The organism is Variovorax sp. GW821-FHT09D05 (assembly GCF_059416325.1).
On the sequence record NZ_JBWKOZ010000005.1, the window covers coordinates 352019 to 409689 of the forward strand.

48 protein-coding genes (2 of these 48 running past the window's edge) are annotated in these 57671 nt (G+C 67.7%); 32 read left to right on the top strand and 16 right to left on the bottom strand.

All coding sequences use genetic code 11. The annotated features are described in order from the left end of the window. The 21 genes from fliD to AC07O3_RS16085 form a co-directional block, all read left to right on the top strand. Positions 1–357, top strand: the 3' portion of a protein-coding gene (fliD, locus tag AC07O3_RS15985) for a flagellar filament capping protein FliD (protein WP_093058562.1). The gene continues 1086 nt to the left of window position 1, outside the view; only the last 357 of its 1443 coding nucleotides appear in the window; its start codon lies beyond the left edge, outside the window; its stop codon occupies positions 355–357. Positions 358–376: 19 nt separating this feature from the next. Beyond that, positions 377–796 carry a flagellar export chaperone FliS gene (gene fliS / locus AC07O3_RS15990; RefSeq protein ID WP_093058563.1) on the top strand — a complete coding sequence of 140 codons (420 nt, stop codon included), beginning with the start codon at positions 377–379 and terminating at the stop codon, positions 794–796. A 30-nt stretch (positions 797–826) separates the two neighbouring features. Next, on the top strand, positions 827–1159 hold the full coding sequence (locus tag AC07O3_RS15995; RefSeq protein WP_256216787.1) for a flagellar protein FliT: 333 nt from the start codon (positions 827–829) through the stop codon (positions 1157–1159). A 34-nt stretch (positions 1160–1193) separates the two neighbouring features. Then, the gene (gene fliK / locus AC07O3_RS16000) at positions 1194–2477 is read left to right on the top strand and encodes a flagellar hook-length control protein FliK (RefSeq protein WP_495339780.1); all 1284 of its coding nucleotides are present in this window, start codon (positions 1194–1196) and stop codon (positions 2475–2477) included. Then, positions 2474–2749, top strand: coding sequence for an EscU/YscU/HrcU family type III secretion system export apparatus switch protein (locus AC07O3_RS16005; protein WP_093077277.1), 276 nt, complete (start codon positions 2474–2476; stop codon positions 2747–2749). The genes fliK and AC07O3_RS16005 overlap by 4 nt, the downstream gene beginning before the upstream one ends. Before the next feature lie 304 nt (positions 2750–3053). After that, the gene (flhD, locus tag AC07O3_RS16010) at positions 3054–3446 is read left to right on the top strand and encodes a flagellar transcriptional regulator FlhD (RefSeq protein WP_371127410.1); all 393 of its coding nucleotides are present in this window, start codon (positions 3054–3056) and stop codon (positions 3444–3446) included. Further along, the gene (gene flhC, locus AC07O3_RS16015) at positions 3443–4030 is read left to right on the top strand and encodes a flagellar transcriptional regulator FlhC (RefSeq protein WP_093058567.1); all 588 of its coding nucleotides are present in this window, start codon (positions 3443–3445) and stop codon (positions 4028–4030) included. The genes flhD and flhC overlap by 4 nt, the downstream gene beginning before the upstream one ends. Before the next feature lie 78 nt (positions 4031–4108). After that, positions 4109–4969 (top strand): flagellar motor stator protein MotA, encoded by an 861-nt coding sequence (gene motA, locus AC07O3_RS16020; protein ID WP_093058568.1) that lies wholly within the window; start codon positions 4109–4111, stop codon positions 4967–4969. A gap of 13 nt (positions 4970–4982) precedes the next feature. After that, on the top strand, positions 4983–5861 hold the full coding sequence (motB, locus tag AC07O3_RS16025) for a flagellar motor protein MotB (protein ID WP_093058569.1): 879 nt from the start codon (positions 4983–4985) through the stop codon (positions 5859–5861). A gap of 25 nt (positions 5862–5886) precedes the next feature. Then, positions 5887–7950, top strand: a complete 2064-nt coding sequence (cheA, locus tag AC07O3_RS16030) for a chemotaxis protein CheA (protein ID WP_495339781.1) — start codon at positions 5887–5889, stop codon at positions 7948–7950. Positions 7951–7979: 29 nt separating this feature from the next. Then, the gene (locus tag AC07O3_RS16035; protein ID WP_495339782.1) at positions 7980–9299 is read left to right on the top strand and encodes an EAL and HDOD domain-containing protein; all 1320 of its coding nucleotides are present in this window, start codon (positions 7980–7982) and stop codon (positions 9297–9299) included. A 94-nt stretch (positions 9300–9393) separates the two neighbouring features. Then, positions 9394–10233 (top strand): CheR family methyltransferase, encoded by an 840-nt coding sequence (locus AC07O3_RS16040; protein ID WP_371127411.1) that lies wholly within the window; start codon positions 9394–9396, stop codon positions 10231–10233. Then, positions 10230–10868 carry a chemoreceptor glutamine deamidase CheD gene (cheD, locus tag AC07O3_RS16045; protein ID WP_093178162.1) on the top strand — a complete coding sequence of 213 codons (639 nt, stop codon included), beginning with the start codon at positions 10230–10232 and terminating at the stop codon, positions 10866–10868. The genes AC07O3_RS16040 and cheD overlap by 4 nt, the downstream gene beginning before the upstream one ends. Before the next feature lie 56 nt (positions 10869–10924). After that, the gene (locus AC07O3_RS16050) at positions 10925–11950 is read left to right on the top strand and encodes a protein-glutamate methylesterase/protein-glutamine glutaminase (RefSeq protein WP_373559405.1); all 1026 of its coding nucleotides are present in this window, start codon (positions 10925–10927) and stop codon (positions 11948–11950) included. Positions 11951–11981: 31 nt separating this feature from the next. Continuing rightward, complete coding sequence (cheY, locus tag AC07O3_RS16055; RefSeq protein ID WP_172839779.1) at positions 11982–12377, top strand: chemotaxis response regulator CheY; 396 nt, start codon at positions 11982–11984, stop codon at positions 12375–12377. 1 nt (position 12378) lies between these two features. Continuing rightward, the gene (gene cheZ / locus AC07O3_RS16060) at positions 12379–13020 is read left to right on the top strand and encodes a protein phosphatase CheZ (protein WP_093058575.1); all 642 of its coding nucleotides are present in this window, start codon (positions 12379–12381) and stop codon (positions 13018–13020) included. A gap of 143 nt (positions 13021–13163) precedes the next feature. Further along, positions 13164–14306 carry a flagellar biosynthesis protein FlhB gene (flhB, locus tag AC07O3_RS16065; RefSeq protein ID WP_093178159.1) on the top strand — a complete coding sequence of 381 codons (1143 nt, stop codon included), beginning with the start codon at positions 13164–13166 and terminating at the stop codon, positions 14304–14306. Beyond that, positions 14303–16402 carry a flagellar biosynthesis protein FlhA gene (gene flhA, locus AC07O3_RS16070; protein ID WP_093077268.1) on the top strand — a complete coding sequence of 700 codons (2100 nt, stop codon included), beginning with the start codon at positions 14303–14305 and terminating at the stop codon, positions 16400–16402. The genes flhB and flhA overlap by 4 nt, the downstream gene beginning before the upstream one ends. Continuing rightward, positions 16399–18846, top strand: coding sequence for a flagellar biosynthesis GTPase FlhF (gene flhF / locus AC07O3_RS16075; RefSeq protein WP_495339783.1), 2448 nt, complete (start codon positions 16399–16401; stop codon positions 18844–18846). Before flhA ends, flhF begins: the two co-directional genes overlap by 4 nt. A 10-nt stretch (positions 18847–18856) precedes the next feature. Further along, a complete protein-coding gene (locus AC07O3_RS16080) occupies positions 18857–19663 on the top strand; it encodes a MinD/ParA family ATP-binding protein (RefSeq protein WP_093178156.1) in 807 nt (268 codons plus the stop codon). A 34-nt stretch (positions 19664–19697) separates the two neighbouring features. Continuing rightward, positions 19698–20432: an RNA polymerase sigma factor FliA gene (locus AC07O3_RS16085; RefSeq protein ID WP_093058580.1), complete on the top strand. Its 735-nt coding sequence runs from the start codon at positions 19698–19700 to the stop codon at positions 20430–20432. A gap of 30 nt (positions 20433–20462) precedes the next feature. On the opposite strand, the gene AC07O3_RS16090 is transcribed toward AC07O3_RS16085, so the two are convergent. Beyond that, positions 20463–21119 (bottom strand): hypothetical protein, encoded by a 657-nt coding sequence (locus AC07O3_RS16090; protein WP_093058581.1) that lies wholly within the window; start codon positions 21117–21119, stop codon positions 20463–20465. A 265-nt stretch (positions 21120–21384) separates the two neighbouring features. Between AC07O3_RS16090 and AC07O3_RS16095 the strand changes: the two genes are divergently transcribed. Beyond that, on the top strand, positions 21385–23334 hold the full coding sequence (locus tag AC07O3_RS16095) for a glycoside hydrolase family 15 protein (RefSeq protein WP_495339784.1): 1950 nt from the start codon (positions 21385–21387) through the stop codon (positions 23332–23334). Here AC07O3_RS16095 and AC07O3_RS16100 read toward each other — a convergent pair. Genes AC07O3_RS16100 through AC07O3_RS16115 form a run of 4 tightly spaced genes read right to left on the bottom strand, consistent with a single transcriptional unit; the run spans position 23300 to position 25920 of the window. Further along, positions 23300–23638 carry a putative antibiotic biosynthesis monooxygenase gene (locus AC07O3_RS16100; RefSeq protein WP_093058583.1) on the bottom strand — a complete coding sequence of 113 codons (339 nt, stop codon included), beginning with the start codon at positions 23636–23638 and terminating at the stop codon, positions 23300–23302. The genes AC07O3_RS16095 and AC07O3_RS16100 overlap by 35 nt on opposite strands. A 47-nt stretch (positions 23639–23685) precedes the next feature. Further along, positions 23686–24582: an NAD(P)-dependent oxidoreductase gene (locus tag AC07O3_RS16105; RefSeq protein WP_495339785.1), complete on the bottom strand. Its 897-nt coding sequence runs from the start codon at positions 24580–24582 to the stop codon at positions 23686–23688. Beyond that, on the bottom strand, positions 24579–25136 hold the full coding sequence (locus AC07O3_RS16110) for a gluconokinase (RefSeq protein WP_495339786.1): 558 nt from the start codon (positions 25134–25136) through the stop codon (positions 24579–24581). The genes AC07O3_RS16105 and AC07O3_RS16110 overlap by 4 nt, the downstream gene beginning before the upstream one ends. 4 nt (positions 25137–25140) lie before the next feature. Next, the gene (locus AC07O3_RS16115; RefSeq protein ID WP_177192792.1) at positions 25141–25920 is read right to left on the bottom strand and encodes an SDR family oxidoreductase; all 780 of its coding nucleotides are present in this window, start codon (positions 25918–25920) and stop codon (positions 25141–25143) included. 133 nt (positions 25921–26053) lie between these two features. Here AC07O3_RS16115 and AC07O3_RS16120 point away from each other — a divergent pair, with 133 nt between their 5' ends. Next, positions 26054–27007 (top strand): 2-hydroxyacid dehydrogenase, encoded by a 954-nt coding sequence (locus AC07O3_RS16120; protein ID WP_495339787.1) that lies wholly within the window; start codon positions 26054–26056, stop codon positions 27005–27007. A gap of 19 nt (positions 27008–27026) precedes the next feature. Continuing rightward, a complete protein-coding gene (locus AC07O3_RS16125) occupies positions 27027–28100 on the top strand; it encodes an L-idonate 5-dehydrogenase (protein WP_093058588.1) in 1074 nt (357 codons plus the stop codon). Between the two features lie 26 nt (positions 28101–28126). Here the strand turns inward: AC07O3_RS16125 and AC07O3_RS16130 are convergent, their stop codons facing one another. Together AC07O3_RS16130 and AC07O3_RS16135 are read right to left on the bottom strand one after the other, a co-directional pair. Further along, the gene (locus tag AC07O3_RS16130) at positions 28127–30454 is read right to left on the bottom strand and encodes a sensor histidine kinase (protein WP_495339788.1); all 2328 of its coding nucleotides are present in this window, start codon (positions 30452–30454) and stop codon (positions 28127–28129) included. 18 nt (positions 30455–30472) lie between these two features. Then, positions 30473–31324, bottom strand: a complete 852-nt coding sequence (locus AC07O3_RS16135) for a helix-turn-helix domain-containing protein (protein ID WP_495339789.1) — start codon at positions 31322–31324, stop codon at positions 30473–30475. 224 nt (positions 31325–31548) lie between these two features. Here AC07O3_RS16135 and AC07O3_RS16140 point away from each other — a divergent pair, with 224 nt between their 5' ends. From AC07O3_RS16140 to AC07O3_RS16150, 3 genes are read left to right on the top strand one after another with little or no spacing between them, the layout of a single operon-like run. Further along, on the top strand, positions 31549–39612 hold the full coding sequence (locus tag AC07O3_RS16140) for an SdrD B-like domain-containing protein (protein WP_495339790.1): 8064 nt from the start codon (positions 31549–31551) through the stop codon (positions 39610–39612). Beyond that, complete coding sequence (locus AC07O3_RS16145) at positions 39609–43883, top strand: OmpA family protein (RefSeq protein ID WP_495339791.1); 4275 nt, start codon at positions 39609–39611, stop codon at positions 43881–43883. The genes AC07O3_RS16140 and AC07O3_RS16145 overlap by 4 nt, the downstream gene beginning before the upstream one ends. 31 nt (positions 43884–43914) lie before the next feature. After that, positions 43915–44199: a hypothetical protein gene (locus AC07O3_RS16150; RefSeq protein ID WP_143042651.1), complete on the top strand. Its 285-nt coding sequence runs from the start codon at positions 43915–43917 to the stop codon at positions 44197–44199. Positions 44200–44218: 19 nt separating this feature from the next. On the opposite strand, the gene AC07O3_RS16155 is transcribed toward AC07O3_RS16150, so the two are convergent. Continuing rightward, positions 44219–45229, bottom strand: coding sequence for a LacI family DNA-binding transcriptional regulator (locus tag AC07O3_RS16155; RefSeq protein WP_093077247.1), 1011 nt, complete (start codon positions 45227–45229; stop codon positions 44219–44221). Between the two features lie 278 nt (positions 45230–45507). Here AC07O3_RS16155 and AC07O3_RS16160 point away from each other — a divergent pair, with 278 nt between their 5' ends. Genes AC07O3_RS16160 through AC07O3_RS16175 form a run of 4 tightly spaced genes read left to right on the top strand, consistent with a single transcriptional unit; the run spans position 45508 to position 50183 of the window. Further along, positions 45508–46431, top strand: a complete 924-nt coding sequence (locus AC07O3_RS16160; protein WP_093058595.1) for an SMP-30/gluconolactonase/LRE family protein — start codon at positions 45508–45510, stop codon at positions 46429–46431. Then, positions 46428–47954 carry a sugar ABC transporter ATP-binding protein gene (locus AC07O3_RS16165; protein WP_093058596.1) on the top strand — a complete coding sequence of 509 codons (1527 nt, stop codon included), beginning with the start codon at positions 46428–46430 and terminating at the stop codon, positions 47952–47954. The genes AC07O3_RS16160 and AC07O3_RS16165 overlap by 4 nt, the downstream gene beginning before the upstream one ends. Then, positions 47951–49039, top strand: a complete 1089-nt coding sequence (locus tag AC07O3_RS16170) for an ABC transporter permease (RefSeq protein WP_093058597.1) — start codon at positions 47951–47953, stop codon at positions 49037–49039. Before AC07O3_RS16165 ends, AC07O3_RS16170 begins: the two co-directional genes overlap by 4 nt. Before the next feature lie 28 nt (positions 49040–49067). Then, complete coding sequence (locus AC07O3_RS16175) at positions 49068–50183, top strand: ABC transporter substrate-binding protein (protein ID WP_093077244.1); 1116 nt, start codon at positions 49068–49070, stop codon at positions 50181–50183. 36 nt (positions 50184–50219) lie between these two features. Here the strand turns inward: AC07O3_RS16175 and AC07O3_RS16180 are convergent, their stop codons facing one another. From AC07O3_RS16180 to AC07O3_RS16190, 3 genes are all read right to left on the bottom strand, one after another. Continuing rightward, on the bottom strand, positions 50220–51164 hold the full coding sequence (locus tag AC07O3_RS16180; protein WP_495339792.1) for an alkaline phosphatase D family protein: 945 nt from the start codon (positions 51162–51164) through the stop codon (positions 50220–50222). 117 nt (positions 51165–51281) lie between these two features. Next, a complete protein-coding gene (locus tag AC07O3_RS16185; RefSeq protein ID WP_093058600.1) occupies positions 51282–51683 on the bottom strand; it encodes a phage holin family protein in 402 nt (133 codons plus the stop codon). Beyond that, entirely contained in the window at positions 51677–52075 is a 399-nt protein-coding gene (locus AC07O3_RS16190; RefSeq protein ID WP_495339793.1) for a VOC family protein, read from the bottom strand. Before AC07O3_RS16190 ends, AC07O3_RS16185 begins: the two co-directional genes overlap by 7 nt. Positions 52076–52176: 101 nt before the next feature. Between AC07O3_RS16190 and shkS the strand changes: the two genes are divergently transcribed. After that, positions 52177–53592: a surface-behavior sensor histidine kinase ShkS gene (shkS, locus tag AC07O3_RS16195; RefSeq protein ID WP_093058602.1), complete on the top strand. Its 1416-nt coding sequence runs from the start codon at positions 52177–52179 to the stop codon at positions 53590–53592. A 148-nt stretch (positions 53593–53740) separates the two neighbouring features. Here shkS and AC07O3_RS16200 read toward each other — a convergent pair whose 3' ends face one another. The 5 genes from AC07O3_RS16200 to AC07O3_RS16220 all read right to left on the bottom strand — a co-directional run. After that, positions 53741–54343: a LuxR C-terminal-related transcriptional regulator gene (locus AC07O3_RS16200; RefSeq protein ID WP_093058637.1), complete on the bottom strand. Its 603-nt coding sequence runs from the start codon at positions 54341–54343 to the stop codon at positions 53741–53743. 74 nt (positions 54344–54417) lie between these two features. Beyond that, the gene (locus AC07O3_RS16205; protein WP_093178133.1) at positions 54418–55749 is read right to left on the bottom strand and encodes a tryptophan--tRNA ligase; all 1332 of its coding nucleotides are present in this window, start codon (positions 55747–55749) and stop codon (positions 54418–54420) included. Positions 55750–55765: 16 nt separating this feature from the next. Then, on the bottom strand, positions 55766–56437 hold the full coding sequence (locus tag AC07O3_RS16210) for a site-2 protease family protein (protein WP_495339794.1): 672 nt from the start codon (positions 56435–56437) through the stop codon (positions 55766–55768). Positions 56438–56478: 41 nt separating this feature from the next. Further along, positions 56479–57114 carry an L-threonylcarbamoyladenylate synthase gene (locus AC07O3_RS16215; RefSeq protein WP_093058605.1) on the bottom strand — a complete coding sequence of 212 codons (636 nt, stop codon included), beginning with the start codon at positions 57112–57114 and terminating at the stop codon, positions 56479–56481. Positions 57115–57129: 15 nt separating this feature from the next. Further along, positions 57130–57671 carry the 3' portion of a DMT family transporter gene (locus AC07O3_RS16220; protein WP_435467331.1) on the bottom strand. Its footprint extends 436 nt past the window's final position, so the window shows 542 of its 978 coding nt (coding positions 437–978); its start codon lies beyond the right edge, outside the window; it ends in the stop codon at positions 57130–57132.

Consider the following 57671-nt stretch of genomic DNA (forward strand, 5'->3'; position numbering starts at 1 on the left):
AAGGACGGCACCCTGGCCGTGGACTCCGACAAGCTCGACAAGGCCCTCGCCAACAACCTGAAGGGCGTGGCGAACCTCTTCTCGAGCGCCACCGGCAGCACGGCCGGCTACGGCAAGCAGATCGATGCGCTGGTGACCGACCTCAACACCGGCGCCCTGAAGGTGGCCAGCGACGGCGTGACCTCCACCATCAAGCAGCTCGACGACCAGTACGACGCGATGCAGCTGCGCGTGGACGCCACGGTCGACCGCTACCGCAAGCAGTTCAACCAGCTCGACGTGCTGATCAACAGCATGAACAACACGAAGTCCTATCTCACGCAGCAGTTCGAAGCGATGTCGAACAGCAGCAAGTAAGCAAGCGGGGCACCAGCCGATGTACACCTCCCACAACATGCGCACCGGCGCCGGCGCTTATGCGCGCGTCGGTGTGGAAACGAGCGCGATGAGCGCGTCGCCGCACCAGCTCATCGTGATGCTCTTCGATGGCGCGAAGACCGCCATCGGCATGGCCCGCCACCACATGGCGGCCGGCGATATCGAAGCCAAGGGCAATGCGATCTCCAAGGCCATCGGCATCGTCGACAACGGCCTGAAGGCCGCGCTCGACGCCCAGGCCGCCGGCGATGCCGGCGCCGAACTCGTGCGCAACCTGTCGGCGCTGTACGACTACATCGTGCAGCGGCTGTTCCGCGCCAACCTGCACAACGACGTGCAGGCCCTGGACGAGGCTGACCGGCTGCTCGAGAACGTCGCTTCCGCCTGGCGGGAGATCGACGACCGGGCTCGCAGCTGAAATGCAACCGCAAAAATGAGACAGGACAACATGGCATTCCGGAGTGAGGTCGTTCATTGCTACGAGGAGCTGGCAACCAGCATTGCATCGATGCTGGTGCTGGCACGCGCCAAGGAATGGGGCCGGCTCCCCGCGCTCGAAGAGCGTTGCGCGGCCATGGTCGAGCGATTGCGCGCCATCGAGCCGTTCGAGACGCTGGATTCGATGCAGGTCGAGCATGTGCTCGATTTGCTCGAACGCATCCGCTCGGATCAGGCCGAGGTGTCGGGCCTCATCAAGCCGCAGATCGAGGACCTGATCGGCCGGATGGGGTACCTCACCCAGCAGAAGAACCTCGGCAGAGCCTACGGGCCGCCGCACTGAGCGCGGCCCGAAGAAACGCCGAAGAAGCCGCACCATGACTGCACTCGCCGGACTACTCGATGCGCTGCTGGCCGCAAGGCTGGCGCCGCGGCTCGACGTGCTGGGCATCAAGGCCGAGGCCGTCATCGGCGCGCCGGGGCCGGCCGTGCCTGTCGGCAAGGTCGACAACGACGTGCGGCTGCCTTCCAATGCCGCGCTCGACCGGCAACTGCCGGGCGCGATGGCCGGCGGCACGGCGCATGCAGGCGCGGGTGCGACGCCGTCGGTGGCCATGCGGCTGTCGGTGGCGGCGCGCGTCATCGGCGCGGTGCTGGCCGACCTGCAGGCGCAGCCTGGGCCGGTGCGCGGCGCGGCGCCGCTGCTGTCGTCGCGCGGGCAGCCTGCGAGCGCTGCGGCGTTGGCCGGCGCGCTGGCGCAGACGGTGTCGGACAGCGGCCTCTTCTATGAATCGCACCTGGCGGAGTTCGCGGCCGGCAGCCGCACGCTCGCGCAGATGGCGCAGGAGCCGCAGGCGCGCTGGTCGGCGCCGGTGGCTGCGAGGCCCGATGTGGCGGCATTGGCTGCAGTTGCGCAGGCGCCTGCCTCCGCGACCTCCGCGGGGGTGTCCGGCGTGTCGCCTGCGCTCTTGGTGCAAGCCATGGTGGTATCGGTACCACAGGGCGATGCATTCCGCACTGTTGAGAATGCGCCCGTGCCGCAGGCGCCCGCCACCGATGCGCAGCCACAGGAAGCCGCTCGTTCCGCACAAGACCCCGCCCAGGTTTCCGGGCAAGCCGTATCGAACGATGCCGCGCGCGTGCAGGCGGCCTATCGCCAACCCGAGAGCGCGCAGGTCGGCGGCATGCTCGATTCGATGCCCGTGCATCGTGCCGGCGATTCCGCACGCCAGGCCGACGGCGCTGCTGCCGTATCGGCATCGCGCGGCGCCGAAGTGATTCATCCGCAGGCCGTCACGATCGTGCACCAGCAGCTCGACCTGCTGGCCAGCGCAGTCTTCCGCTGGAGCGGGCAGGCCTGGCCCGACGTGCCGATGAGCTGGTCCATCGAGGAAGAGCAGGCGCAGCAGCGAGATGGCGCCGCGGCGGAAGAAGAGGGCACGCGCCGCTGGTCGACCACGGTGTCGCTGGCGCTGCCGCGGCTCGGCGAAGTCGATCTGCGCCTGAGCCTCGAAGGCCCCGCCGTGCAGGCGCATCTCTTTGCGCGCGAGACCGCCACCATGGCGCGCCTGCGCGGCGACACGGGCCGGCTCGCGAAGCGCTTCGACGCGGCGGGCCTGCGGCTGCAGCAAGTGCAGGTCATGGCGAAGGCGGCGGCATGAACGAAGTGCTCGACAACCGCAACAGCGCCGTCGCGCTTTCGTATGCGGACAAGACACGGGCCCCGGTTGTCGTGGCCAAGGGCTATGGCGTGGTGGCCGAATCGATCATGCGCGAGGCGCGCGAGAACGGGCTTTACGTGCACTCGTCGGCCGACCTCGTGAAGCTGCTGATGCAGGTCGACCTCGATCAGCAGATACCGCCGCAGCTGTACCTCGCGGTGGCCGAGGTCATGGCGTGGATCTACGGCCTCGAAGGTCGCGCAGGCGACTAATTGAACAACGAATCAATGGCAAATCATGAATACGGATATTCATGCAAGAGATTTATCAGTGAATCAAAACAAGGCCATAGTATTTATTAATTCGATGCCTCTGATGAATAAATTACTGCCCAAAAACTCGCGATTGGAACAACTTGTTACGTGATTGTGTAACGCTTATGACCCTCACTCTCCATGGGGACAAGTGGCGTTTCTGTCAGACGACTCCTACCTTTTTTGGCCTCCTGTCATACAAAACACTTCAACATGTAAAACTTTGTGTATATAATGTATACACGATTGATAGGAGCACGAAGTGAGCTTTGAATCGGAAATGGGATCAGACGTGGAAAATTGCAACATCACCGCAAACGGCGTGATTTCGAGAGAAATCGGCGAGATAAATCTGGCCTATATGCTGCTGGCGCAGAAGCTGGTCAAGCAGGATCGGGCCGAGGCCATGTTCCGCCTGGGGGTGGGGCGCGAGCTTGCCGATCTGCTGGCGAACATGTCGCTCAGCCAGATCGTGAAGCTGGCTGCTTCCAACTTCCTGCTGTGCAGCTTCCGCCTGGACGACCGACCGATGTTCGCGGTGGTCGGCGAGGGCAAGGAGCCGGCGCTGCAGCAGGCGCATATGTCGATCCTGATGGCTGCGCGACAGGCCCAGGCTCAAGCCCAGGCGCCGATGCGCGGAGCGAGCGCGGCGTGAGCAGCAAGAGCGTTCTGGGCGAGGTCCGGCAGGTCCAGCTCGCGATCGAGCTGATCGGTCTCGGCGCCCGGCTGCAGTTCCTGGAGGCGGCAGTCAAGCTGAGCCGGGAGCGCCTGATACGCCTCTACAAGGAACTCAAGGGCGTTTCTCCGCCCAAGGGCCTGCTGCCGTTCTCTACCGACTGGTACATGACGTGGCTGGCCAACATCCACTCGTCGATGTTCTACAACATCTACCGCTTCATGCTCGACGAAGCCGACGAGAACGAATTGCCCGCGCTCATCAAGGCCTATCGCCTCTACACCGAGCAGGTCGAGTCGCAAGGTGGCGAGGTGGTGCTCGACTTCACCCGCGCCGAAACCATGGTGCGCTTCTTCGACAGCGACATGCTGCAGCTGAGCACCTGCAGCCGCTGCGGCGGCCACTTCGTGGCCCATGCACATGACAACAAGAACGGCTACGTGTGCGTGCTGTGCCGTCCGCCTTCGCGCGCAGGCAAGGCACGCAAGCCCAAGCTGTCCGAGGTGCGCCGGGGTGGGCTCGTCGCCGTGGCGCCGGTGCTCGACATCGGCGGCGCCGTCTAGGAAAAAAGTGCCCCCGCCTCCGGTGTCCGGAGGCCTGGGGTTTGTTGATTCGACGCCGCAGGGCGATAGGGGAAGCGCGTGCTGGTTCTGGCTGGATATCTCGTGGTGATAGGTGCCGTGTTCGGTGGCTACGGCCTCATGGGCGGGCACTTCGGCGTCCTGTTCCAGCCGGTGGAGTTGCTCATGATCGGCGGCTCCGCGCTGGGCGCGTTCATTGCCGGCAACAACGGCAAGACCATCAAGGCCACCATCAAGGAGCTGCCGCTGCTGCTGCGCACCTCCAAGCACAACCGCCAGCTCTACATGGACCTGATGGCGCTGCTGTACGAGCTGCTCGCCAAGGCCCGCAAGGAAGGGATGATGAAGCTGGAGTCCGACGTCGAAGACCCGACCCAGAGCGAGATCTTCATGCGCTACCCGAGCATCATGGCGCACGAGGGCATCACCGTCTTCCTGTGCGACTACCTGCGCCTGGTCATCAGCGGCAACACCGACGCGCACGAGATCGAGGCGCTGATGGACCACGAGATCGAAACCATCCGCCACGAAGCCGCGGTGCCCGGCCACAGCCTCTCGCGCGTGGGCGACGCACTGCCCGCGCTGGGCATCGTCGCGGCCGTGATGGGCGTTGTGCACGCGCTCGGCTCGGCCAACCTGCCGCCTTCGGAGATGGGCGCGCTCATTGCCCACGCGATGGTGGGCACCTTCCTCGGCGTGCTGCTGGCCTACGGCTTCGTGTCGCCGCTGGCTTCGCTGATCGAGCAGAAGGTGGAAGAGGGCATGAAGATCTACCAGTGCGCCAAGGTCACGTTGCTGGCCAACCTCAACGGCTACGCGCCGCAGCTCGCGGTGGAGTTCGGCCGCAAGGTGCTGTTCTCTACCGAGCGCCCGTCTTTCACCGAGCTGGACAACCACGTCCGCGAAGTCAAGGCGCGCTGACGCATACACGGCCATGAGCGACTCGAAGCCCCAGATCATCGTCAAGCGCGTGCACGCGGGCGCGCGCGGCGGCGGCCATGCGGGCGGCGGCTGGAAGATCGCCTATGCCGACTTCATGACCGCCATGATGGCCTTCTTCCTCGTGATGTGGCTGCTCTCCATCTCGAGCCCGAAGCAGCGCGAAGGCATCGCCGAGCACTTCCGCATGCCGCTGCGCGTGGCGCTGGCCGGCGGCGAGAAGTCCAGCCTCAGCACCAGCATGATTCCCGGCGGCGGCGCCGATCCGATGCACGTCGAGGGCGAGGTCAAGCTCACCGAAACGGCCAGCGAGGACGAGGCCGACGCCGCCCGCCTGGCCGACATGAAGAAGAAGCTCGACCAGCTGATCGAGAAGAGCCCGGTGTTCCAGCAGTTCCGCTCGCAGATCCTGATCGACATCACCACCGAGGGCCTGCGCCTGCAGATCGTCGATACCGAGAACCGCCCGATGTTCGAGCTGGCCAGCGCCCGCGTGGTGCCGCACATGCGCGCCATCCTGCGCGAGCTGGCGCCCGCGCTCAACGGCCTGCCCAACAAGATCACGCTGTCGGGCCACACCGATGCCATCGTCTACACCAACGACCGCTCGTACGGCAACTGGGAGCTCTCGTCCGACCGCGCCAACGCCTCGCGGCGCGAGCTCGTGGCCGGCGGCATGACCGAGGACAAGGTGCTGCGCGTGATCGGCCTGGCCGACAGCATGCACCTGGACAAGGCCGACCCGCGCAACCCCATCAACCGGCGCATCAGCATCATCCTGCTCAACCACCGCACGCAGGAGCGCATCGAGCGCGAGAACAGCAGCGAGCCTGCCGGCACGCGCATCGGCAAGGCGGCCGCGAAGGCGTCGTAACAACAAAACAACAAGAGCTCAAGAGATGGACCTCAGTCAATTCACCCAGGCCTTTTTTGTCGAAGCCGTCGAACTGCTCGCGGAGATGGAGCAGCTGCTGCTGGAGCTCGACGTCGAGGCACCCGACAGCGAACAGCTCAACGCCATCTTCCGCGCGGCGCATTCGATCAAGGGCGGCGCCGCGACTTTCGGTTTCGTCGCCCTGACCAACACCACGCACGTCCTCGAGTCGCTTCTGGACCGCGCCCGCCACGGGCAGCTGCGCCTGAACGGCCGAATGATCGATGCATTCCTGGAAACGAAGGACGCCTTGCAAGAACAACTCACTGCCTACCAGGCCGGCAAGGAGCCGGACCCGGACATGGTCGCGCACATCTGTGGCGTGCTTCAGCAACTCGCGCTGGAAAGCGGCGACGACAGCGCGGTGGCGCAGGTGTCCGCACCGGCGCCTGCTCCCGCTCGTGCGCCGGTGGCTGCGCCTGCAGCGCCGGTCGCATCGTCCGCGTCGAGCAGCGGCGCACTGCGCATCCGCTTCGCGCGCCTGTCCGACAGCGAATGCGACCTGCTCGCGGGCGAGCTGGCCAACCTCGGCAAGGTGTTGTCGCGCACGCGCAGCAACGACCAGCTGACCGTGCTGCTGGAAACCACCTGCGCGCCCGACGACATCGTCGCGGTCTGCTGCTTCGTCATCGACGAGTCGCAGATCGACATCACGCATGAAGCCGCTGCTGCTGCCGTAGAGGCCCCGGCCGTGGCCGAAGCCCCGGCACCCGTGGCAGCGCCAGTGCCCGAGCCTGCTGTAGTCGCCGAGGCATCGAAGCCGCAGGCAGCGGCATCGGTCGCCGCACCCGCCGCCAAGGAATCCAGCTCCATCCGCGTCGATGTCGAGAAGGTCGACCAGCTCATCAACCTCGTGGGCGAGCTCGTCATCACGCAGTCGATGCTCACGCAGGCCGCGACCATGCTCGACCCGGTGGCCTACGAGCGCTTCCTGAGCGGCCTCGGCCACCTGGAGCGCAATGCGCGCGACCTGCAGGAATCGGTCATGTCCATCCGCATGATGCCGATGGACTATGTGTTCAGCCGCTTCCCGCGCGTGATCCGCGACGTCAGCGCCAAGCTGGGCAAGCAGGTTCGCCTGGACACCTACGGCAAGGAAACCGAGCTCGACAAGGGCCTCATCGAGCGCATCGTCGATCCGCTCACGCACCTGGTGCGCAACAGCCTCGACCACGGCATCGAAACGCCGGAAGTGCGCTTGGCCAAGGGCAAGGACGCTACCGGCCAGCTGCTGCTGTCGGCGCAGCACCACGGCGGCAACATCGTGATCGAGGTGAGCGACGACGGCGGCGGCCTCAACCGAGAGCGCATCCTGGCCAAGGCCATGCAGCAGGGCATGCCGGTCAGCGAGTCGATGCCCGACGAAGAGGTGTGGCAGCTCATCTTCGCGCCCGGCTTCTCCACAGCCGAACAGGTCACCGACATCTCGGGCCGCGGCGTGGGCATGGACGTGGTCAAGCGCAACATCCAGGAGATGGGCGGCCACGTGGAGATCCACTCGCGCGGCGGGCAGGGCACCACCACGCGCATCGTGCTGCCGCTCACGCTGGCCATCCTCAACGGCATGTCGGTGAAGGTGGGCAGCGAGGCCTACATCCTTCCGCTGAGCTACGTCATCGAGTCGCTGCAGCCGCTGCCGGAGCACCTGCATTCCATTACCGCCGACGGCCACGTGATCCGCGTGCGCGGCGAGTACCTGCCGCTGATCGAACTGCACCGCGTGTTCGACGTGTCGGGTGCGCAGACGCATCCCACGCAGGGCATCCTGGTGATCGTGCAGGCCGACGACAGCCGCTTCGCGCTGCTGGTGGACGAACTGCTCGGACAGCACCAGGTGGTGGTGAAGAACCTGGAAACCAACTACCGCAAGGTGCCCGGCATTTCCGCCGCGACCATCCTCGGCGACGGCAGCGTGGCTTTCATCATCGACGTGGGCGCCATGCCGCGCATCCAGCGCGCGCAGGCCGCGAGCACGGCCGCGCTGGCGGGCGCCGCCCGGAGGACTGCCACCGACGCCATCGCGCTTTGATCGCTCTGACACCCCACGGAGACAGCTGAATGCGGTTTGATTTCTTCCGGCGTTCCTCCGGCGACACAGGGGCCAACCCCGATCTTGGCGCCGGCACCGACGGGTCGGCACAGCCCGACGCGGGGCCCGACGGCCACGTGGCCTATGCCATGCTGCTCGACGCGCAGCGGCGCGTCATGGGCTATCGCATGGCCTGGCGCGCGGCGGGCGGCGAGGGCTCCGGCGTGTCCGGCGCTGCCGGCGTCAAGGCGCTGATGGACACGCTCGCCATGCACCTCAACCCCACGCCCGCGGGCTGGCTGCTGGGGCCGCAGCTGGTGTTCGTCGACGTGACGGTCGATGCGCTGTTCCAGAGCGAGCTGCAATCGCTGCCGCCACAGCACATGGTGCTGTGCATGGGCGTGGACGAACTGCTGGACGCGGACATGCGCTCCATCCTGCTGTTCCTGCGCGAGCAGGGTTTCGGCTTCATGCTGTGCGGCGCCACTGCGCTGCCCGAAGACCTCGAGCTGCGCGCCATCGTCACTCACTTCGCGGTGGATGCGCGCGACGCCGACACCGTGGCTCGGCTGCGCCGGGACGCGGAGCTGGGCCACCCGCCGGTCGAGCCGATCGCCTCGCGCGTGGAAAACTGGGACGAATTCGACGCCTGCGCCGGGCGCCGCGTGAATGTGTTCATCGAAGGCGCGTTCCGCAACCCGCCGGTGCGCGAGACCGAAGACGCGCTGCAGCCCGAGTCGCTGCTGATCGTGCAGCTGATGCAGATGCTCCAGCGCAACGAAGACGTGCGCGTCATCGAGGCCGCGCTCAAGCACGACGCTGCGCTCACCTACCGGCTGCTGCGCTACATCAACTCGCCCTCGGTCGGCATGGCGGTGGAAATCCATTCGCTGCGCCATGCGGTGGCCATGCTCGGCTACTCGCCGCTGTACCGCTGGCTGTCGCTGCTGCTGGCCACCAGCAACAAGGGCGGCTCGCCCTTCATGATGAAGAAGGCGATCCTGCGCGGGCGCTTCGTCGAACTGATGGGGCAGGGCATGCTGCCGGCCAGCGAGGCCGACAACCTGTTCGTGGCCGGCATGTTCTCTCTGCTCGACCAGTTGCTGGGCGTGTCGATGGAGGGCGTGCTGCGCAAGGTGCAGCTCACCGAGTCGGTGCAGCAGGCCATTCTTTCGCGCGGCGGCCTGTACGGCCCCTTCGTGGCGCTGGCCGAAAGCTGCGAGCTCGACGACGGACAGGCTTCGCGCCTGTCGGAAGCGTTGTTCCTGAGCGCGGACCAGGTCAATGCGGCACAGCTGTCTGCGCTGGTGTGGGCGCAGGACGCGAGCCCGGTCGCGGCCGGCCCCTGAACGCGCGCGAGGCCGGAAGTGCAGGGCATTTGTTCGTTTGATCGGGCCATTGGAAACGGCGGACGCTATGTACATTGAAAGCCAAGCTTCCAGGATGGCCGTGACTACCGAGTTCCTTTTTACCGACAGCGACTTTTCCCGGATCCGCACCCTCATACACCGCCGCGCCGGCATCGCCCTGGGCGAGCAGAAGCGGCAGATGGTGTACAGCCGGCTCTCGCGCCGGCTGAGAGAGCTCCAGGTACCCGACTTCGCCACCTACCTCGACTGGCTCGAAGGGCGGCAGGATGGCGAGGAGTGGCAGTTGTTCATCAACTCGCTCACCACCAACCTGACCTCGTTCTTCCGCGAGGCCCATCACTTCCCGACGCTGGCCGAGCACGTGCGCAAGGCGAAGCAGCCCGTCACCGTGTGGTGCGCGGCGGCCTCGACGGGCGAGGAACCCTATTCGATTGCCATCACACTGATGGAGGCGCTGGGTGACAAGGCGGGCTCGTCGCGTGTGATCGCCACCGACATCGACACTTCGGTGCTGGCCAAGGCGGCTACCGGCGTGTTCACCGCCGAGCAGGTGCGCAGGCTCGCACCCGAGCGGCTGCGGCGCTTCTTCAACAAGGGCACCGGCGCGAATGCGGGCAAGGCGCGCATCCGCCCGGAGGTGGCGGCGCTGGTGAAGTTCTCGCGGCTCAACCTGCTCGACAGCGCGTGGGCGGTGAAGGAGCCGGTGGACGCGATCTTCTGCCGCAACGTGATGATCTATTTCGACAAGCCGACGCAGAAGAAGGTGCTCGACCGCTTTGCACCGCTTCTCAAGCCGAACGGCCTGCTGTTCGCGGGGCATTCGGAGAACGCGTCGCTCGTCAACCAGGCCTTCCGGCCGCTGGGCCAGACCGTGTACGAGCTGGCGCGCGCGCGTGCCACGGGCGTTCCATGATGGCCTCGAACCCTGCCGCACCGGACTCGGTGGCCAGCCATCACTACTTCGACCGCGACGTCGGCCTCATGGCCGTGAAGCTGTTGCCTTCCGAGTACTACGTGACTTCGAGCAACACCGTGCTGAGCACAGTGCTCGGCTCGTGCGTGGCTGCCTGCCTGCACGACAGGGAAGCCGGCGTGGCCGGCATGAACCATTTCATGCTGCCCGACGACGGCGAAGCAGCCGGCACCGGCACGCGGGATGCATCCGAGTCGATGCGCTACGGCGCCTACGCCATGGACACCCTGATCCGCGAGCTGGTGCGCGCGGGCGCGCGCCGCGACCGGCTGCGCGCCAAGGTGTTCGGCGGCGGCGCGGTGCTGGCCAACATGACCACGCTCAACATCGGCGACCGCAACGCCGACTTCGTGCTGCGCTACCTGCGCAACGAACGCATCGAAGTCGCCGCGCAAGACCTGCGCGGGCCGCATGCGCGCCGCGTGTGCTTCGTGCCGGCGACCGGCAAGGCCATCGTGCGCAAGCTGCGTGCGCAGACAGAAGTGGCGCAGGTGCAGAACGAAGAGGGCGAGTTGCTGCGCAGGCTGTCCGGCCTTCGCGCGGCACCGGCTGCCTCAACCAAGGGAAACCCGTGAGCAATAAAAAAATCAAGGTGCTGTGCGTCGACGACTCGGCACTGATCCGCAGCGTGATGACGGAGATCATCAACAGCCAGAGCGACATGACCGTGGTGGGCACGGCGGCCGATCCGCTGGTGGCGCGCGACCTCATCAAGGTCACGAACCCCGACGTGCTGACGCTCGACGTCGAGATGCCGCGCATGGACGGGCTGGAGTTTCTCGAAAAGCTCATGCGGTTGCGGCCCATGCCTGTGGTCATGGTGTCGTCGCTGACTGAGCGCGGCTCGGAGATCGCGCTGCGCGCGCTCGAGCTGGGCGCCATCGACTTCGTGACCAAGCCGCGCCTGGGCGTGCGCGACGGCCTGCTCAACTACACCGAACTGATCGCCGGCAAGATCCGCACGGCCGCGAGCGCACGGCTGCTGCCCGGCCGGCATGCCGCGGCCCCGCGCCCTGGCGGCGACGCGCCACACGAATCGCTGCTGCGCAGCCCGTTGCTGAGCACCGAAAAACTCATCATCATCGGCGCCTCCACCGGCGGCACCGAGGCCATCCGCGAAGTGCTGCAGCCGCTGCCGCCCGATTCGCCCGCGGTGATGATCGCGCAGCACATGCCGGCCGGCTTCACCCGCTCGTTCGCGCAGCGGCTCGACGGCCTGTGCCGCATCAACGTGAAAGAGGCCGAGCACGGCGAGCGCGTGCTGCCCGGCTATGCCTACATCGCGCCCGGCGGCTTTCACCTGTCGCTCGCGCGCAGCGGCGCCAACTACGTGGCCCACCTCGACCAGGAGCCACCGGTGAACCGCCACCGGCCGTCGATCGACGTGCTGTTCGATTCGGCGGCCAGGCACGCGGGCAAGAACGCCATCGGAATCATCCTGACCGGCATGGGCAGGGACGGCGCCGAAGGCCTGCTGCGCATGAAGCGCGCGGGTGCGCACACGCTGGCGCAGGACGAGGCCAGCTGCGTTGTCTTCGGCATGCCGCGCGAAGCCATCGCACTGGGCGCGGTGGACGACGTGTCCCCATTGAGCGAAGTGAGCCGCCGGGTGATGGCGCACCTTCGCACGTTCGGCGAACGTGCGAACCGAGTTTGAAAAACGACCTGTTGGAGTTGGAAATATCGTGATCGACAAGAGCATCAAAATCCTGGTTGTGGACGACTTCCCGACCATGCGCCGCATCGTGCGCAACCTGCTGAAGGAACTGGAGTTCCTCAACGTCGACGAGGCGGAAGACGGCGCGGCCGGCATCGAGAAGCTGCGCGGCGGCAATTTCGGTTTCGTGGTGTCCGACTGGAACATGCCGAACATGGACGGCCTGACCATGCTGCAGACCATTCGCGCCGACCCCGAGCTGAAGAAGCTGCCGGTGCTGATGGTCACGGCCGAGGCGAAGAAAGAGAACATCGTGGCGGCCGCGCAAGCTGGCGCCAACGGCTACGTGGTGAAGCCATTCACCGCCGCCACGCTCGAAGAGAAGATCACCAAGATCTTCGAGAAGCTTGCGAAGGAAGCGGCCTGACATGAGCCAGAACGCTGCCGGGGCCGCGGACCCCACCAACACCGCCGAAGAACTGCTGGGCCGCATCGGCCAGCTCACGCGCCAGCTGCGCGAAGGCCTGCGCGAGCTGGGCCTCGACAAGCAGGTGGCCAAGGCCGCGCAAGCCATTCCGGATGCGCGCGACCGCCTGAGCTACGTGGCTGCCACCACCGAGCGTGCCGCGCACCGCGCGCTCAACGCTATCGATGTTGCACAGCCGCTGCAGGAAGCTCTGGCCAGCGATGCCAAGGGCCTCAGCAAGCGCTGGGACCTGTGGTTCGAAAACCCCATCGAGCTCGACCATGCGCGCGAACTCGTGCTCGACACGCGCAGCTACCTCAACGAGGTGCCGGAGCGCGCCGGCGCGATCAACTCGCAGCTCATGGAAATCCTGATGGCGCAAGACTTCCAGGATCTGACCGGCCAGGTCATCAAGAAGATGATGGAAGTGGTCAACGACGTGGAGACGCAGCTGCTGCAAGTGCTGATCGACAACTCCGCGCCCGAGAAGCGCCAGGAGGCCGCGCACAGCCTGCAGAACGGCCCGCAGGTCAAGCCCGGCAACCCCGATGCGGTGACCGACCAGGCACAGGTCGACGACCTGCTGGAGAGCCTCGGCTTCTGAGCCCGGGCCGGGCTTCCAGGCCCTGCCTATTGTCCGAATAGCAGGGCGATAAGGGCCCTTATCGGCAGATTGTTCCGGACGACCGAATTCAATAATTTGGTCATGAGCAAGGCGTACTTCGCCACTGCTGGTTCGGAGCATGAATGGCTGAGGAAAGCGATCTCGAAAAAACGGAACCCGCCTCCGAGCGACGCCTGGAGAAGGCGCGCGAGGAAGGCAACGTAGCCCGTTCGCGCGAGCTCACCACCTTCGTCATGCTGGGCACCGCATGCGCGGGGCTGTGGTTCGCAGGGGAGTCGCTGGGCACGAGCATGAGCGGCGCGTTGCACCGCGGCCTGCAGTTCGACCGCGCCAGCGCCTTCGATCCCTCGCACATGCTGGCCCAGACCGGGTTGATGGCGATGCACACGCTCACGGCCATCGGCCCGTTGTTCGCGATGATGATCGTCGCTGCCGTGGTCGCGCCGCTGATGCTCGGCGGCTGGCTGTTCTCCACCAAATCGGTGGGGCCGAACTTCAGCAAGCTCAATCCGCTGGCCGGCATCGGCCGCATGTTTTCCGCGCAGTCGCTGGCCGAGCTTTTCAAGGCGCTGGCCAAGTCGGCGCTGATCGGCGGCGTGGCGTGGTGGGTCGTGTCGCGCGACATCGGCGCGTTGATGGACCTGATGGCGCAGCCCGCGCACTACGCGCTGCCGCACGCAATGGTGCTGGTGGCCAAGCATTGCGCGCTGATCGCGGCCACGCTGTTTCTCGTGGCGCTGATCGACGTGCCCTTCCAGCTCTGGAGCTACTACCGCAAGCTGCGCATGTCGCGCGAAGACCTGCGCCAGGAGCACAAGGAAAGCGAAGGCGATCCGCACATCAAGGCCGCGATCCGCCGCCAGCAACAGCAGATGGCGCGCCGCCGGATGATGGCCGAGGTGCCCAAGGCAGACATCGTGCTGACCAACCCCACGCACTTTGCGGTGGCGCTGAAGTACACCGACAGCGGCATGCGCGCACCGCGCGTGGTGGCCAAGGGCACCGAGCTTGTGGCCGCGCGCATCCGCGAGATGGCGCTGGAGCACAAGGTTGCGATTCTCGAAGCGCCGCCGCTCGCGCGCGCTCTCTACAAGCACACGAAGCTGGGCGATGAGATTCCGGCAGGCCTGTACACCGCGGTGGCCGAGGTGCTGGCCTGGGTGTACCAGCTCAGGCGCTGGAAGACCGAGGGCGGCGACGCCCCGCGCACGCCGACCGACCTGCCGGTGCCGGCAGACCTTCAATACACAGTGGAAGCCGCATGAACGCGATGACAAACCTGATGCGTCTGCCGACGCGTCTGTTCTCCGGCTCGCAGTTCAAGGGGCTGGCCGGGCCGATTCTCATCATCCTCATCCTGAGCATGATGGTGCTGCCGCTGCCGCCCTTCCTGCTCGACCTGCTGTTCACCTTCAACATCGCCATGTCGGTGATGGTGCTGCTGGTGAGCATGTACACGATGAAGGCGCTGGACTTCGCGGCCTTCCCGGCCGTGCTGCTGTTCTCGACGCTACTGCGCCTGTCGCTGAACGTGGCGTCCACGCGCGTGGTGCTGATGCACGGCCACACCGGGCCCGACGCGGCGGGCAAGGTGATCGAGGCCTTCGGGCACTTCCTCGTGGGCGGCAACTTCGCGGTGGGTGTGATGGTCTTCATCATCCTCGTGCTCATCAACTTCATGGTGATCACCAAGGGCGCGGGGCGCATCGCCGAGGTGGGCGCGCGCTTCATGCTCGACGCGATGCCGGGCAAGCAGATGGCCATCGACGCCGACCTCAACGCCGGCCTGATCGGCGAAGACGTGGCCCGCAAGCGCCGCACCGAGGTTGCGCAGGAGGCCGACTTCTACGGCTCGATGGACGGCGCCAGCAAGTTCGTGCGCGGCGACGCGATTGCGGGCCTGCTCATCATGGTGATCAACATCATCGGCGGGCTGGTGGTCGGCATGCTGCAGCACGGGCTCGACTTTTCCACCGCCGGCAAGACCTACACGCTGCTGGCCATCGGCGACGGCCTGGTGGCGCAGATTCCGGCGCTCGTCATCTCCACCGCTGCCGGCGTGATCGTGTCGCGCGTGACCACCGACGAAGACGTGGGCAGCCAGCTCACGGGCCAGCTCTTTTCCAACCCGCAGGTGCTGTTTCTCACGGCCGGCATCGTCGGCCTGCTGGGCATGATCCCGGGTATGCCGAACCTGGCCTTCCTGCTGATAGCGGGTGGCCTGGTGTGGCTGGGCCGCCGGCTGGTGATGCGCAAGCCGCAGGAAGCCGCGCAGAAGGCAGCCGCCGCCGCGCAGGCCGCGAACCCCGCGCCTTCGGCCGAGATGGAAGAAGCGACGTGGGACGACGTTGCAATGGTCGACCCGCTGGGCATGCAGGTCGGCTACCGGCTCATTCCGCTGGTGGACCAGTCGCAGCAGGGCGAACTGCTGGGCCGCATCAAGAGCATCCGCAAGAAGATTGCGCAGGAGGTCGGCTTCCTGGTGCCGGTGGTGCACATCCGCGACAACCTGGAGATCAAGCCCAACACCTACGTCATCAGCCTGAAGGACGTGGAGATCGGGCGCGGCGAAGCCTTCCCCAACCAGTGGATGGCCATCAACCCCGGGCAGGTGACGGGCACGCTGCCCGGCACGCCCACGCGCGACCCGGCCTTCGGCCTGGCGGCGGTGTGGATCGACGCCAGCCTGCGGCAACAGGCACAGGTGCAGGGCTACACGGTGGTCGATGCCTGCACGGTGATGGCCACGCACCTGAACCACCTGATCCAGACGCATGCCGCCGAACTGCTGGGCCGCCAGGAAGTGCAGCAGCTGCTCGACCAGATCGCCAAGACCGCGCCCAAGCTCACGGAAGACCTGGTGCCCAAGGTGCTGTCGCTCAGCACGCTGCACAAGGTGCTGCAGAACCTGCTCGACGAAGAGGTGCCCATCCGCGACATGCGCACCATCCTCGACGTGATGGCCGAGCACGCGCCGACCATCAAGGACCCGACCGAACTCACCACGCTCACGCGCCTGGCGCTGGGCCGCGCCATCACGCAGCAGCTGTTCCCGGGCGACACCGAGATGCAGGTGATCGGCCTCGACGGCTCGCTCGACGGCGTGCTGCAGCAGGCCTTGACCAACAGCAGCGGCATCGAGCCCGGCATTGCCGACAACCTGCTCAGGCAGGCGCAGGCCGCGATCCTGCGCCAGGAGCAGATGGGCCTGGCGCCGGTGCTCGTGGTGCAGCACGCGCTGCGCGTGCTGCTGTCCAGATTCCTGCGGCGCAGCCTGCCGCAGCTGAAAGTGCTTTCGCATGCGGAGATTCCTGACTCCCGCACCATCAAGATCACCACCGCCATCGGAGGACGAGGTTGAATTCCAAGCAGACCGACGTGCGCACCACCGCGCGCAAATTCGTCGCGGCCACCAGCCGCGAAGCCCTGAGGATGGTGAGGGAGGCGCTGGGCGCCGACGCCATCGTGCTGACGCATCGCGCAATGGCCGAGGGCGTCGAGATCGTCGCAATGGTCGAGGGCGAAGTGCAGGGGGTGTTGAAAGACACCGCGCCTGTGCCTGCGAAGCCCGTGGTGATCGCGGCGCCAGTGGCATCGGTCCCCGTGCCTGTGGCGGCCCCGGTGCCCGCACCCGCACCCGCACCCGCACCCGCACCCGCTGACACCGTGCTCACCGAACTGCATTCCATGCGCGGCATGATCGAAGAGCAGCTCGCCAGCGTCGTGTGGAACGACAAGCAGCGCCGCGACCCGGTGCGTGGCCGCCTGCTGCGCACGCTGCTCGGCGCCGGCTTCAGCGCGGGCCTGTCGAAGGCCATGCTGGAGAAGATGCCCACCGGCCAGACATACGCCGAAGGCATGGCCTACGTGCGTTCGGAGCTGATCCGCGCCGTGCCCGTGCATGAAGACGAAGACGCACTGTTCGCGCAGGGCGGCGTGTATGCCCTGATGGGCCCGACCGGTGTCGGCAAGACCACCACCACCGCCAAGCTGGCTGCGCGCTGCGTGATGCGCTTCGGTGCCGACAAGCTCGCGCTGGTGACTACAGACAGCTACCGTATCGGCGCCTACGAGCAGCTGCGCATCTACGGCCAGATCCTCAACGTGCCGGTGTATGCCGTGAAGGATGCGGCCGACCTGCACCTGGTGCTGCAGGACCTGCGCGACAAGCACATGGTGCTGATCGACACCGTCGGCATGAGCCAGCGCGACCGCGCCGTGTCCGAGCAGATCGCGATGCTCGGCCAGAGCCAGCGGCCCGTGAAGCGGCTGCTGCTGCTCAACGCCACCAGCCACGGCGACACGCTCAACGAGGTGGTGCATGCCTACCGCCATGGCAACGAACTCACCGGCTGCATCTTCACCAAGGTCGACGAGGCCACGCATCCGGGCGCGCTGATCGACACCGTGATCCGCCACCGCCTGCCGGTGCACTACATCTCCAGCGGCCAGAAGGTGCCCGAGAACCTGATGCAGGCCGACCGCGCGCAGCTGGTGGACAGCGTGTTCCAGCCGCGCCAGCACAGCCCGCTGTTCGTGCCCGCGGAAAGCGATCTGCACGAGGAGCCGGCGGGCGCGGGCCCCTCGGCGCAGGTGGTGCAGGCGCAAGGCGAGACCGACCGCCTGCGGCTGAAGTACCAGAACCTGATTCGCGCCATGGCGCACGACGCGCAAGAACTCGCCACTGCCGCCAGCGCATTGGCCGGCGCGCAGATCGGCTTCGAGCGTTCGCGCGCACTCTGGCGCCAGGCCGGCGACGAAGGCACCGGCCAGAAGGCCGTGCTGCACGACCTGATGGTGCATGCGCGCAGCGAAGTGGCCGCCGGCTGCGAGACCCATGTGCTCGCACTGTGCGGGCAGGTCGGGCTGCGCTCGAACGAAGGCGGCGACGCTTATGAATGCCACGGCAGCCTGCTGCTGTCGGACCGCACGGGCCTGCCGCTGGCAGCGCCGAACCAGTGGCTCTCGACCGCCGCCACGCGCGGCATGAAAGAGGCTGCGCGCAAGCCCGGCGCACGCCAGGTGCCGTGGCTGCGCCAGCAGGACTTCGGCCACAAGCCGCTGGTGCATCTGTTGACGAGGCTGCCCGGCATCGAAGCCATGGTGCAGTGGCAGGCCGCGGGCCAGCGCTGGCTGGCGCGCGCGCCGGGCTCCACCGCGGTGATCGACGTGCGCACCGGCGCACCCGACACGCTCGCGCGCATGGACTTTGAATTCGGCGAGGGGCGGCCCGTGCGCTTTCGCGGCAAGGCGGCGTTGCGCAGCGAGGCGCATGCCGACGTGGTGCTGCGCTTCAACGCGGCCGCCATGGCGGCGGGCATCGGGCGCGATGCGATGCCCGCGCTGCGCTGCGTCGCCACGCGGGTGGTCGATGCGCGCACCGGCAACGTGCTGGCGCAGGGCCATGCGTTGACCAATATCGGCGCGGACGTTTCCACGCAGCAGCTCGCGCAATGGCAGAGCTGGGCCAGCGACGCCGAGCCCTGCTTCCGACTGCTGCGCGACGGTGTGCAGATGGTCGGCGGTATCGGCGAACTGGGCGACCCCGACATCATGAAGCGGCTGCTGATCGCCGGCCAGATGACCACCACCGTGTGGCGCCTGCTGCAAGCCGAAGGCGATTGGGCCGACCGCACGCGCGCGCTGCTGGGCCAGCTCACGGGGCGCCCGGCGCGCAACGGGCGGGCCATGAGCGGCAGTGCTCTGTATGCGGGCGTGGGCAAGCTCTTCCTGCTGCTGGAGGCGCTGGGCACCGAGTCGACCGCTCCCACGCAGGCGCCGCGTGCGCTGGAGAAGCTGGGTTGAGGAATCAGGAATGAACAAGCTGGTTGCGGATCAGGCCGACGGACTGCGGCGCATGCTCGCACCGACGCATGCGCGCGTGGTGGCCGTCGCAGGCCTGGGGCAGGGCGCGGGGAGTACCACGGCCGCGATGAATCTCGGTGTGGCACTGACCCTGCAGGGTCGCAACGTGCTGCTGCTGGACGAGCACTGCCCGACTGTGGGTTCGGCCTGTGAGGTGTGGGACATCGATCCGCTGGGGAACCTGGCCGATGTAGCAAGCCAGCGCCTGACGCTGGATGGTGCAGAGGTCAAGGCAGCCTGCGGCGTGCACGTGCTACCCGCGCCGCACGGCGCGGTGAATGGTGCGGATGGCGAAATCGACCCGCGCAAGTTCTGGCACGACGGCGTCGTCATCGTCGATGCGGCTTTCGACGCCGAGGGCCGGTTGTCGGCGCTCGCGCAGGGCGCGGACGACCTGCTGCTGGTGCTGCAGCCGCACCCCGCGTCGATCACCGCGGCCTATGCAGGCATCAAGCGGCTGCACCACGCGCACGGCCTCAAGCAGATGCGCTTCCTGGTCAACGGCGCGGCCGACGTCGTGGCCGCGCGCCAGATCATGAGCAACCTCGCGCATGCCGCCAGCCGCTATCTCGCGCTGCTGCTTCAGCCCGCGGGCTGGGTGCGCTTCGATCCGCTCGTTGCCGACGCGTGGCGCCTGAAGAAGACCATCGTCGAGGCCTTTCCCGCGAGCCATGCCGCCGTCGACTTCCGGCGCATTGCCGGCGAGGTCGACCGCTGGCCCTGGCGCGCGGCCGAGCCGCTGCAGGCCGTGGCCTGAGCCCGCCGACCCGGACAACCCAAGAAGGACGGCCGTGTACACCGCACAGGGAACCATCGAAAAATCACATCTGCTGGCGCAGCACCAGCCGCTGGTGCGCCGCATCGCGCTGCAGATGATGGCCAAGCTGCCGGCCAGCGTGGAGCTGGACGACCTGATCCAGGCCGGCATGCTGGGCCTGCTGGACGCCTCCAGCCGCTACCAGGACAACCGCGGCGCGCAATTCGAGACCTTCGTCAGCCAGCGCATCCGCGGCGCCATGCTCGACGAACTGCGCGCCAGCGACTGGGGCTCGCGCGGCCTGCGCCAGTCGGCGCGCGGCGTCGAGAAGGCGATCCAGGCGCTGGGCCACAAGCTCGGGCGCTCTCCCACCGAAGGGGAGATCGCCAAGGAGCTGAAGATGGACCTGGAGGCGTATCAGTCGCTGCTGCAGGAGATCCAGGGCTGCCAGCTGGTGTACGTCGAAGATTTCTCCAAGGACGACCCGGACAGCCCGTTCCTCGACAGCCATTCGCAGGACGCGCGCAAGGACCGGCGCGGCAGTGACGATCCGCTGGAGCAGCTGCTGGAAAGCGGCTTCCGGCATCAGCTGGTAGACGCCATCGGTGCGCTGCCGGAGCGCGACCAGCTGCTGCTGAACCTCTACTACGAGGAAGAGCTGAACCTGCGCGAGATCGGCGCAATCCTGGAGGTGAGCCAGTCGCGGGTGTGCCAGCTGCACAGCCAGGCGATCAGCAGGCTGCGGGCCAAGCTGAAGGATGTGCTGTAGCGGACTCCGGGGCCAGGGCCGCCGCCTGAATCAGAAAGTCGCATCGAGCACCTGCGAGGGGATGAGGCCGTTGAGCGTCACATTGTTCGTGAGTGGATCGAACAGTTGCGGTTGCAGAACGTACTTCCAGGCGCCGTTCCTGTAGTACAGGAAGTTGAAGGCGTTCGGCAGCGGAATATGCTGGTTGGCGTGGCCGTAGTCGTCGAAGCCGATGTACGAGATCACTTCCTGCCCTTGCGTCTGGATCATCTGATTGATGTTGGCTTGCCCGGGGTGCTGGTGGTGATACACCCTGATCAGATGCGCACCGAGCGGCGAGTTCGTCACCATCAGGGCGCAGCCATTCATGGCGGCGGTGAAGACGAACCTGTGCTGCGGGTTGTGTCGAGGTACGTCGACGAATCCGGGCATCACGTTGCCCTGGATGAAAGGACACCAATACGCCGAGATCGGCTGATCCTGATGGAGGACATTTCCCACCGGCCTCAAGGTGACCTGGAGGGCTTGCGCGGTGCCCTGCAGATCGAACGAGCCCATCTTGGCCGTGTTGAGTACCAGGACCTGCATGGCGAAAGCTGGATTCTGCTGCGCCTGCGCGTTCTGCATGAACCACGAAACGCCGTTGATCGCGCGAAGCTGCGCGTACGCAACGGGATCGGCTCGGAAGAGTTGGTTGTGTCCGTTCACGTGTGATGTCTATTTGCGTTGGAATGGGAGGGGCAAAGTAGAGCGCTGCACCATGGGGCCCAAGCGGCGACCTGTGCCGTTTCATCTTCACGAGCCTCTTGTCATTTCGTGCGCGGCTGATGGTAGGAGCGCGACGGTGCGAAGGCCATCCCCAGGAACAAGTAGATGGGTGCCTTATTTGTCATGCGCCATTAGGCGTTGTCCGTCAGCAATCCGCGCCCGCCGCTGGCGTGCCACGCCCGCGCGCACGGCAAAGCTCGGCCTCTTGCCAAAGACTCCCAAGCAACCCTCCTCACGGCTTCACGCCGACCGCCCGAACCGCCCCATCGGCGACTACGCGCTCATCGGCTCGACCCACAGCGCGGCCCTGGTGCATTGCGGCGGCGACATCGAGTGGCTGTGCCTGCCGCGCTTCGATTCGGCCGCGATGTTCGCCAGCCTGCTCGGCGACGAGCGCAACGGCCATTGGACGATGCGCGCCAAAGACCGCAAGGCGCGTGTCACGCGGCGCTACCTGCCCGGCACCGTGGTGCTCGAAACCACGATCCGCACGGCCAAGGGGACGGCCATCGTCACCGACTTCATGCCCCGCCCTGCGCTCGACGGCACGCACGAGGTGGTGCGCATCGTGCAGGGCGTGCGCGGCACGGTCGCCATGCACACCGAGTTCCGTATCCGCTTCAATTACGGCGAGTGGTGCCCCTGGATGGAGCGGCGCGACGGCGCGGTGTTTGCCACGGCCGGGCCGGACTCGGTGCGCATCAGCTCCGGCGTGCCGCTGACCAACGAGAACTTCGCGAGCTTTGCCGACTTCACCGTGTCCGCGGGGCAGGCCATCGCGTTCAGCCTCGACTGGTTTCCCTCGCACCTGAAGCCGCCGGTGACGCGCGATGCCAGCGCGCTGCTGGCGCGCACCGTCGCCGAATGGAGCGCGTGGACCGGCCGCTGCGGCTACCACGGCGAGTTTCGCGAGCCGGTGATGCGCTCGCTGCTCACGCTCAAGGCGCTCACCTACGAGCCCACCGGCGGCATCGTCGCCGCGCCGAGCACCTCGCTGCCCGAACTGCCGGGCGGCGAACGCAATTGGGACTACCGCTTCTGCTGGCTGCGCGACGCGGCGCTCACGCTCTACGCGCTGATCGGTTCGGGCTATGTCGAGGAAGCCAGCGCCTGGCGCTGGTGGCTGATGCGAGCGGTGGGCGGTTCGCCCGAAGAGCTGCAGGTGATGTACGGCCTGCACGGCGAACGCTCGCTCACCGAACTCGAGCTCGGCTGGCTGCCGGGCTACGAAGACAGCCGCCCGGTGCGCATCGGCAATGGCGCGCACGGGCAGCGCCAGCTCGATGTGTACGGCTCGGTCATCGCGGCCTTTCATGCGGCGCGCAAGGCCGGGCTGGCGGACATGGACAAGGTGTGGCCGCTGGAGCGCGCCATTGCGAAGCACCTGATGGTGCTGTGGAAGGAACCCGACTGCAGCCTGTGGGAAGTGCGCGGCGAGCCGCGCCACTTCGTGCATTCCAAGATCATGTGCTGGCTGGCCTTCGACCGGGTGATCGCGAGCGCGACGGAGTATGGGCTCGAAGGCCCTGTCGAGCGCTGGCGCGAGGTGCGCGACGAGATCCACGCCGAGGTCTGCGCCCGCGGCTACGACGCCGCGAGCAATTCATTCGTGCAGTACTACGGCGCAGACACGGTGGATGCGGCGCTGCTGTGGATGCCGCTGATCGGCTTTCTGCCGATCCATGATGCGCGGGTGCAGGGCACCATCGCGCGCATCGAGAAGGAGCTGATCTTCAACGGGCTGGTGTACCGCTATCGCACCGAGAAAGGCGTGGACGGCCTCGAAGGCGGGGAGGGCGCGTTTCTCGCGTGCAGCTTCTGGCTGTCGAACGTGTACGTGGCCATGGGCAAGCTGCGCAAGGCGCGAGCCCTGTTCAAGCGCCTGCTGGCGCTGGGCAACGACCTGGGCCTGTTCGCGGAGGAGTACGACCCGGTGGCGCAGCGGCAGCTCGGCAATTTTCCGCAGGCGTTTTCGCATATCGGGCTGATCAACAGCGCGCATGCGCTGGTGTCGGCGGCCGGTGGGGTGTGGGAGCTGGCGGACCTCGATGGCAAGGCGGCATCGAAGAAGACGGCGCTGAAGAGAGCGGCACCGAAGAGGACGGCAAGAAAGACGCCGCTCAGGCGGCCGGCAGCGCGAACTCCTCGGCGCTGAACACCGTGTGGAAGACCGTGCCGTCGAACATCTCGAACAGCTTCTTCGAGACCTCGCGGCTTTCATGGCGAACGGGTGAGTCGAGTGCGCGGGCGATGTCCTCGCGACTCGCATAGCGGATCGACAGCACCATCGCCAGTTCGGGGTCGCTCACATCGCTTTCGATCTGGCGCAGCACGCGCACTTCGAGCGCACCGGGGAAGCGGGTCCACAGCGGCACGAGTTTTTCGTGCACGTGGCGGTCGAAGGCTTCTTCCATGCCGGCCTTGACCCGGCCCCTGAAAAACGCGCAGCGGATGAACATGGTGTCTCTTCTTTCCTGGGTGAAAGCTGTGTGTGGCGGGAGGCGCTTCAGCCGCGCCCGTAGCCGTCGAACTGCCGCATCATGGCCGCCGTGTCTTCGGCGCCGAGCCCGGCTGCGACGAAGGCTCGGTGCAGCTCCGAGACGGCGCCCGCCAGCGGCATCGGCAGGCGCAGGCCTTGCGAGAAGGCCTGCACCGCTTCGAGGTCCTTGAGCATGTTGTCGATGCGGCCGGTAGGCGTGTAGTCGCGCGCGGCCATCTTGGGGCCGAACTCGCGCAGGATCTGGCTGTCGGCGCGGCCGCCGGCCAGTGCGGCGGGCAGCTTCGATGCATCGACGCCACCGGCTTCGGCCAGCCGCACCGCCTCGGCCACGGCCTGAAAGCCGATGGCGCAGAGCAGCTGGTTGACGAGTTTGGTGGTCTGGCCCGCGCCGCTGTCGCCCATGTGGGTGTAGTTGGCGCACAGGCTGTCCATCACGGCGCGTGCGCGCAGCACGTCGTCGGCGCTGCCGCCTGCCATCACCGTGAGTTGCCCGAGCAGGGCCTTGGGCGCGCCGCCGGAAAGCGGCGCATCGACGAAGCTCATGCCCGTGCGCTCGCGCAGCGACTGTGCGAGCCGGCGCGTGGAAGGTGGGTCGATGGACGACATGTCGATCAGCAGCCGCTTCGCATCGGCAGGTGCGGCGGCAATGCCGGCCTCGCCGAAGATTGCGCGCTCCACCACCGCCGCAGAGTTGAGGCTGGTGATGACGAAGTCGCTGGCCGCCGCTGCCGCTTGCGCGGTGTCGGCCGCTTGTGCGCCTTGCGCTGCCAGCGCGGCCACCTTGGCCGCATCGAGGTCGAACACGTTCACCCGGTGGCCGCATTCGAGCAGCCGGCGCGCGATGGCCGAGCCCATGATGCCCACGCCGATCACGGCCACGCGCTGGCTGGATGCTGCTGTCATGCAGAGACTTTCATGGAAGCATCCTTCGAGCGTTGAACGAGCCGTGCGCCGATGTCGGCCACGATCTGCTGCACGGGCACGGCGATGTCGGCGTGCAGCACGCCGGGTTCGCTCGCGTCGGGCCTCTCCAGCGTCTTCAGCTGGCTGTCGAGCAGCGCCGGCGGCATGTAGTGCCCGGTGCGTTGTTCCATTCGCTGCCGCACCAGCGCGGGCGACCCGTCGAGAAACACGAACTGCAGCTCGGGCGACGCGGCGCGCAGCCGGTCGCGGTAGGCGCGACGCAGGGCGGAGCAGGCCACCACCACGCCACGCGGCGCGGCCGTGCGGTCAGCAAGGCTGGCGCCCACGCGGTCGAGCCAGGGCCAGCGGTCTTCGTCGGAGAGCGGGAGGCCGGCGCGCATGCGCGCCACGGCCTCGGGCACGTGCAGGTCATCGGCATCGACCCACGGCACGCCCAGCGTCTGCGCCAACCCGGCGGCCACGCTGCTCTTGCCGGTGCCCGACACGCCCATTACCACCACGCTCAGGCGCTGCGGCTGCTCTGGATGCTGCACGGTGCTACAGGCTCGAGGTGATGCCGCCATCCACATACAGGATGTGGCCGTTGACGAAGCTCGACGCATCCGAGGCCAGGAAGATGGCCGCGCCGCCGAGCTCTTCCACGTCGCCCCAGCGGCCGGCGGGCGTGCGGCCCGAGAGCCACGCAGTGAAGGCTTCATCGGCCACCAGCGCCTGAGTGAGTTCGGTCTTGAAGTAGCCCGGCCCGAGGCCGTTGACCTGGATGCCGTACTTGCCCAGGTCGATCGCCATGCCCTTGGTGAGCATCTTCACCGCGCCCTTGGTGGCGGCGTAGGGTGCGATGCCCGGGCGGCCCAGCTCGCTTTGCACCGAGCACACGTTGATGATCTTGCCGCGCTTGCGCTCGATCATGCGTTGCGCGACGAAGCGGCCGACCAGGAACACGCTGTCGATGTTGGTGGTGGTGATCTTGTGCCACGCGTCGATAGGGAATTCGGCGAACGCGCCGCGGTGCTGCATGCCGGCGTTGTTCACGAGGATGTCGATGGCGCCGATGTCGGCTTCGATGGCGGCCACGCCGGCTTCCACCGCTGCGGCGTCGGTCACGTCGAAGGCCATGGCCTCGGCCGCGATGCCCTTGGCGCGCAAGGCGTCGCGGGCGGCGTTGAGCGATGCGGCATCGCGTGCATTGAGAACCACGCGCGCGCCGGCGTTGCCGAGCGCGGCCGCCAGCGCAAAGCCGATGCCCTTGCTGGAGCCGGTGACGAGGGCGGTGCGCCCGGAAAGATCGAAGAGTTTCAAAGGAGGCTCCGAGTACATGGCTGACGGCATAAGTTACCGGTATCTTTTGAGATCGTCAACTGGTAAAACCTCCGTTGGCATTATTATCTTTCATCAATTAAAGTTACCGGTATCTTATTGAGTTGCAACCGCTATCCGAGGAGACACCCGCTTGACCGCTACCGCTACATCCCCGCACGTGCTGATGCCAGGCACCTACCCGGAATGGGACATGGCGCCGATGCGGGCGGCCTACACGCTGCATCGCCTCTGGGAAGCGCCGGACCGGCAGGCCTTCATTGCCGAGCACGCGCCGAACATCCGCGCGGTCGCAACGCGCGGCGAGCTGGGTGCCAACGCCGAACTGATCGCCGCGCTGCCTGCGCTGGAGCTGATCGCCTGCTACGGCGTGGGCACCGACGGCATCGACCTTGCCGCCTGCCGCGCGCGCGGCATCCGCGTGACCAACACACCCGACGTGCTCAACGGCGACGTGGCCGACCTCGCCGTGGGGCTCACGCTGGCGGTGCAGCGGCGCATTCCGGCGGGCGACCAGTTCGTGCGCAGCGGCGCGTGGGCCAATGGCGGCATGCCGCTGACCACCCGCGTCTTCGGCCAGCGCATCGGCATCGCGGGCTTCGGCCGCATCGGCAGCACCATCGCGCGGCGGCTCTCGGGCTTCGACGTGGAGCTGGGTTACTTCAGCCGCACGCCGAAGGCCGACAGCCCGCACCGCCACTTCGCCAGCCTGAGCGCCATGGCCGACTGGTGCGACGTGCTCATCGTCATCCTGCCCGGCGGAGAGGCCACGCGGGGCATCGTCAATGCCGAGGTGCTGCAGGCGCTGGGCCCCAAGGGCTGGCTCGTGAATGTGTCGCGCGGCACCACCGTCGACGAAGGCGCGCTGCTGCAGGCGCTGGAGGCGCGCGGCATTGCCGGCGCGGCGCTCGACGTGTTCCTCAACGAGCCGCGCATCGACCCGCGCTTTGCCGCGCTCGACAACGTGGTGCTGCATCCGCACCATGGCAGCGGCACCGAACAGACGCGCCGCGCCATGGGCGAACTGGTGCGCCGCAACCTCGAGGCCCACTTCACGGGCCAGCCTCTCATTACCCCCGTGCCCTGACTGGCCGAAGGAAAGAATCATGCGTTTGCGTTGTATGTGCCTCGTGATCCACGCCCCCGACGACCTGCGGCTGGACGAACAGGACGCCGGCGAGATCGGCCCCGGCCAGGTGCTGGTGAAGGTCGGCATGGGCGGCATCTGCGGCTCCGACCTGCATTACTTTCACAACGGCGGCTTCGGCACCGTGCGCATCAAGGAGCCGATGGTGCTGGGCCACGAAGTGGCCGGCACCGTGGTGGCGGTGGCGCCCGGCGTGGAGAGCGTGCGCATCGGCGACAAGGTGGCCATCAACCCGAGCCGCCCCTGCGGCGCCTGCAAGTTCTGCCTCGAAGGCCTGCCCAACCAGTGCCTCGACATGCGCTTCTACGGCAGTGCCATGCGCACGCCGCACGTGCAGGGCGCGTTCCGCAACATGCTGCTGTGCGAGGCCACGCAGTGCGTGAAGGTGGCCGAGCACGTGCCGCTGCGCCTGGCCGCGCTGGCCGAGCCGTTCTCGGTGGGGCTGCACGGCGTGTCGCGCGCCGGTCCGCTGCTGGGCAAGCGCGTGCTGGTGTCGGGCTGCGGGCCCATCGGCGTGCTGGCCATTGCGGCGGCGCGCGCGCATGGCGCGGCAGAGATCACCGCCACCGATGTGGTCGACGAGCCGCTGGCCATCGCGCGTGCCATGGGCGCCGACAACGTCATCAACGTCGCGCAGGACAAGACCTGGGTGTCGCGCTACTCGGCCGACAAGGGCACTTTCGACGTGATGCTCGAATGCTCCGGCAACGAGCGCGCGCTGCGCGACGGACTGGAGGTGATGCGCCCGCGCGGTGTGGTCGTGCAGCTAGGCCTGGGCGGCGACGTGAGCATTCCGCAGAACATGGTGGTGGCGAAGGAGCTCAGCATCTGCGGCTCGTTCCGCTTCCATGCGGAGTTCGCGCTCGCGGTGCGGCTCATCAACGAAGGGCGCGTGGATCTGTCGCCCGTGGTGACGCACACCTTCCCGATGCTGCAGGCGCGGCAGGCCTTCGAGCTGGCGAGCGACCGTCAGAAGGCGATGAAGGTGCTGATCGACTTCGCGGACGTGGGCGCGGAGGCTGTTGCGGCCTGACGGGTTTTCCGCAGACGCCCGCAGCGTCATTGGCTCGCGTTAGGCGTTGCGCGCGCCAGCAGGCGGATGTGTTCGAAGTCCAGCATGTCCAGCGCATGCCGCACCGCGTCGACCAGCGCCGAGTGGCGCGCGTCGGCCGCAAGCCGGTCGGCCCATTCGTGCAGGTCGCTCCAACGGCCGTCGCGCGCGAGCGTTTCGAGTTCGTCGCGCACCGATGCGGGAAGCGGCGCGATCGCGGGCACCGGTGGACGTCTCACCCTGTGGCCCGGTACGGGCACGGGCGGTGCATGGCGCGGCTGCTGCGGCTGCTGTGACTTGGTGGCTAGGGGCAGCAATTCTTTCGGCGCGTCCTTCACGATCACCGAGAAGTGCACACGCGTTCCCAGGTTGCGGTGGCTCTCCAGCAGCAGGCGCCCGCCCATGTGCTGCACGATGCGCCGCGCGATCGCCAGCCCCAGTCCGTGGCCGTTGGCGCTGGGCGCGCCCTGCGCGATGGCCTGGACGATGCGCGCCTGGTCTTCCTTGTCGATGCCGATGCCGCTGTCCCACACGTCGAACCTGAGCCGCCACGAGTCCGCGCGCGGCCGGGCCTGCACGCGCAGGCCGATCTTGCCGTCGCGCGTGAACTTCGCGGCGTTCGACAGCAAGTTCAGCAGCAGTTGCTGGAAGCGCTTGCTGTCGAGGTACACCGCGACCGGCAGCGCGCCCAGCACTTCCAGCTCGAACCGGTTGTGCTGCCGCTGCGCGAGCGTGTCTGCGTACTGCGCGATGTCGTCGATCAGCGCGCGCAGGTGCACCGGCCGGGGCTCGAAGGCGAAGGGCAGCAGCTCGCTCTTCGCGTAGTCGAGCAGATCGTCGATCAGCGCGAGCTGGTAGGCCACGCTGCGCTCGATGGCCTGCAGCCGCTCGGGCGGCGGCGAGCTGTCGCCATGCAGCAGGCGCGCGTTGCCGATAATGGTCGACAGCGGTGCGCGCAGGTCGTGGCTGATGTAGGCCAGCAGCTGCGTCTGCTCGCGCGCCTGGTGCTCGGCCTGCTCCAGCGCCGCGTTCAGCGCGTGCGTCTTGCGCTTCACTTCTTCCTGCAGCCGTTGCTGTTCCTCGGCCTGCCAGTGCACCAGCGTGCGCTGCGCGACGCGCTGCTGCCGCGACAGGTGGTGCGCCCACGCCGCCAGCGCCACCAGGCCGACCAGCATGCCCGGGAAGCCCAGCGCATAGGCGTCGAAGCCGGGGATCGTGTGCGCCGGCATCGCGAGTTCGGTGAGCCGCAGGCACACCCCGACGGCGACGATGCTCATCACCGGAAAGGCCAGCCGCCCGCCCGGCCCCGCGCGCCGCATGTAGATGAAGGTGCCGACGGTCAATGCGAGAACCACCACCGGCGCGCTCAGCGTGCCGGCCAGCGCGAAGGGCGCGTACGGCCCCAGCAGCGTGCCCAGCACCACGACGCATTGCCCTGCCGCGAGCACCGCGAAGAGCGACAGTCCGGGCGCGCGCACCGGGCTGCGCCGCGACACCGCGTACAGGTAGAACATCAGCGAGAGCACGCAGCAGCCCGCGGTGACGCCGGCCGCGCGGTAGCTCCATTCGAGGCTGTCGGGCCACAGCGCCAGCCGTGCATGGCCGCGGTAGGCGCCCTCGTAGAGCGCCACGAGCGCGAAGCCCAGGCTCTGCAGCGCCGTTGCCAGGTCGCGCGAGATGAACCACAGCGCCAGCGAATACACGGAGAGCACCAGCAGCCCGCCGATCAGCAGGCCGTCGAGCAGTGCATGGCCGCTTTCTGCTTCGCGCCAGGCGTCGGCCGAATACAGCGCCGGCGCGAGCTTGACGCTGCTGTTCGTCTGAACCCGCACCAGCACGCGAGCCTGCTCGCCGGGCTGCAGGTCGAGGGCCAGCGTCGGCACGCGCTCGCGGTCCCGTCCGGTGCGTGACCGCACCGACACGCCGGTTTGCTCATGTGTCCACGTGGCCCAGCCCGCCAGCTCGCGGCGCGCATGGAAATCAACGTGCTGCAGCCACGTGGCGTCGAGCACCAGCCGAAGCGGCTGGATCGCGCCGGTGTCGTTCACCAGCGTGAGCCGCAGCCAGAAGGCCGAACGCGAAAAGCCCGGCCGCATGCGCGCTGCGTTGCCGGGCTGGAAGCCGCCGGCCACGCCGCTTTCCAGGGCATCGATTTCGTCGAGCGACAGCCGCGTGCTGGTGTCCTCGAACACCTCGGCGCGCGTGTCGAGCGCCACCGGCCAGCGGGTCGCGTCGTCGACGCGCAGCATGCCCGCCTGCGCTGTGGCCGACCCCGCCAGCCAGAAGGCGCAGCACAGCAGCAACGTGCGGATGCCGCGCAGGGCCGGGGTGGTCACCGCCTTCTCAACGCCGCATCAGGCCGACGGCACCGATGGCGGAGAGGTCGAGGCGGCAGGCGCCTGGCGAAACGCCGTGGGCGTGCGGCCGAAGCGCTCGCGGAACGCGGTCGAGAAGTTGGCCGCGCTGGAGAAGCCCACGGCCAGCGCGACTTCTTCCACGCTGAGCGCCGACTCCGCGAGCAGCCGCTGCGCCTCGGCGAGGCGCGCCTCGCGTGCGAACTCGAACACCGTGCGGCCCGTCTGTTCGCGGAACACGCGCGACAGCCGCTTTTCGTGCGTGCCCACGCGCGCCGCCAATTCGGGCAGGGTGGGCACGTTCGCCAGGTCGGCGCGCACCAGGCGCTCGACGGCCTGCGCGAGCACGCGGTCGGTGTGGTCGGCGCCCGGGGTGCTGGTGCCGCGTTCCCGTTTCGCGTTTTCCACTGCGCTCTCGGCCTGCGCGATGCAGGCCTGCGCCTGCTGCCGGCTGCTTGACAGCGCAAGGTGCACGGCCACGCGCGCCAGCACTTCCGCAGGCTCGAAGGGCTTCAGGATGTAGTCGACCGCGCCTTCGCGCAGGCCGGTGAGCCGCTCTTGCACCGAACTCGACGAGGTCACGAAGATCACCGGGATGCGTGTCGTCGCGCGGTCGGCTTTCAGCAGCCGGCAGGTCGCGAAGCCGTCGGTGGCACCCATGCGCACGTCCAGCAGTATCAGGTCGGGCTGCAGCGCCGTGGCCCTGCGGTAGCCCTCCAGCGCGTTGAACGCCAGGCTGATGCGGTGCCCGGCTTCGCGCAGTACTCCCAGCAGCAACTGCAGTTCTTCGACGTTGTCGTCGATGACGAGGATGTGCGCGCGCCGGGGTGGCATGGTCGACCAGTAAGACATGGACGTCGAGCGTAGGAGTGCGTCGCCGAAACGCTGTGTGATTTAGTTCACATTATGTTGCATTCGTAAACAAATGTCATTAACAGCAAAGCTTTTGTCCTGAATGCCAAAAGTGCACCGGTGAGTGGGGTCCAAGAATCGCGCCCTTTCCGGAGCACCCCGCCGCATCGAGCGGCGACAAAAGAAACGGTGCCCGGTCCATCAGAGCAATCACGAGGGACGGGATGTTCAGGACCCCAACGAATCTGTCGCACGCGTCGGCGCGTCGCGACGTGCCTTCCAACGCAGCGCGCTTGCGCCGCTGCCTGACGCGCGTGGCAGCGCCTCTGGCGGGGCTGTTGTTCGCCGCGGCCGCGCATGCCGTGCCGCAGGTGTCGAGCCTTGTTCATTCGCCCGACATCCTTCCCGCTGGCGGCACGGTGACCAGCACCATCACCATCGCCGAGACCGACAGCCTGCCGATCGGCGCGCCGGGCGCCTCCTTCACCTACACGATCCCCGCGAACACCATCTACATGGGCACCGGCGCGGTTCCTGTGGGCAGCTGCTCGTCCGGCGTCGCGGTGGGCGCAGCCGGCCCGGGCACGCTGACCTGCTCGGGCATCACGTTGGGTGCGAACGAGTTGCGCGATTTCCAGGTACTGCTGCGCACCGCCGTCCAGGGCACGCTGAGCGTCACCGCCGCGATCAGCGGGGGCAGCTCGAGCGAAACCAAGATCATCACGGTGAACCAGGGCGCCGACGTGTCGGTGGCCATCAGCGCACCGGCCACCGCGCCGAGCGGCAGCACGGTGCCGATCGTCTTCACGCTCACCAACAACGGCCCCGACACCAGCTCGGGCTCGACGCTGACCTATTCCATTCCCACGGGGTTGTCGGTCTCGGGCTCCGGCCTGCCCTCAGGCTGCTCGATCAGCGGCAGCCTGCTGACCTGCAACGTGCCGGCCACGCCGGCCACCCCGGGCAGCAACACGCGCACCTTCACCGTCAACGGCGTGGTCACCGCGGGCGCGGGCTCCACCATCACGCACCAGCCGGCCGTGGTGTCGGCGGGTTCGATCGGCGATGGCGTTTCTACCAACAACAGCGCCACCGCCAACACCACCGTGACGGCGGGCTACGTGCTCGCGCTCGCCAAGAGCCATGACGGCGGCCAGCTGCTGGTGGGGCAGCGCTTCAACTTCCGCCTGAGCCCGAGCTTCAGCGGCACTGCTCCCACGGGCGTCACGCTGAGCGACACGCTGCCGGCCAACTTCACGATCCAGCCGTTCTCCGCGGGCGGCGGCTGGACCTGCTCCGTCGGCGGCCAGACGGTCAGCTGCACGCGCACCGACATCGGCGGCACCGGCGGCGCCAACGTGGCGCTCGGCGACATCCTCATCCCCGTGATCGCCTCGTCTGCCGGCACCGGCGTCGTCAACCAGGCCACCGTGAGCGCGACCGGGCCCATCGCCAACTCCGCCACGGGCAGCGTGCCCGCCGACGTGGCGGTCTCCGCCACCGACTTCCGCGCCGACAAGCGACGCGGCTGGCCGCAGAACAACGTGCCGCTGGGCCAGGCCTTCGACTACCAGGTCGGCAGCACCAACCTCGGCAGCACGCGCCTGCTGGCGGGCAGCACCATCCAGCTGGTGGACGACCTGCCGGCCGGCGTGCAGATCAACAGCGTCACGCAGCGCGACGGCTACACCTGCACGGTGACCCAGGGCGGCACCACCGTCGTCCCGACGCCCGCCACGCCGGTGCCCGGCCCCGCGACCGTGACCTGCACGCGCACGCTCGCCGCCGACATCGATGTCGACCTGTCGAACGGTGCCAGCGCGCGCAACGGCGGCTACATCATCGTGAACGCCACCATCCCGGCGCTGCCGTCGGGCGGCGGCCAGATCGTCAACAGGATGTGCGTGAACGTGGCGTTGCCCGCGAGCGCGCCCACGCTCGGCACCGACCCGGACGCCAACACCGGCAACGACTGCGTGAACCTCGGCACCGGCGTGGACGACGTCGCCACCGCCGCTGACGTGAAGGTGCTCAAGCGCGTGGTGGGCATCGGCGACAGCGCCGGCAACCGCCAGATCGCGGGCCAGGACGTCACCTGGCAGATCGAGGTGGTCAACGCCGGCCCCTCCGAGGCGCAGAACGTGGTCGTCACCGACAGCTTCGCTCAGGTGATCGGCGCAGGCAGCGTTTCGCAGACGCCCAACGGCGGCACCTTCGCGGGCACCTGCGCGCTGCCGGCCAACGGCGGCGGCTTCGGGCAGGCGTCGCTGTCGAACTGCACGCTGTCGACCCTGCCGGTCTGCCGCGCGAGCACCGACCCCGCCAGCGCCCTGCCGCTGTGCCCGGTCATCCAGGTCGTCGCCAAGCACTACGGCGACGGCGCCTCGGCCACCGACCACGGCTTCCAGATCAACAACACCGCCAATGCACTGGCGACCACGCCGGCAGATCCGGACCTGGCCAACAACAACGGCAGCGCCTCCGCCTTCCTGCTCGCGCGCACCGACGTGACGGTCACCAAGTCGGCCAGCCCCACTTTGGCACCGGTCGGCCAGGTGCTCACCTACACGTTGACCGCCGTCAACCGGAACGTGCCGCAGAGCCTGAGCCGCGCCTATGCCGTGAGCCTGACGGACACGCTGCCAGCGAACCTGATGTTCATTGATGCAATCCCGTCCGGCGGCGGCACCTGTGGCACGACACCGACGACGACGAGTCCCACCGGCGCCACGAACAACCAGCTCGTGTGCACCTGGAACTCGCTCAACCGCAACGTGCAGCAGACCGTCACGGTGCGCGTGCGGCCGCTGTACGCGCTGCTGGGAGAGCCGCCGCCCGTGACCAACAACGTGGTCGTGAAGACGGAAACGCCCGAACTCGACATGACTAACAACGCCGCCAGCGCCTCGACCTCGGTCTCCGCACCGACGTACGACCTGGCGGTGACCAAGCACGACGATGCCGACCCGGTGAACGTGGGCGACGACGTCGGCTACACCATCACCGTGTCGAACAACGCCGCATCGACGGCGGAAGGCGTGCGTCTGGTCGACACCCTGCCGCAGGCCCTGCCCTCCGGAGAAGCCGCACCCACTTTCGTGTCCGCGAGCGCGCCGGCGGGGATCCTCATCACCAGCCCGGCGGTTGGTACGTCAGGCGGGCAGGTCACATTCACCATTCCTGCGCTGGGCGGCAAGCAAAGCGAGAACGGGGCAACCGGAGAGCCCGATACGCTGCAGTTCCGCGTGGTACTGCGCGGCGTTTCGCGCGGCACCTTCCAGAACAACGCCAAGGTCGATTTCGTCCTGGCCGCGCAGAACGCCTACGACACGAAGCAGGCCAACAACGCGGTGGCCGAGAACACCACCTTCCGCTTCAAGGCCGACGTGCAGGTGGTCTCCAAGGCCGCTGTCTCCTCTGGCACTGCCACGCCGCTGGCCACCGTGTCGTCGGCCCAGACCTTCGACTGGCTCGTGCAGCTGCGCAACAACGGCCCCGACAGCGCAGAAACCACCAGCTTCACCGACACCCTGCCCGCGCCGCTGGTGCTGGCCGGCACGCCGGTCTTCACCGTCACCGGCGGCAGCTTCACGCCCGCCGCGCCCACCTGCACCGGCGCGGCCGGCAGCACGGCCGTGAGCTGCGCCATCACTTCGATGCCGGCCAACGGCACCGCCACCGTGCGCATCCCGGTGCGCTTCAGCGGCGCGGCGCCGGCCAACGGCACGGTGCTCACCAACCGCGCCCACATCGTCACCACCGGCTCGGGCGACACCAACGGCGGCAGCGATGCGGACAGCGGCAACAACTTCAACGACGGCAGCGTCACCGTGCAGAACAGCACGCTCTCGGGCCGCGTCTATGAAGATCTGAACGGCAGTGGCGTGATTGATGCCGGCGAACCCGGCATCGCCGGCGTCACGATGCAGTTGAGCGGCACCGACAGCCTGGGCAACGCCGTCACGCAGACGACCACCACCGACGCCAACGGCAACTGGTCCTTCACCGTGCAGGCCGGCACGTACAGCGTGGTCGAGATCCAGCCTGCGGGTTACCTGCCCGGTATCACGCGCGCGGGCACTGTGGGCGGCATCACACGAGGCACAGTGCCAAGCGCGGGCGCGGGCGCGGGCGTCACCAATGGGCCGAACGGCTCGAACGCCAATCGCATCGACGGCATCGTGCTGGCCCAGGGCGAAGCCTCCATCGCCAACAACTTCGGCGAGGTGCGCGCGGCCAGCCTGGCCGGCCGCGTCTACCAGGATGCCGACTACAACGGCTCCAGCGCGGGCGACCCCGGCATCGCCGGCGTGACTGTCACGCTCACCGGCACCGACATGTTCGGCAATGCGGTGTCTCAGACCACCACCACAGCGGCGGGCACCGGCAACTACGCCTTCAACAACCTCGCGCCCGGCAACTACGTGCTGACCGAAACGCAGCCCGCGGGCTTCGCCGACGGCAGCGACGCGGCCGGAACCTCCGGCGGCACCGCGGGCAACGACGTGGTGAATGGCATCGCGCTGCGCTCCAACGCGAACGGCACCGGCTACGACTTCGGCGAGCAGCTCACCCGCATTTCGGTGGTCGTGTTCTCCGACGTCAACAACAACGCCAGGCCCGACACGGGCGAAGCCGGCATCGCTGACGTCAATCTGCGTCTGACAGGCACGGACGCGGCAGGCAACCCGGTGAACATCGTCGCGGTGCCTACTGGCACGGTGGGCGGCTACGAGTTCCGCAACGTGCCTCCTTCGGGCGCTGGCGGCTACACCATCACCGAAACCCAGCCATCTGGCTACGCGCCCGGGCAGGCGAGCAGCAACGGCCATCCGGGTACGGCGCAGGCTGGAGGCAACGTCATCACCGGCGTGACCGTCTCCGGCACCACCGTGCCGCTCACCCAGGGCGACTACCTCTTCGGCGAACTGCTGCCTGCCGGCATTTCGGGCCGTGTCTACTACGACCGCGACGGCAACGGCGCGCAGGGGGCACCCGCCACTGAACCCGGCATCGCGGGCGTCACGATCACGCTCACGGGCACCGACATCAATCAGCAGCCGGTGTCGCGCACCACGACTACCGACGCCAACGGTGACTACAACTTCCAGGGCATCGGTGCGGGCTCGTACACCGTGACCGAGACGCGGCCCACGGGCTACGGACCAGGCCTGACGCGTGCCGGCACCGTCGCCGGCACGGGCAGCGTGCGCGGCACCGTGCCGACCACTGGCAGCGGCGTGACCAACGGACCCAACGGCTCGACCGCGAACGTGATCCAGAAGATCGTGCTGGGCGCCGGCGTCGCCGACGCGAGTTCCACCGGCAACAACTTCTCGGCCGTGAAGCCCGCCAGCCTCTCGGGCTACGTATACGCCGACGTGGCGCCTTCCAACGGCACACGCGACACCGGCGAGCCCGGCATCGCAGGCACCACCATCCGCGTGACCGGCACCGACTTCCTGGGCAACCCGGTCGACCGCACGGTGCAGACCGCTGCCGACGGCCGCTACCTGGTCGACGCGCTGACGCCCGGCACCTACCAGATCGACGAGACGCAACCCGCCGGCGTGGCCGACGGCCCCGAGTCGCTCGGCACTGTTGGCGGCGCCGCGCGCGGCACCGTCAACCCCGGCGGCACCAACGACCGCTTCGGCGGCCTCGCACTGGTCTCGGAAGACGTGGGCATCGACTACAACTTCGGCGAGCGCGGCGGCCAGATCGCCGGCTGGGTGTACGTCGACACCAACAACGACGGCGTTCGCCAGCCCACCGAGGTCGGCATTCCCGGCGTGACGCTCACGCTTACCGGCCGCTCGGCCAGCGGCCTGGTGGTGAACGCCACCGTGGTCACCGACGCCAGCGGCCGCTACGTCTTCACCGGCCTGCTGCCGGCCGACGCCGCGGGCTACACCATCCGCGAGACGCAGCCCGTGACGTATGCCGACGGCCTCGACGCCGTGGGAACGGTCGAGGGTGCGGCCACCGGCACGCTGGGCAACGACGTCATCGGCGCCATCGCGTACCGCGGCGGCAACGGCGACAACTACAACTTCGGCGAACGCGGCGCATCGCTGGCGGGCACCGTCTACAACGACGCCAACCGCAACGGCACGCGCGAGCCGCAGGACTTGCCGATCCCGGGCGTGACCATCACGCTCACCGGCACCGATGCCGCGGGCCAGCCGGTGACGCGCACCGCCGTCACCGACGCCAACGGCCGCTACGAACTGCCCGGCCTGCCGTTGCCCGGCAGCGGCGGTTACACCGTCACCGAGACGCAGCCCACGGGCTACGACGAAGGCATTGCCGTGCCCGGCACGCTGGGCGGCACCGCGCAGGGACCGAACCAGATCCGCGTGAACTTCACCGGCCTGGACGCCCACGGCACCGGCTACGACTTCAACGAGCACAGCAACCAGCCCGCCTCGCTCACCGGCACCGTGTGGTTCGACCAGAACCACAACCGCACCCGCGAGTCGGGCGAAGGCCAGGGCGAAGGCTGGACGGTCGAGCTGCTGCGCTGCGCCGACGGCGGCAACGCCTGCGCGGAAACCGCGGCCACCGTGCTCTACACCGTGACCACGAGCGCCAACGGCAGCTACCGTTTCGGCGACCTCGTACCCGGCGAATACCGCGTGCGCTTCCGCGCGCCCGACGGCCGCGTCGTGGGCGGCGTATGGCCGACCGATGCGTCGCAGAACGGCGCGAGCGGCCCGTATCCCACGCCCGCCGCGAGCGATCCGCGCTTCACCATCAAGGTGCGCGTGAACGCGGGCGCCAACGTGCAGAAGCAGGACCTGCCGTACGACCCGGGCGGCGTGGTGTACGACAGCGTCAGCGGCACGCCGGTGCCGGGCGCCGTGGTGCGCCTGGTCGGCCCGCCCGGCTTCGACCCCGCGCAGCACCTGCTGGACGGGCGCGACACCTACACGACCGGCCCCAACGGCTACTACGACTTCTTCCTGCTGCCGGGCGCACCGGCCGGCGACTACCGCCTGGCCATCACGCCGCCGGGCGCCTACCTGCCGTCGTCGATGTACCCGGCCGCGGCCGGCGCGCTGGGCACGCAGTCGTGCGCGGCGCCCGCCAACGGCCCGGCACCCGCGCAGACCAACCCCTGCGTGGTGAGCCCCGGCGCGGCGCTGGTCACCGGCGCGGGCTACTACCTGATGTTCAAGATGCCGGGCGGCGGCGGCCAGCACGTGGTGGCCAACAACATCCCGCTCGACCCGTCGGACGCCACGCTCATCGAGCTGCGCAAGACGACATCGAAGCTCACCGTGAAGAAGGGCGAACTGCTGCCTTACCGCATCACGGCGCGCAACACGCGCGGCAACCCCGTGCCGGGCGTGGCCGTGGTCGACACGCTGCCGCCGGGCTTCCGCTACATCCAGGGCTCGCTCACCGTGCGCACCATGCCCGGCGGCGTGGCGCTGCCGGTGGTGCCGCAGATCAACGGCCGCCAGGTCGTGGTGCCCGGCCAGAACTTCGCACCCAACGAGACCAAGGAATACCTGATGGTCGCGGGCGTGGGGGTCGGCGTGGGCGAGGGCGAGTTCGTCAACCAGGTCGTCGCCCTGCAGGGCGTGGGCGGCCGCACGCTGTCGAACCTTGCCACGGCCACCGTGCGCGTGGTGCCCGATGCGCTGTTCGACTGTACCGACGCGATCGGCAAGGTCTACGACGACAAGAACGCCAACGGTTACCAGGACGACGGCGAACCCGGCCTTGCCAACGTGCGCATCGCAACGGTCAACGGCGTGCTGGCCACCACCGACGCCGAAGGCCGCTACCACATCGCCTGCGCCGCCATTCCGAAGGAAGGCACCGGCAGCAACCTGGTGCTCAAGCTCGACGAGCGCACGCTGCCTTCGGGCTATCGCACCACCAGCGAGAACCCGGCGGCCGAGCGCGCCACGCGCGGCAAGGTGCTGAAGATCAACTTCGGCGCCACCGTGCACCGCGTGGTGCGCCTCGCGCTGCAGGGCGCGGCCTTCGAAGACGGCAACAGCGCGCTGCGCGCCGGCTTCGCGGGCGAGCTCGACCGCACCGTGAGCGTGCTGGCCGAAAAGACGGCAGTGCTGCGGCTGGCCTACAAGGCCGCGCAGGGCGAGCCCGCATCGCTGGGCCGCCAGCGCACCGACGCGGTGAAGGCCGCTGTGCTCGCGCGCTGGAAGCAGCTCGGCGAACAACGCGCCGGGCGCAACGAGCCGCCGCTTTTCAACCTGGACATCGAGGTTGAGCTGGTGCCTGCCACCGCCGCCTCGGACGAGGCGAAGCCATGACCCGCCCACAGACACCGAACCCGATCCAGCGAGCCGACATGAGAAGAAGAAAGACGCTTCCGAAGCGCATGGCCCTTGCAGGCGCCGTGACCGCCGCCTGCCTGAGCATGGGGCTGGCCGCCGCGCAGGAGACCGCCGTGCGCGGCCGCATGCTCGACCAGGCCACGGCCGACCCGCGCGCCGTGGATATCGACGGCGCACGCCGCCTGCCGCGCAGCAGCGAGCGCGAGCTGCCCAAGGCCACCTTCGTGCTCGGCGATGCGGTCGAGCCCCGCGCGGCGACGGCCGCCGTGGCCGCATCGCCCGTCGAACGCAGCAATGCCAGCACGCCGCATTTCGATTCCGGCGCAGACGGCCTGCTGCCCGCCGACCGCGCGCAGCTCGACCGCATCGCCGACCAGGTGAAGGGCCGTGACGGCCTGCGCTTCGAGATCGTCGGCCACACCGACACGCAGCCCCTGAGTGCGAAGTCGCGCGAGCGCTTTGCCGACAACCACGCGCTGGGCCTGGCCCGCGCGCAGCAGGCCGGTCGCTACCTCACGCAGCGCCTGGGCCTGCCGGAAGCCGCGGCCTCCGCCACGTCGCGCGGCCCCGATGCACCCGTGGCCACGCCTGCAACCGACCCCGCCAACTGGGCCGCCAACCGGCGCGTGGAAGTGCGCGTGTACTGGCGCGATGCTGTCGTTGCGCCGGCACCCGCACCAGCCGACCCCGGCGTGTGCCGCACCTTCACCGCCTTCGGCACCGACGACGCACCGCTGCGCCTGAGCGTGGACGGCCAGTTGCTGTCCGCAGACGGCAAGCTCCCGTCCGCCGAAGGTACGACGAGTGCCGACCGCCAGCGTTGCGTCGACGTGCAGCTCGAGCGCAACCAACTGCGCCTGCAGTACGACAACCTCTCGCAGCCGCGCCGCCTGAGCGCCAGCGCATGGCCCACCACTGTGGTGGCGGGCGACACCGTGCGCTTCGCCGGCTACAGCAACTACCTGCTGTTCACCAGCAAGGCAGAGCTGCGCGTGTTCACCGCCAACGACGTGATGCAGCGCCGCCTGGTCGCAACCGTGCCGCTGGACGCCGCATTGCGCGGCGAATGGCAGGTGCCCGATGGCCTGCTGAACCGCCTCGCCGAAGGCGCGAGCGGCAAGCTGTACTACCGCGTGCGCGTGTATGACCGCCAGGGCCGCTTCGACGAAACCGACGACCTCTCGCTCACGCTGGCCCAGCGCCACAAGCCCGAGACCGGCACGCCACCCGACCCGGTGCGCGAGCTGCTGCGCGGCTATGGCCAGAACAACATCGCCATCGCCAACATTCCGTTGAGCGCCGGCACCGTTACCGCTAGCGGCGCGGCCATTCGCCCCGGCGAGAGCGTGCGCGCGCTCGGCTTTGCGGTGCCGGTGGACGAGAGCGGCCGCTTCGTGTTCCAGCAGCTGGTGCCGCGCCGCGTGCAGACCGGCGAGATCGCCGTTACCGACGCTCAGGGCGCCACGCGTGCCTACCGCCGCGACTTCGAACTGCCCGCGAGCGACTGGTTCTTCGTGGGCCAGGCCGACCTCACCGTGGGCAGCAACAGCGTGAGCGGCCCGGCCGCGATCATGACCAACGACAAGAACCGCTACGGCGGTGGCGGCTGGAGCGAAGGTCGCATTGCCGGCTATGCGAAGGGCCAGCTCAACGACCGCTGGACGCTCACGGCCAGCGTCGACACCGAAGAGCGCCCGCTGAAGGAGCTGTTCCGCAACCTCGACCGCAAGGACCCGACCTCGCTGTTCCGCCGCTTCGACCCCGAGGATTCGTGGAGCACCTTCGGCGACGACTCCACCACCATCGAGGACGCGCCCACGCAGGGCCGCTTCTACCTGCGCGTGGACGACGGCCGCTCGCAGGCCATGTGGGGCAACTTCAAGCTCAACTTCGGCGACACCGAACTCACCCGCGTGAGCCGCGGCCTCTACGGCTTTCATGGCCGCTACCTGGGCGAGGAGTCGACCGCCTTCGGCGAGGCGCGCCTGAAGGTCGACGCCTTTGCGGCCGAGCCCGGCACGCTGGCTGCGCGCGAGGAATTCCGCGGCACCGGCGGATCGCTCTACTACCTGCGCAACCAGGACATCACGCGCGGAGCCGAGCGCGTGACGCTGGAAATCCGCGACAAGGACTCCGGCTTCGTGCTCAAGCGCACGCAGCTCGTGCCGAGTTCCGACTACGAGATCGACTACCTGCAGGGCCGCGTGCTGCTGTCGGCGCCGCTGCCCAGCCTGTCGGACGACGGCTCGCTGGTGCGCGCCGGCGGCTTTACCGGCATGCCGACCTACCTGGTGGTGGACTACGAATACACGCCGCTGACTTCCTCGCTCGACACGCTCGCCGTGGGCGGCCGCGTGTCGTGGTGGGCCAACGACCACGTGGGCGTGGGCGTGACGGCGTCGCGGCAGGACCAGATCGGCGGCGACCAGCGCCTGGCCGGCGCCGACATCACGCTGCGCAAGACCGAGAACACCTACTTCAAGGGCGAGTTCGCGCGCAGCAAGGGCCCGGGCACCAGCCAGCTCGACTCGCTGGACGGCGGCTTCAGCTTCACGGGGCGCAACGGTGCCATCGGCAACACGCTGGGCAACGGACCCACCGGCAACGCAAACGCATGGCGCCTCGAAGGCCAGGCCGACCTGGGCGACTTCGACATCCGCGGCGGCGGGCGCGTGAGCGCCTATGCGCAGTCGCGCGACGCGGGCTTCTCGGCACCGGGCCAGTACGCGAGCAACGCCACGCGCCAGACCGGCGTGCAGGCCACCGTGCCCTTCGGCGAGAAGGGCCAGAGCGGCGCAGGCGAGCTGCGCCTGAAGGCCGACCGCCGCGACGAGCGCGACGGCTACAACAGCAGCGTGCTCGACGCGCAGTACGCCCTGACCCTGTCGCCCGAGTGGAAGCTTGGCCTCGGCCTGCGCTACGACGACAAGACCGGCGACGCGCTCATCACCAGCCCGTCGCTGCCCACCACACAGGCGGTGTCGGGCGAGCGCGCCGACGCGGCCGTGCAGCTCGAATACACCGGCAGCGACCGCTGGAGCGCCTACGGCTTCGCGCAGAAGACGCTGCGGCGCACCGGCACGCGGCTGGAGAACGACCGGCTGGGCTTCGGCGGGCGCTACCGCGTCAACGACAAGCTCGCGCTGCGCGGCGAGGTCTCCACCGGCGACGGTGGACTGGCCGGCAAGGCTGGCGTCGACTACCAGTACGACGACCGCTCCAACCTCTACATGACCTACGTGGCCGACACCGGCCGCACCGACGAGAACCTCATCGGCCGCGGCGGCAGCCTCGTGACCGGCGTGCGCTCCCGGGTGGGCGACGGCCTCACCATGTTCACCGAGCATCGCCAGGCCACCGGCACGCAGCCGGGCCTCACGCATGCCTACGGCGTGCAGTACGCGCCCGACACGCGCTGGACCTTCGGCGTCAACTTCGAGAACGGCTGGATCGGCGCCGAGACCCTGGGCGCCACGCGCCGCGAGGCCGTGGCCTTCACCACCGGCTATTCGAGCGAGCGCATGAAGTACAGCGGCGGCCTCGAATACCGCAAGGACCGCACCACGGCCGAGACACGCACCAGCTGGCTGGTGAAGAACTCCTTCAGCTGGAAGGTGGACGACGACGCGCGCTGGGTCGGCAAGTTCAACTGGGCCGACAGCGACAGCACCACCGGCACACTGGCCGCCGCCAAGTACACCGAAGCCATGCTTGGTTACGCGCTGCGCCCGGCGCTGAACGACCGGCTGAACCTGCTCTTCAAGTACACCTACCTGTACGACCTGTCGTCGCCGGGCCAGGTGGTGTCGGGCGGGGTCGACTCGAGCCTGGGCACCGTGTCGACCACCGGCATCGACTACCAGCAGCGCAGCCACGTGTTCGCGATCGACGCCACCTACGACATCGACCCGCGCTGGACTCTCGGCGGCAAGTACGCCTGGCGCCGCGGCGAACTGCGCGCGAGCCGCGACAACTCGTCGCCGTGGTTCAAGAGCTCGGCCGAACTCGCCGTGCTGCGCGTCGACTGGAAGCTGGTGCGCAACTGGGACTGGATGCTCGAGTGGCGCACGCTGCGCGCCAAGGAACTCAAGGACCGCAAGAGCGGTTGGGTCACCGCCGCGTACTACCACGTCAACGAGAACCTGAAGGTGGGCGTGGGCTACAACTTCACCGACTACTCAGACAACCTCACCGACATGAGCTACCGCAGCAAGGGGTGGTTCCTGAACGTGCTCGGCAAGTTCTGACGAAGCCCGTGCCATGCGCGAAGGACACGACATGCCCATCACGGTTCCGCTGGTCGACATCGCGCAGGCGCTGGCGCGGGCGGGCTGCCCCGGCAACCGTTGCGACCGCTACCGGCTCTACGAGGAGTGGGCACGCGATTTCCAGGCCGACTTCGAGGCCCGCGCCGCGGCAGGGCGCAAGCCAGGGCGCACCTACCTGCACGACGTGACGGCCTTCGCGCTGCGCCGGGCGGCGGCCTACGGGTTCGACGTGCGCTGCGAAGACTTCGGCGCGCGGCTGTGCAGCGAGGCGCGGCTGGTTGCCGGCGTTCGCTGACCCTGCAAGAACCCGGTACCTAGGAGCTTTCGCGCTGCTCGATGCGGAACGGGATCATCACCGTCTCCGCGGGCGGCCGGTGCCCTTCGCGCGCACCGTCGATCACACGCAGCAGCAGTTCGCCCGCCGCCTTGCCGATGCCCACGCAATCCACCGCCACGGTGGTGATGCGCGGGTGGCAGGCACGCGCCACTTCGAAGTCGCCGAAGCCGGCGATCGCGATGCGGCCCGGCACGTTCCAGCCGCGGCGCTGGCATTCCATCAGCGCGCCGAAGGCCGACAGGTCGGACACGCAGATCACCGCATCCACGTCGGGCCACTGCCGCACGAGTTGCACCACCGCTTCACCGCCTTGCGCCATCGAGATCGGCGGCTGGCCGAAGCTGATGACGCGGCCGTCGGGCAGGCCCAGTTCGCGGATCGCCTCCGCATAGCCGCGTTGGCGGTCCGCGCCGCGCGTGTCGCGGTTCGAGGTGCCGCCGATGAAGGCGATGCGCCGGTAGCCCTTGCCGTGCAGGTGCCGCACCATCGCGGCCGCGGCCTCAGCGTTCGAGAAGCCGACCGTGTGTTCGATGGGCGTGGCGGGCAGGTCCCAGGTCTCGACCACCGGCACGCCGGCGGCCTGCAGCATCGAGCGCGCGGCCGGCGTGTGCGAGCCGCCCGTGAGGATCACGCCTTCGGGCCGGCGCGCGAGCATGGCGCGCAGCAGGCGCTCTTCGGTTTCCACGCGGTAGTCGGTGTAGCCCAGCAGCAGCTGCAGGCCGCGCGCTTCCACCGCCGCGGTGATGCCCTGCGCGGTTTCCGAGAAGTTGGAGTTGTTGAGCGACGGGATCAGCACCGCGATGAAGCCCGAACGCTTGCTGGAGAAGGTGCGTGCCGTCTGGTCGATGACGTAGCCCATCTCCTCGCAGGCCTGCAGGATGCGTTGGCGCAGCGCCTCGGAGGTCACGCGGTCGCTGCTCGCGCCGCGGTTGAGCGCGCGCGACACCGTCATCTTCGACACGCCGACGCGCGCGGCCACGTCGGCCATCGTCGCGGGGCGGGTGAGGGGGGCGGCAGCAGCGGTGGCTTTGTTTGGAGGCAAGGGCTTCTTTCTCTCTCGGAAATGCGGGTTCGAGGATATGCGACGCGAGGTCAGATACCGATAACCTGTAAATCGCCGATTTAGGTATGTAAAGAATACAGCGATTGATTCTTTTACAAGAATGAAAAATAGCGCAATCAGCGTACGGGAAAAGCCTAAGTTACCGGTATCTTTTCCAGTGCCACACTGCAAACCCCAAGTTCAGGGAAACCAGCGCCGTGGCCATGACCATCGAAGTCTTCGATTCCCGTTTCGCCCCCGTCGCCCGCGATGCCGGTCCGCTCGAGCGCCTGTGCACCGGCGCCGCCTGGAGCGAAGGCCCGGTGTGGATGCGCGAAGACGGCGCGGTGCTGTGGAGCGACATTCCCAACAACCGCATGCTGCGCTGGCATGCCGAAGGCGGCATGAGCGTGTGGCGCGAGGGCGTGGAGTTCACCAACGGCCACACCCGCGAGGCCGACGGCGCTTTGCTGCATTGCTCGCACGGCCAGCGCGCCATCGTGCGCACGCGCTTCGGCCCGGGCCTGCTGCCGCTGGCCGACGAGGTGGTGGTCGACCGCTATCAGGGCCGCCGGCTCAACTCGCCCAACGACATCGTCGTGAAGCGCGACGGCAGCATCTGGTTCACCGATCCGCCGTACGGCATCGTGTCCGACCATGAAGGGCACAAGGCCCAGAGCGAACTGGGCCGCAACCATGTGTTCCGCTTCGACCCCGCAAGCGGCGCGTTGCGCTCGGTGAGCGATTTCGTCGAAGAGCCCAACGGGCTGGCCTTCTCACCCGACGAAAGCGTCCTCTATGTGAGCGACACATCGGCCGCCTTGCGCACCGACGGCTCGGGGCATCACCATATCGTCGCCTTCGAGGTGATCGGCGGGCAGGACCTTGCCAGCCCGCGCGTGTTCGCGGTCGTGAACCCGGGGCTTGCAGATGGCTTTCGCATCGACGTGCACGGCTTCGTCTACACAAGCAGCGCCGACAGCGTGCAGGTCTATCACCCTGACGGCACGCGCATGGCGCGCATCGCGGTGCCGGAGAAGGTGGGCAACCTGACCTTCGGCGGCAATGACGGCAACGAGCTGTTCGTGTGCGCCTCGACATCGCTCTACCGCATTCGCCTGAACACCCGCGGGGCGGTGCGCGCATGAACGCCGCTTCTGCCTTGCTGCAGTTCCAGGGCATCAGCAAACGCTTCGGCGGCACGCAGGCGGTCGACAACGTCACGCTCGACGTGCGCGCCGGAGAAATCCTCGCGCTGCTCGGCGAGAACGGTGCGGGCAAGTCCACGCTCATCAAGCTGCTCGCGGGTATCTATCCCGCGGACCAGGGAGAGATTCTTTTCGACGGCCGACCGCAAGCCGACTGGCGGCGCAGCGACCGGCGCGAGCAGCCGGTTGCGTTCATCCACCAGGACCTGGGCCTTGTCGAATGGATGACGGTTGCCGAGAACGTGGGTCTGGGCACCGGTTATCCGCGCCGCTTCGGCCTCATCGACTGGTCCGCCGCGAACGACACGGCGCGCCGCGTGATGGCGCGCGTGGGCTGCGACATCGATCCAGGCCGCCGCGTGTTCTCGCTCACGCGCGCCGAGAAGTCGCTGCTGGCCATCGGCCGTGCGCTTGAAGTGAAGGCGCGGCTGCTGGTGCTCGACGAGCCCTCGGCCAGCCTTCCGATGAGCGACGTGGAGCGCATGTTCGGCGTGCTGCGCGAATTGCGCCGGCAGGGCATGGCAATGCTGTACGTGTCGCACCGGCTCGACGAGGTGCTGGCCATTTCCGACCGCGCGGCCGTGATGCGCGACGGCAAGCTGGTGGCGGTGAAGGACACGGCGCAGACGAACGAGGGCGAACTCGTCGGGCTGATCGTGGGCAAGGCGCTGTCGGCTTCGGTGCAGAAGGCGAAGGCACCTGAACCCGGGAGCAGCGAGCCTGTGCTGCAGCTCGACGGCGCGGCCAGCGGCAACGCCGGCCCGTTGAGCCTCGCCGTGCACCGCGGCGAAGTGCTGGGTCTCGTCGGCCTGCGCGGTGCGGGCCACGAGGCCATCAGCCGCGCGATCTTCGGCCGCGAGCCGCTGTCGGCCGGCCGCATGCGACTGCTCGGCAACGCATGCGCCTTCACGTGTTCCGCCGACGCCATCCGCGCCGGCGTGGCCTACGTTGCCGGCGAGCGCCTTGAAGAAAACCTTGCCGGTTCGATGACCGTGCTGGAGAACCTCTTTCCCAACGCCGCATTGCATGGCGACCGCGGCCTTGCCTTCGACCGCCCGCGCCGGGAGAACGACCAGGCACTCGCGCTCATCCGGCGCTTCGACGTCAATCCGCCCGCGCCGTCCGCCGAAGTGCAGCAGCTCTCCGGCGGCAACCAGCAGAAGGTGGTGCTGGCGCGCTGGTTCCACCTGGACAAGCCGCTGGTAGTGCTCGAAGAGCCCACCGCAGGCGTGGACGTTGGCGCCAAGCGGCAGATCTACGGCGTGCTGCGTGAGCGCGCCGAGGCTGGCACGGCGCTGGTCGTGGTCTCCACCGACTTCGAGGAAATCGCGACCGTGTGTACCCGCGTCCTCGTGTTCCGCGACGGCCTGATCGCGGCCGAACTCACGGGCGACGCGATCACGGTCGAAAAGCTATTGGCATTGGCAGCAGGCGCGGCAACGCGCGAGGAGATTCACGCATGAGCAGTTCCATCCGGTCCACGGCGCTGGAGCCAGACAAGTCCCTCGACGGCGAGGCCATTTCCCTGGCGCAGAGCATCGGCCGCGCAATGCCGGTCTACGGGCTCGTGGTGCTGATGGCGGCGCTGGCGCTGCTGTTCTCGCTGCTGCTGCCCGACACCTTTCCGACGCTGTTCAACCTGCGCGCGATCCTGGCCGACAAGTCGGTGATTGCACTGCTGGCACTGGCCGCGACCATCCCGATGATCACCGGCAAGATCGATCTCACGGTGGGCTACGGCATTGTGCTGTGGCACATCCTCGCGATCAGCCTGCAGACGCAGCTCGGCCTGCCGTGGCCGGCGGCAGTGCTGGTGGTACTGGCGTGCGCGGCGCTGTTCGGCGTGCTCAACGGACTGCTGGTCGAACTGGCGCAGATCGATTCGTTCATCGCCACGCTGGGTACGGGCACCGTGATCTACGCGGTGGCCATGTGGCACAGCGGCGGGCGGCAGGTGGTGGGCGAGTTGCCCGACGGTTTTGTCGGCATCGCGGGCGGCAACCTGCTGGGGCTGCCGGTGGGCGCGTTCTATGTGCTTGCGGTGAGCGTCACGCTGTGGGTCGTCACCGAGTTCACGCCGCTGGGCCGCGCGCTGTACGTCATTGGCGCGAACCCGAAGGCGGCGCAGCTCAACGGCATTTCGGTGCGCAGGCATGTGATGGGCGCGTTCGTCGCGTCGGGGCTGCTGTCGGGCTTTGCGGGCGTGCTGCTGGCTTCGCGGCTGCAGATCGGGCAGGCGAGCGTGGGGCTCGAATTCCTGCTGCCTGCGCTGGTGGGTGCGTTCCTTGGTTCGACCACCATCCGGCCCGGCCGCGTGAACGTGTGGGGCACGCTGGTTGGCGTGGCGATTCTTGCCATCGGCATCTCGGGCATCCAGCAGTTCGGCGGCGCCTTCTATGTGGAGCCGCTTTTCAACGGCCTGACGCTGCTGGTGTCCATCGGCATCGCGGGCTGGGCGCAACAGCGGCGCAACCGTTCGATCAAGCGGCGCATTGCCGAGCGGCAGCTCGATCACGCGCAACCCGTTCCCTCAACGCCGTCGGAATGACGGCTCATCACAACGACTGGAGACAAGCATGAAGAAGAGTGTTCCCGCACGCACCGTCGCCGCTGCCGTGCTGGCCCTGTGCGCCGCCACGCTGGCACCCAAGGCCATGGCCGATGACTTTCTCGATGTCGCGAAGAAGAAGGTCGAGATCGCGACCATGACCAAGGAAAAGTGGGACGGCCCCACCACCGGCCCCAAGGCCAGCGCCGGAAAGACCATCGTCTTCGTCGCGGGCGACATGAAGAACGGCGGCATCGTCGGCGTCAGCAAGGGCGTGGAAGAAGCGGCCCGCGCCATCGGCTGGACGGTGCGCGTCATCGACGGGCAGGGCACCGTGAGCGGGCGCACCGCCGCGCTCAACCAGGCGCTGGCCGTCAAGCCGGCGGGCATCGTGGTCGGCGGCTTCGACACCACCGAGCAGAAGGCTGCGTTCGCGGGCGCCGCGAAGTCGGGCATTCCGCTGGTCGGCTGGCACTCGGGCGAGCAGCCGGGCCCGAACGACAAGGCGGGCCTGTACGCCAACGTGACCACCGTGACCGACGACGTGGCCGACGTCGCCGCCTCGTGGGTGGTGGCCGATTCGGGCGGCAAGGCCGGCGTGGTGATCTTCACCGACTCGCAGTACGCCATTGCGCTGTACAAGGCGCGCGCCATGGAGGCCGTCATCAAGAAGTGCGGCGGCTGCACCGTGCTGAGCTTCGAGGACAGCCCCATCGCCGAAAGCTCCACCCGCATGCCGCAGCTCACCACCTCGCTGCTGCAGCGCTTCGGCGACAAGTGGACGCACTCGCTGGCCATCAACGACCTGTACTTCGACTTCATGGGCCCCTCGCTCACGGCGGCAGGCAAGAAGGGCGATGGCTCGCCCAAGGCCGTGTCGGCCGGCGACGGCTCCGAGGCGGCCTACCAGCGCATCCGCACGCAGCGCTTCCAGGCCGGCACGGTGCCGGAGCCGCTGAACATGCAGGGCTGGCAGATCGTGGACGAACTCAACCGCGCCTTCGCCAAGGAGAAGTGGTCGGGCTACGTGCCCAAGGTGCATCTGGTGACGGTGGGCAACGTAGGCAAGGACGGCGGGCCGAAGAACGTGTTCGACCCGGACAACGGCTATCGCACGCAGTACAAGACCGTGTGGGGCAAGTGACTGCCGCAAGGGTGCCGAGAGGCACCCCAGGTGCCTTCACCGGATCTCCTTGTGCACGAAGGTGGCGTTGTCGATGACGTTGTGCCTTCCGAGCCCGCGCTTGTCGAACAGCTTGATGTCGGTGCTCGCTGGCGAGTATTCGAGGATGCCGAAGTTCTCGCGCTCGCCGGTGTAGTAGTACTTGGTGACGAAGGCGCCCGAGGAGACGACCTCGAACATCTTCGTCTCGCCGGCCGGCGGCAGGAACGCGTTCTCGTGGATGTCGCCGGTCAGGAAGATCACGTTGCGCTTGTAGATGATCTCGCGGAACTTCGCGTAGTCGTCGCGGTAGCGCATCCAGCCGTTGCCGGTTGCGCGGATCGGCATGCCGGCGCAGATCAGCACGTAGCCTTGCTCGTTGGCCAGCTCCTGCTTGAGGTAGTCGAGCTGCTTCTGCCCGAGCAGCGGGCTCGCGTCGCCGGGGTCTTTGCTGTACCAGCGGGTGTCGAGAAAAATCGCCTTGCCGATGCGCTGCTGCTGGTGCATCAGGGGCACCGAGTAATAGATGCCGTCGATCTTGGGGTCGAGGTGCGCGGGGTTGCGCAGCTGCTCGATCTCCATGTATTTGGTGAACAGCCGGCGGGTCTCCTGCTTCACCGGCGCCTTGACGTCCGAGCCGCGCGCGTTGTTCCAGGCGAAGTCGTGGTCGTCCCAGGTGCCGTACACGCCGCCGCCGTTGTCCTGCCGCTGGCGCAGCGCGGTTCGCAGCGCCTTGAAATTCGGCACGTTCCATTGCGCTTCGTACTTTCCCTGCATCACGTCGGCGAACTTGGCGGCGTCCCACTTGGACGGTTCGCCCAGGTCGGGAAAGAAATCCATGTAGATCTGGTCGCCCAGCAGGAACAGGTAGTCCGGCTGCTCCTGCGCGATGCGGTCCCAGACGTGCTGGTAGCCGTCGGGGCCGGACTTGAAGTTCATGCACGACGTGAAGGCGATCTTCATGGGGGCTCCTCATTCACCGGTCTGTATGCCGGGTGAGGCGGATCATAGGCAGCCCTTGCGCGTTGTCTCTCCGCAAAACATGGGATGGCGCCGTGTGCTCAGGCGTGCGCGCTCAGTTCAGAGCCAGTTGCCGCTCTGCGGCATCTGCACCTTCTCGGCCGGGTCGTCGCTCGTCACGAACGAGCCGATGGCGATGCTCAGCAGCGAGATGAAGATGCTCGCGAACAGCGCGGTCCAGAAGCCCGACACCTTGAAGCCTTTCACCAGCGCCGCCACCAGCAGGATCATCAGCGCGTTGATGACCAGCAGGAACAGCCCGAAGGTCACCAGCGTCAGCGGCAGCGTGAGCACGATCAGCAGCGGCTTGACGACGGCGTTGGCCAGGCCCAGCAGCAGCGCGGAGACCACCAGCGCGCCGGTGCTGTCGAACTTGAGTCCGCGAAACAGGTGGCTGGCCACCCACAGCGAGATGGCGGTGATGGCCCAGTGGATGAGGAAGGGAGTCAGGTTGTTCAGCATGGGTTTGGTGTGTGGCAGCAGACGCAGAGTTTGTTTCCGTCCGGATCGCGGAAGTAGGCGCCATAGTAGTCCGGGTGGTAGTGCGGCCTGAGGCCGGGCGGGCCTTCGCACACGCCGCCGTGCGCGAGGGCGGTGGCATGGGCGCGGTCCACCGTGGCCCGGTCGGCGGCCATCAGCGCCACCATCTGTCCGTTGCCGGGCGAGGCGGCCTGGTCGTCGTACGGGGTACCCACCAGGAAGAGCGGGCGGGGCGCATCAGGGCTTTGCCAGCCGGCCCAGGGCTTGCCGTCGTCGCGAAACCTCAGCTTGAGGCAGAGCTCGCCCATGAGTGCCGAATAGAAAGAAAAGGCGCGCTCGAAGTCGTTCACGCCGATGTAGACATGGGAAAGCATGCGAGTGAATTCTTCCTGGTTAGCGTTTGAATTGTTGAACGCTGTTTTCGATTGTTACCCTAGGAAACAATGGCGAGGACGCCGTTAAGATCGCCGCTCTTATGGCCAACGCGTCTATCGCCAGCATGACCCCCGCCCCGGCTTCGGCCGACGAGGCCGAATCGTGGGTGCGCGGCGAACTCATCCGCAGCCTGATGCGCTCCGCGCGGGGCTCGTATTTTGTCTCGGCCGCGCTGATGCCCGCGATGGTCGGCCTGAACTGGGCCTATGTGCCCCGCTGGGAGCTGCTCACGTGGCTCGTAGCCGGCCTCATCGCCACCGCGTGCCGCGCATGGGGCGCGCGGGTCTATGCGGTGCGCTATGCGGGGCGCAGCGCGGCGGCGCAGCAGCAGTTCACCGAGCGCTACGGCTTCGTCTGGAGCACCAGCGCGGTGGTGTGGGGCTTGTCGGTGCTGCTGTTCTTCGAGCGCACGCCGCAGGTCAACCAGTTCATGAGCTGGCTCATCGTGGCCGGTGTGGGCACCTTCCCGCTCAACGGGCTGGCGCTGCATCCGCCGCTGCTCAAGCGCTACGTCAACACGCTGTTCATCACGATGCTGGGCGCGGTGGTGATACGCCTGGCGTCGATCGCGCTGCACCATCCGCAGTTCCAGTACGGCTACCTGATGCCGATCCTGCCGATCCTGCACTGGTTCCTGCTGCTGCGGGCGGGGCGGCACATTCACGAGACGGCGCGCAACAGCCTGGAGCTGCTGTTCCACAACCACATCCTGATCAAGTCGCTGACCCAGCAGCGTCAGGCAGCGGTGTCGGCCGTGGCCATGAAGAATCGCTTCCTGGCCAGCGCCGCGCACGACATGCGCCAGCCGGTGCTGGCACTTTCGTTGTACGCCGACTGGCTGCGCAACGAGCCGGAACTGGTGCTGGAGCTCGCACCGAAGATCGTGCGCGCCACGCATGCGGTGAATGCGCTGTTCGACTCGATGTTCGACCTGGCGCGCATCGACTCGGGCCAGGTGCGCCTGCACGTCGAGCGGGTCGACGTGCCCGAGCTGCTGCACGACCTCGAACTGCAGTACCGCCCGGTGGCAGAGAGCCGCGGCCTCGACTTCCGCGTGCACGTGTGCGAGGGCTCGTTCCTGACCGACCCCATCCGCGTGCGCCGCATGATCGGCAACCTGCTGGCCAACGCCATCAAGTACACGGCCGAAGGCGGCGTGCTGCTGGCGGCGCGGCAGACACGCGACGGCCTGCGCGTGGAAGTGTGGGACACCGGCATCGGCATCGCGCCCGAGCACTTGCGCGACGTGTTCCTGGAGTTCTACAAGGTGGCGGACCATGCCGGCACCTCTGATGGCTTTGGCCTGGGCCTTGCCATCGTCGCGCGGCTGTCGCACGTGCTGGGCCATCCCGTCAGCGTACGTTCGCGCCTGGGCAGCGGCAGCGTGTTCCGCGTGGCGCTGCACGACGCCGACGAAGCGGTAGCGCAAGCCCGCGTGAGCGCCTCGGGCGGCTGAGAGCCCTCATAAAAAAACCGCGCTCATGCGCGGTTTTTTAAATTCCAGAAACACCGAGGAGCCGGCTTTGCCGGGCCTCAGGTGTTGCCCCCTGCAAGGGGGGAGGCGAAGCGACACGAAGTGCGCGAAGCCTGGGGGTTAGCCAGAGTTATCCCGACAGCAAACCGTTGGTGCGCGCGTAGTGCAGAGCTTGGGTACGGCTCTTCACGCCGAGCCTGCGGAACAGGCGCCACAGGTGCACCTTCACCGTGTGCTCGCTGATCTCCAGGTCGGTGGCGATGTCGCGGTTGCTCATGCCCTTGTCGAGCATGGCGATCAGCTGCGTCTGCCGCTTCGACAGCTTGCCGCTGTTGGCGGCTGGCATCTCGTCGGCTTCATCTTCCGAGCCTGCCATCAGCAGGCCGCGCAAGGCAGCCGCCAGCTCGTTGGAACTGGCCGACTTCTCGATATAGGTGTCTGCGCCGGCTTCGATGCAGGCGTCCTCCATGTCCGCGGAAGGTGCTGCCGAATACACGGCAATGGGCACGTTCGGATAGACCTGCTTGACCGCGATCACGCCCGACACGCCATTGGTGTCCGGGAGCTTCAGGTCCAGGCAGAAGAGGGTGGGCGCACCACGCTGCTGCACCGAGCTCGCGAGCTTGTCGAGGCGCTCGAGCTCGACGATGTTCTCGGCCGGACGCAATCGCCGCAAGACCATCACGATCGCGTCGCGCATCAGGGGGTGGTCGTCGATGACATAAATGCTCATGTTTTCTTCCTTTGTGATCGCACCGTCTTCTCTCTTCCTGCTCATCGGCGGATAAGCCGATGGGCTTTGCCGGATCAACTCCCGCTCGTTGTGGGTGTTGCCTCCGTCAGGGCCTCCAGCGCCTCGGTGACGGCGCGTGTTCCTTCTGTGTCGATGGGTTCCAGCTGGCTGGCCAGCGTGGTCAATGCTTCGCCGCGCTGCGCCTGCAAGACCGCGATGGTACGGCCCGCTTCCTGCGGTGACGTGAATCCACGGCTTTGCAGCAGGGTTTCGCCGCGCGCATCCAACAGCTTGAAATAGAAAAGCCCGTCCGCCTTTTCGCGGTACTGCTTGAAACTTGGCTTCGCGACCTTGGCAGCCTTGGCTGCGCCCTTGTCCTTGCCGGCCGCGAGATTGCGCAGGCCGACCGCGTGGCGCAGGCTGGCCATGAACGGCTTCGACAGGGCCTGCGCTTTCTCGGCGCCGATGAGCAGGATGCGCTCGATCTCTGCCGGGTCGTTCATCAGCGCGTCGTAGCGCGCGCGCAGCGGCGCCACTTCATGGTCGATGCGCTCGAACAGCAACTGCTTGGCATCACCCCAACTAATGCCATTGGCGTACTCCTTGCGCAGCGACTCGGTTTCTTCGGCGCTGGCAAAGGCCTGGTAGATCTGGAACAGGGCCGAGCCCTCGGTGTCCTTGGGCTCGCCGGGCGCGCGCGAGTCGGTCACGATGCTGGAGATCTGCTTTTGCAGCTGCGCGCGCGGTGCGAACAGCGGGATCGTGTTGCCGTAGCTCTTGCTCATCTTGCGGCCGTCGAGGCCGGGCAGGGTGGCCACGGCGTCGTCGATCTCGGCCTCGGGCAGCGTGAAGTGATCGCCGTACAGGTGGTTGAAGCGCTGCGCCATGTCGCGCGCCATCTCGATGTGCTGCACCTGGTCGCGGCCCACGGGCACCTTGTGGGCGTTGAACATCAGGATGTCGGCGCCCATGAGCACCGGATACATGAAGAGGCCGGCCGTCACGTCGGCATCGGGGTCCTCGCCCTTGGCCACGTTCTTGTCGAGCTGTGCCTTGTATGCATGCGCGCGGTTGAGCACGCCCTTGCCGGTGACGCAGGTGAGGAACCAGGTCAGCTCGGGGATCTCGACGATGTCCGACTGGCGGTAGAAGGTGACGCGCTCGGGGTCGAGCCCGCAGGCCAGCCAGCTGGCGGCGATCTCGAGCGTGGAGCGCTGGATGAGTGCCGGCTCCTGCACCTTGATGAGCGCGTGGTAGTCGGCCAGGAAGAAGAAGCTCTGCACACCGGGTGCGACGCTTTGCCGCACCGAATGGCGGATCGAACCGACGTAGTTGCCGAGGTGAGGCGTACCCGACGGCGTGATGCCGGTCAGGACGCGCAGGGGAGCTTGAGGAGACGGAGCCATGGGACGAAGAAGGAACTTAGCGCAGCAAAGCCACGAGCGGAATGAGGAACGTGTTGATGATGGCGTAGCCCGCAGCCATCAGCGGCTGCAGCCAGAGCTTGCCGAGGACTCCGGCCAGCACCAGCGCCATCACGATGAAGAAGCCGTAGGGCTCGATGCGCGCAAGAAAGTTCGGCACCGGTCCGTTCGGCAGCAACCCGACGAGGATGCGGCCGCCATCGAGCGGTGGCAAGGGGAACAGGTTGAAGGCCCACATCACGAGGTTGACCAGCACGCCACCCTGCGCCATCTGTACGAAGAAAGGTTCGTCGATGCCCGCAGCGCGTAGCAGGACGAAGATGATGGCCCATATGAGTGCCATCGCGAAGTTCGCGGCCGGCGCTGACAGCGACACCCAGAGCAGATCCCGCTTCGGATTGCGCAGGTTGCTCGGATCGAACGGAATCGGCTTGGCATAGCCGAACAGCAACGCACCTGAGGTCGCAAAGTACAGCACCAGCGGGATCAGCAGCGTGCCGATGGGATCGATGTGCTTGATCGGGTTGAGTGTGAGCCGGCCCATCATGGCTGCCGTCTGATCGCCGAAGTGGCTTGCCACGCGGCCCCGGACCACGGCGGGCACCGTAATGGCGAACAGCACCGGCAGCGCCAGGATCAGGACGGTTTGAATCTGACTTGAAATATCCACTGGGCGATTGTGTCAGACGGGAGTGGTTCTCAGCCCCGATTTCAGAGGCCGAGCACAGCCAATGCGCCGCGTCCCTGGCGCACCACGACCGGCTCGTCGCCAGTGCCCATGGGCGTGAGGTCGACCACCGTGGTCGGCTGCGACGGGCAGGCACCTGCGTCGATGACGCCGGCGATCTGCTTCTCGAAGCGCTCGCGGATGATCTGCGCGTCGTTCAGCGCCTCGGTCTCGCCCGGTGCGATCAGCGTGGTGGCCAGCAGCGGTGCACCGTGCAGCGACAGCAGCTCCAGCAGCACCTTGTGATCAGGCACGCGCAGGCCGATGGTCTTGCGCTGCGGATGGCTCACGCGGCGCGGTACTTCCTTGGTGGCTTCGAGCAGGAATGTGTAGGGGCCGGGCGTGGCCGCCTTCAGCAGGCGGTATTGCTTGTTGTCGACGCGCGCGTAGTTGGCCAGCTCGCTCAGGTCGCGGCACAGCAGCGTGAGGTGGTGCTTCTCGTCGACCTGGCGGATGCGGCGCAACTGGTCGACCGCGTCCTTGTCGTCGAGATGGCAGGCCAGCGCATAGCTGGAGTCGGTGGGCACCGCAATGATCTCGCCGCGCTCGAGCAGCGTGACGGCCTGCTTCAGCAGCCGCTGCTGCGGGTTCTCGGGGTGGACTTCGAAGTACTGGGCCATGAAAAAAACTCCGGATCAGGATTCGGCGGGCTCGATAGGCACGCGGCGCTCGCGCACCGTGAGCCACGCACCGGCCGCACCGCAGACCGCGATCATCGCCATGCCGATGAGCGAGTAACGGTCGGGCAGTTGGGAAAAGATGAGCCAGCCGCCGAGCATGGCAAAAGCGATCTGGGCATAGAGATAAGGCGTGAGCGTGGATGCCGGCGCGCGCTGGTAGGCCAGGATCAGGATGAAGTGACCCACCGTGCCCATGAAGCCCATCAGGCACAGCAGCGCCCACCAATGCCACGAGTCCAGCTCGGTCCAAACGAAGGGCACTGCGAGCGATGCAATCAGCGCGCCGACCCAGCCGGTATAGAAATGCATCGTGAGCGGGTTCTCGGTCTGCGCGAGCTTGCTCGTGAGCACCTGGAACCACGCATTGGTCAGCACCAGCCCGATCGGCAGCAGGATGGCCCAGCTGAAGGCCTCGCCGCCCGGCCGCAGGATGACCAGCGTGCCGATGAAGCCACCCGCCACCAGCACCCAGCGCAGCGGCGACACATATTCCTTGA

Bases quoted from the DNA above. Each gene is read 5' to 3' on its own strand.
- cheD (WP_093178162.1), top strand. From the start codon at position 10,230: ATGATGGCCTCGAACCCTGCCGCACCGGACTCGGTGGCCAGCCATCAC.
- AC07O3_RS16180 (WP_495339792.1), bottom strand. From the start codon at position 51,164: ATGAAGATCGCCTTCACGTCGTGCATGAACTTCAAGTCCGGCCCCGAC.
- cheA (WP_495339781.1), top strand. From the start codon at position 5,887: ATGGACCTCAGTCAATTCACCCAGGCCTTTTTTGTCGAAGCCGTCGAA.
- AC07O3_RS16150 (WP_143042651.1), top strand. From the start codon at position 43,915: ATGCCCATCACGGTTCCGCTGGTCGACATCGCGCAGGCGCTGGCGCGG.
- cheZ (WP_093058575.1), top strand. From the start codon at position 12,379: ATGAGCCAGAACGCTGCCGGGGCCGCGGACCCCACCAACACCGCCGAA.
- AC07O3_RS16100 (WP_093058583.1), bottom strand. From the start codon at position 23,638: ATGTTCATCCGCTGCGCGTTTTTCAGGGGCCGGGTCAAGGCCGGCATG.
- AC07O3_RS16005 (WP_093077277.1), top strand. From the start codon at position 2,474: ATGAACGAAGTGCTCGACAACCGCAACAGCGCCGTCGCGCTTTCGTAT.
- AC07O3_RS16175 (WP_093077244.1), top strand. From the start codon at position 49,068: ATGAAGAAGAGTGTTCCCGCACGCACCGTCGCCGCTGCCGTGCTGGCC.
- AC07O3_RS16160 (WP_093058595.1), top strand. From the start codon at position 45,508: ATGACCATCGAAGTCTTCGATTCCCGTTTCGCCCCCGTCGCCCGCGAT.
- AC07O3_RS16135 (WP_495339789.1), bottom strand. From the start codon at position 31,324: ATGTCTTACTGGTCGACCATGCCACCCCGGCGCGCGCACATCCTCGTC.
- AC07O3_RS16035 (WP_495339782.1), top strand. From the start codon at position 7,980: ATGCGGTTTGATTTCTTCCGGCGTTCCTCCGGCGACACAGGGGCCAAC.
- AC07O3_RS16200 (WP_093058637.1), bottom strand. From the start codon at position 54,343: ATGAGCATTTATGTCATCGACGACCACCCCCTGATGCGCGACGCGATC.
- AC07O3_RS16185 (WP_093058600.1), bottom strand. From the start codon at position 51,683: ATGCTGAACAACCTGACTCCCTTCCTCATCCACTGGGCCATCACCGCC.
- AC07O3_RS16040 (WP_371127411.1), top strand. From the start codon at position 9,394: ATGGCCGTGACTACCGAGTTCCTTTTTACCGACAGCGACTTTTCCCGG.
- fliS (WP_093058563.1), top strand. From the start codon at position 377: ATGTACACCTCCCACAACATGCGCACCGGCGCCGGCGCTTATGCGCGC.
- AC07O3_RS16170 (WP_093058597.1), top strand. From the start codon at position 47,951: ATGAGCAGTTCCATCCGGTCCACGGCGCTGGAGCCAGACAAGTCCCTC.
- AC07O3_RS16205 (WP_093178133.1), bottom strand. From the start codon at position 55,749: ATGGCTCCGTCTCCTCAAGCTCCCCTGCGCGTCCTGACCGGCATCACG.
- AC07O3_RS16190 (WP_495339793.1), bottom strand. From the start codon at position 52,075: ATGCTTTCCCATGTCTACATCGGCGTGAACGACTTCGAGCGCGCCTTT.
- shkS (WP_093058602.1), top strand. From the start codon at position 52,177: ATGGCCAACGCGTCTATCGCCAGCATGACCCCCGCCCCGGCTTCGGCC.
- AC07O3_RS16140 (WP_495339790.1), top strand. From the start codon at position 31,549: ATGTTCAGGACCCCAACGAATCTGTCGCACGCGTCGGCGCGTCGCGAC.
- AC07O3_RS16105 (WP_495339785.1), bottom strand. From the start codon at position 24,582: ATGACAGCAGCATCCAGCCAGCGCGTGGCCGTGATCGGCGTGGGCATC.
- flhB (WP_093178159.1), top strand. From the start codon at position 13,164: ATGGCTGAGGAAAGCGATCTCGAAAAAACGGAACCCGCCTCCGAGCGA.
- fliK (WP_495339780.1), top strand. From the start codon at position 1,194: ATGACTGCACTCGCCGGACTACTCGATGCGCTGCTGGCCGCAAGGCTG.
- flhA (WP_093077268.1), top strand. From the start codon at position 14,303: ATGAACGCGATGACAAACCTGATGCGTCTGCCGACGCGTCTGTTCTCC.
- AC07O3_RS16125 (WP_093058588.1), top strand. From the start codon at position 27,027: ATGCGTTTGCGTTGTATGTGCCTCGTGATCCACGCCCCCGACGACCTG.
- motB (WP_093058569.1), top strand. From the start codon at position 4,983: ATGAGCGACTCGAAGCCCCAGATCATCGTCAAGCGCGTGCACGCGGGC.
- AC07O3_RS16165 (WP_093058596.1), top strand. From the start codon at position 46,428: ATGAACGCCGCTTCTGCCTTGCTGCAGTTCCAGGGCATCAGCAAACGC.
- AC07O3_RS16155 (WP_093077247.1), bottom strand. From the start codon at position 45,229: ATGGCCGACGTGGCCGCGCGCGTCGGCGTGTCGAAGATGACGGTGTCG.
- AC07O3_RS15995 (WP_256216787.1), top strand. From the start codon at position 827: ATGGCATTCCGGAGTGAGGTCGTTCATTGCTACGAGGAGCTGGCAACC.
- AC07O3_RS16145 (WP_495339791.1), top strand. From the start codon at position 39,609: ATGACCCGCCCACAGACACCGAACCCGATCCAGCGAGCCGACATGAGA.
- AC07O3_RS16080 (WP_093178156.1), top strand. From the start codon at position 18,857: ATGAACAAGCTGGTTGCGGATCAGGCCGACGGACTGCGGCGCATGCTC.
- AC07O3_RS16215 (WP_093058605.1), bottom strand. From the start codon at position 57,114: ATGGCCCAGTACTTCGAAGTCCACCCCGAGAACCCGCAGCAGCGGCTG.
- AC07O3_RS16115 (WP_177192792.1), bottom strand. From the start codon at position 25,920: ATGTACTCGGAGCCTCCTTTGAAACTCTTCGATCTTTCCGGGCGCACC.
- AC07O3_RS16050 (WP_373559405.1), top strand. From the start codon at position 10,925: ATGACGGAGATCATCAACAGCCAGAGCGACATGACCGTGGTGGGCACG.